Annotated in this window: 53 protein-coding genes, 1 tRNA gene and 3 pseudogenes (1 of these 57 only partly in view); 31 read left to right on the top strand and 26 right to left on the bottom strand. The window is 71.2% G+C overall.

The window, feature by feature from the left end; all coding sequences use genetic code 11:
• The 4 genes from mshC to ACF1B9_RS19420 form a co-directional block, all read right to left on the bottom strand.
• Positions 1–373: the beginning of a cysteine--1-D-myo-inosityl 2-amino-2-deoxy-alpha-D-glucopyranoside ligase gene (mshC, locus tag ACF1B9_RS19435; protein ID WP_391740321.1), read on the bottom strand. The gene continues 857 nt to the left of window position 1, outside the view; 373 of the gene's 1230 nt are visible here — the first part of the coding sequence; its start codon is at positions 371–373; its stop codon lies off the left edge, out of view.
• 155 nt (positions 374–528) lie between these two features.
• On the bottom strand, positions 529–1392 hold the full coding sequence (locus tag ACF1B9_RS19430; protein ID WP_391740322.1) for an SCO1664 family protein: 864 nt from the start codon (positions 1390–1392) through the stop codon (positions 529–531).
• The gene (locus ACF1B9_RS19425) at positions 1356–1946 is read right to left on the bottom strand and encodes a DUF3090 domain-containing protein (RefSeq protein ID WP_072484378.1); all 591 of its coding nucleotides are present in this window, start codon (positions 1944–1946) and stop codon (positions 1356–1358) included. The genes ACF1B9_RS19430 and ACF1B9_RS19425 overlap by 37 nt, the downstream gene beginning before the upstream one ends.
• A 105-nt stretch (positions 1947–2051) precedes the next feature.
• Positions 2052–2774 (bottom strand): histidine phosphatase family protein, encoded by a 723-nt coding sequence (locus tag ACF1B9_RS19420; RefSeq protein WP_391740323.1) that lies wholly within the window; start codon positions 2772–2774, stop codon positions 2052–2054.
• A 59-nt stretch (positions 2775–2833) separates the two neighbouring features.
• Between ACF1B9_RS19420 and corA the strand changes: the two genes are divergently transcribed.
• On the top strand, positions 2834–3829 hold the full coding sequence (corA, locus tag ACF1B9_RS19415; RefSeq protein ID WP_391740324.1) for a magnesium/cobalt transporter CorA: 996 nt from the start codon (positions 2834–2836) through the stop codon (positions 3827–3829).
• Between the two features lie 91 nt (positions 3830–3920).
• Here the strand turns inward: corA and ACF1B9_RS19410 are convergent, their stop codons facing one another.
• Positions 3921–4709 (bottom strand): ferritin-like domain-containing protein, encoded by a 789-nt coding sequence (locus tag ACF1B9_RS19410; protein ID WP_391740325.1) that lies wholly within the window; start codon positions 4707–4709, stop codon positions 3921–3923.
• 260 nt (positions 4710–4969) lie between these two features.
• Positions 4970–6019: an LLM class F420-dependent oxidoreductase gene (locus ACF1B9_RS19405; protein ID WP_391740326.1), complete on the bottom strand. Its 1050-nt coding sequence runs from the start codon at positions 6017–6019 to the stop codon at positions 4970–4972.
• 140 nt (positions 6020–6159) lie between these two features.
• On the opposite strand from ACF1B9_RS19405, the gene ACF1B9_RS19400 reads away from it, so the two are divergent.
• Positions 6160–7143, top strand: coding sequence for an aldo/keto reductase (locus ACF1B9_RS19400; RefSeq protein WP_391740327.1), 984 nt, complete (start codon positions 6160–6162; stop codon positions 7141–7143).
• On the top strand, positions 7140–9464 hold the full coding sequence (locus ACF1B9_RS19395; protein ID WP_391740328.1) for a helix-hairpin-helix domain-containing protein: 2325 nt from the start codon (positions 7140–7142) through the stop codon (positions 9462–9464). Before ACF1B9_RS19400 ends, ACF1B9_RS19395 begins: the two co-directional genes overlap by 4 nt.
• Before the next feature lie 57 nt (positions 9465–9521).
• On the opposite strand, the gene ACF1B9_RS19390 is transcribed toward ACF1B9_RS19395, so the two are convergent.
• Positions 9522–10181, bottom strand: a complete 660-nt coding sequence (locus tag ACF1B9_RS19390; RefSeq protein WP_391740329.1) for a hypothetical protein — start codon at positions 10179–10181, stop codon at positions 9522–9524.
• Between the two features lie 47 nt (positions 10182–10228).
• On the opposite strand from ACF1B9_RS19390, the gene ACF1B9_RS19385 reads away from it, so the two are divergent.
• Positions 10229–10417 carry a DUF5703 family protein gene (locus ACF1B9_RS19385; protein ID WP_030918345.1) on the top strand — a complete coding sequence of 63 codons (189 nt, stop codon included), beginning with the start codon at positions 10229–10231 and terminating at the stop codon, positions 10415–10417.
• A gap of 68 nt (positions 10418–10485) precedes the next feature.
• Here the strand turns inward: ACF1B9_RS19385 and ACF1B9_RS19380 are convergent, their stop codons facing one another.
• The 3 genes from ACF1B9_RS19380 to ACF1B9_RS19370 all read right to left on the bottom strand — a co-directional run bounded on the left by ACF1B9_RS19380 (position 10486) and on the right by ACF1B9_RS19370 (position 13119).
• A complete protein-coding gene (locus ACF1B9_RS19380) occupies positions 10486–11226 on the bottom strand; it encodes a chaplin (protein WP_391740330.1) in 741 nt (246 codons plus the stop codon).
• A gap of 138 nt (positions 11227–11364) precedes the next feature.
• Entirely contained in the window at positions 11365–11598 is a 234-nt protein-coding gene (gene chpH, locus ACF1B9_RS19375; RefSeq protein ID WP_391740331.1) for a chaplin ChpH, read from the bottom strand.
• 195 nt (positions 11599–11793) lie between these two features.
• Positions 11794–13119 (bottom strand): M20/M25/M40 family metallo-hydrolase, encoded by a 1326-nt coding sequence (locus ACF1B9_RS19370; RefSeq protein WP_351084217.1) that lies wholly within the window; start codon positions 13117–13119, stop codon positions 11794–11796.
• 183 nt (positions 13120–13302) lie between these two features.
• Between ACF1B9_RS19370 and ACF1B9_RS19365 the strand changes: the two genes are divergently transcribed.
• From ACF1B9_RS19365 to ACF1B9_RS19345, 5 genes are all read left to right on the top strand, one after another.
• Positions 13303–13387 (top strand) — tRNA-Leu (locus ACF1B9_RS19365).
• 424 nt (positions 13388–13811) lie between these two features.
• Entirely contained in the window at positions 13812–14432 is a 621-nt protein-coding gene (locus ACF1B9_RS19360; protein ID WP_391740332.1) for a hypothetical protein, read from the top strand.
• Entirely contained in the window at positions 14432–14650 is a 219-nt protein-coding gene (locus ACF1B9_RS19355) for a hypothetical protein (RefSeq protein WP_391740333.1), read from the top strand. Before ACF1B9_RS19360 ends, ACF1B9_RS19355 begins: the two co-directional genes overlap by 1 nt.
• 1119 nt (positions 14651–15769) lie before the next feature.
• Positions 15770–15910: a hypothetical protein gene (locus ACF1B9_RS19350; protein ID WP_391740334.1), complete on the top strand. Its 141-nt coding sequence runs from the start codon at positions 15770–15772 to the stop codon at positions 15908–15910.
• A gap of 117 nt (positions 15911–16027) precedes the next feature.
• On the top strand, positions 16028–16963 hold the full coding sequence (locus tag ACF1B9_RS19345; RefSeq protein WP_391740335.1) for a pseudouridine synthase: 936 nt from the start codon (positions 16028–16030) through the stop codon (positions 16961–16963).
• A gap of 10 nt (positions 16964–16973) precedes the next feature.
• On the opposite strand, the gene ACF1B9_RS19340 is transcribed toward ACF1B9_RS19345, so the two are convergent.
• Together ACF1B9_RS19340 and ACF1B9_RS19335 are read right to left on the bottom strand one after the other, a co-directional pair.
• Complete coding sequence (locus tag ACF1B9_RS19340; RefSeq protein ID WP_391740336.1) at positions 16974–17603, bottom strand: MBL fold metallo-hydrolase; 630 nt, start codon at positions 17601–17603, stop codon at positions 16974–16976.
• Positions 17603–18688 carry an S-(hydroxymethyl)mycothiol dehydrogenase gene (locus ACF1B9_RS19335; RefSeq protein WP_391740337.1) on the bottom strand — a complete coding sequence of 362 codons (1086 nt, stop codon included), beginning with the start codon at positions 18686–18688 and terminating at the stop codon, positions 17603–17605. The genes ACF1B9_RS19340 and ACF1B9_RS19335 overlap by 1 nt, the downstream gene beginning before the upstream one ends.
• 248 nt (positions 18689–18936) lie before the next feature.
• Between ACF1B9_RS19335 and phsA the strand changes: the two genes are divergently transcribed.
• Positions 18937–20865: an O-aminophenol oxidase PhsA gene (gene phsA, locus ACF1B9_RS19330; RefSeq protein ID WP_391740338.1), complete on the top strand. Its 1929-nt coding sequence runs from the start codon at positions 18937–18939 to the stop codon at positions 20863–20865.
• Between the two features lie 90 nt (positions 20866–20955).
• Here the strand turns inward: phsA and ACF1B9_RS19325 are convergent, their stop codons facing one another.
• Positions 20956–21657 carry a FadR/GntR family transcriptional regulator gene (locus ACF1B9_RS19325; RefSeq protein WP_114248901.1) on the bottom strand — a complete coding sequence of 234 codons (702 nt, stop codon included), beginning with the start codon at positions 21655–21657 and terminating at the stop codon, positions 20956–20958.
• A 145-nt stretch (positions 21658–21802) separates the two neighbouring features.
• On the opposite strand from ACF1B9_RS19325, the gene ACF1B9_RS19320 reads away from it, so the two are divergent.
• Both ACF1B9_RS19320 and ACF1B9_RS19315 read left to right on the top strand, forming a co-directional pair.
• A complete protein-coding gene (locus ACF1B9_RS19320) occupies positions 21803–22312 on the top strand; it encodes a gluconokinase (protein ID WP_391740339.1) in 510 nt (169 codons plus the stop codon).
• A gap of 11 nt (positions 22313–22323) precedes the next feature.
• Positions 22324–23721, top strand: a complete 1398-nt coding sequence (locus ACF1B9_RS19315) for a GntP family permease (RefSeq protein ID WP_391740340.1) — start codon at positions 22324–22326, stop codon at positions 23719–23721.
• A 15-nt stretch (positions 23722–23736) separates the two neighbouring features.
• On the opposite strand, the pseudogene ACF1B9_RS19310 reads toward ACF1B9_RS19315, so the two are convergent.
• Positions 23737–23865, bottom strand: a pseudogene (locus ACF1B9_RS19310) (formate dehydrogenase); the annotation flags it as partial.
• A gap of 151 nt (positions 23866–24016) precedes the next feature.
• Here ACF1B9_RS19310 and ACF1B9_RS19305 point away from each other — a divergent pair.
• A complete protein-coding gene (locus ACF1B9_RS19305) occupies positions 24017–24466 on the top strand; it encodes an ASCH domain-containing protein (RefSeq protein WP_391740341.1) in 450 nt (149 codons plus the stop codon).
• A gap of 18 nt (positions 24467–24484) precedes the next feature.
• Here ACF1B9_RS19305 and ACF1B9_RS19300 read toward each other — a convergent pair whose 3' ends face one another.
• Positions 24485–25708 carry a carboxylesterase family protein gene (locus tag ACF1B9_RS19300; protein WP_391740342.1) on the bottom strand — a complete coding sequence of 408 codons (1224 nt, stop codon included), beginning with the start codon at positions 25706–25708 and terminating at the stop codon, positions 24485–24487.
• The gene (locus tag ACF1B9_RS19295; protein ID WP_391740447.1) at positions 25705–26982 is read right to left on the bottom strand and encodes an MFS transporter; all 1278 of its coding nucleotides are present in this window, start codon (positions 26980–26982) and stop codon (positions 25705–25707) included. Before ACF1B9_RS19295 ends, ACF1B9_RS19300 begins: the two co-directional genes overlap by 4 nt.
• A 355-nt stretch (positions 26983–27337) precedes the next feature.
• On the opposite strand from ACF1B9_RS19295, the gene ACF1B9_RS19290 reads away from it, so the two are divergent.
• Genes ACF1B9_RS19290 through ACF1B9_RS19255 form a run of 8 tightly spaced genes read left to right on the top strand, consistent with a single transcriptional unit; the run spans position 27338 to position 34353 of the window.
• On the top strand, positions 27338–28813 hold the full coding sequence (locus ACF1B9_RS19290) for a 2-hydroxymuconic semialdehyde dehydrogenase (protein WP_391740343.1): 1476 nt from the start codon (positions 27338–27340) through the stop codon (positions 28811–28813).
• Entirely contained in the window at positions 28810–29625 is an 816-nt protein-coding gene (locus tag ACF1B9_RS19285; protein ID WP_391740344.1) for a 2-keto-4-pentenoate hydratase, read from the top strand. The genes ACF1B9_RS19290 and ACF1B9_RS19285 overlap by 4 nt, the downstream gene beginning before the upstream one ends.
• Positions 29622–30578 carry an acetaldehyde dehydrogenase (acetylating) gene (locus ACF1B9_RS19280; protein WP_391740345.1) on the top strand — a complete coding sequence of 319 codons (957 nt, stop codon included), beginning with the start codon at positions 29622–29624 and terminating at the stop codon, positions 30576–30578. The genes ACF1B9_RS19285 and ACF1B9_RS19280 overlap by 4 nt, the downstream gene beginning before the upstream one ends.
• A complete protein-coding gene (gene dmpG / locus ACF1B9_RS19275) occupies positions 30575–31606 on the top strand; it encodes a 4-hydroxy-2-oxovalerate aldolase (RefSeq protein ID WP_391740346.1) in 1032 nt (343 codons plus the stop codon). Before ACF1B9_RS19280 ends, dmpG begins: the two co-directional genes overlap by 4 nt.
• Positions 31603–32367: a 2-keto-4-pentenoate hydratase gene (locus ACF1B9_RS19270; RefSeq protein WP_391740347.1), complete on the top strand. Its 765-nt coding sequence runs from the start codon at positions 31603–31605 to the stop codon at positions 32365–32367. Before dmpG ends, ACF1B9_RS19270 begins: the two co-directional genes overlap by 4 nt.
• On the top strand, positions 32367–32822 hold the full coding sequence (locus tag ACF1B9_RS19265) for a RidA family protein (protein ID WP_391740348.1): 456 nt from the start codon (positions 32367–32369) through the stop codon (positions 32820–32822). Before ACF1B9_RS19270 ends, ACF1B9_RS19265 begins: the two co-directional genes overlap by 1 nt.
• Positions 32819–33340, top strand: a complete 522-nt coding sequence (locus tag ACF1B9_RS19260; protein ID WP_391740349.1) for a 3-hydroxyanthranilate 3,4-dioxygenase — start codon at positions 32819–32821, stop codon at positions 33338–33340. The genes ACF1B9_RS19265 and ACF1B9_RS19260 overlap by 4 nt, the downstream gene beginning before the upstream one ends.
• A 2-nt stretch (positions 33341–33342) precedes the next feature.
• Positions 33343–34353, top strand: a complete 1011-nt coding sequence (locus ACF1B9_RS19255; protein WP_391740350.1) for an amidohydrolase family protein — start codon at positions 33343–33345, stop codon at positions 34351–34353.
• A 189-nt stretch (positions 34354–34542) separates the two neighbouring features.
• Here the strand turns inward: ACF1B9_RS19255 and ACF1B9_RS19250 are convergent, their stop codons facing one another.
• The 3 genes from ACF1B9_RS19250 to ACF1B9_RS19240 form a co-directional block, all read right to left on the bottom strand.
• Positions 34543–36363 carry an acyl-CoA dehydrogenase gene (locus tag ACF1B9_RS19250; RefSeq protein WP_391740351.1) on the bottom strand — a complete coding sequence of 607 codons (1821 nt, stop codon included), beginning with the start codon at positions 36361–36363 and terminating at the stop codon, positions 34543–34545.
• A 203-nt stretch (positions 36364–36566) separates the two neighbouring features.
• Positions 36567–37517: a LysR substrate-binding domain-containing protein gene (locus tag ACF1B9_RS19245; protein ID WP_391740352.1), complete on the bottom strand. Its 951-nt coding sequence runs from the start codon at positions 37515–37517 to the stop codon at positions 36567–36569.
• Between the two features lie 113 nt (positions 37518–37630).
• Positions 37631–39286, bottom strand: a complete 1656-nt coding sequence (locus ACF1B9_RS19240) for an FAD-binding dehydrogenase (RefSeq protein WP_391740353.1) — start codon at positions 39284–39286, stop codon at positions 37631–37633.
• Between the two features lie 204 nt (positions 39287–39490).
• Between ACF1B9_RS19240 and ACF1B9_RS19235 the strand changes: the two genes are divergently transcribed.
• The 6 genes from ACF1B9_RS19235 to ACF1B9_RS19210 all read left to right on the top strand — a co-directional run bounded on the left by ACF1B9_RS19235 (position 39491) and on the right by ACF1B9_RS19210 (position 43220).
• Positions 39491–40384, top strand: coding sequence for a DMT family transporter (locus ACF1B9_RS19235; protein ID WP_391740354.1), 894 nt, complete (start codon positions 39491–39493; stop codon positions 40382–40384).
• 73 nt (positions 40385–40457) lie between these two features.
• Positions 40458–41087: a TetR/AcrR family transcriptional regulator gene (locus tag ACF1B9_RS19230; protein ID WP_391740355.1), complete on the top strand. Its 630-nt coding sequence runs from the start codon at positions 40458–40460 to the stop codon at positions 41085–41087.
• A 29-nt stretch (positions 41088–41116) separates the two neighbouring features.
• Positions 41117–41890 (top strand): glucose 1-dehydrogenase, encoded by a 774-nt coding sequence (locus tag ACF1B9_RS19225; protein ID WP_391740356.1) that lies wholly within the window; start codon positions 41117–41119, stop codon positions 41888–41890.
• Positions 41891–41938: 48 nt separating this feature from the next.
• On the top strand, positions 41939–42460 hold the full coding sequence (locus tag ACF1B9_RS19220; protein WP_391740448.1) for an NUDIX hydrolase: 522 nt from the start codon (positions 41939–41941) through the stop codon (positions 42458–42460).
• Between the two features lie 56 nt (positions 42461–42516).
• Entirely contained in the window at positions 42517–42912 is a 396-nt protein-coding gene (locus ACF1B9_RS19215; RefSeq protein ID WP_391740357.1) for a YidH family protein, read from the top strand.
• Complete coding sequence (locus ACF1B9_RS19210) at positions 42909–43220, top strand: DUF202 domain-containing protein (protein WP_391740358.1); 312 nt, start codon at positions 42909–42911, stop codon at positions 43218–43220. Before ACF1B9_RS19215 ends, ACF1B9_RS19210 begins: the two co-directional genes overlap by 4 nt.
• A 153-nt stretch (positions 43221–43373) precedes the next feature.
• On the opposite strand, the gene ACF1B9_RS19205 is transcribed toward ACF1B9_RS19210, so the two are convergent.
• Entirely contained in the window at positions 43374–44663 is a 1290-nt protein-coding gene (locus tag ACF1B9_RS19205; RefSeq protein ID WP_391740359.1) for a glucarate dehydratase family protein, read from the bottom strand.
• Between the two features lie 152 nt (positions 44664–44815).
• Between ACF1B9_RS19205 and ACF1B9_RS19200 the strand changes: the two genes are divergently transcribed.
• Both ACF1B9_RS19200 and ACF1B9_RS19195 read left to right on the top strand, forming a co-directional pair.
• Entirely contained in the window at positions 44816–45838 is a 1023-nt protein-coding gene (locus ACF1B9_RS19200; protein ID WP_391740360.1) for a phosphotransferase family protein, read from the top strand.
• 8 nt (positions 45839–45846) lie between these two features.
• Entirely contained in the window at positions 45847–47073 is a 1227-nt protein-coding gene (locus tag ACF1B9_RS19195; RefSeq protein WP_391740361.1) for an acyl-CoA dehydrogenase family protein, read from the top strand.
• Between the two features lie 164 nt (positions 47074–47237).
• On the opposite strand, the gene ACF1B9_RS19190 is transcribed toward ACF1B9_RS19195, so the two are convergent.
• Both ACF1B9_RS19190 and ACF1B9_RS19185 read right to left on the bottom strand, forming a co-directional pair.
• Positions 47238–51857, bottom strand: coding sequence for a HEAT repeat domain-containing protein (locus tag ACF1B9_RS19190; protein WP_391740362.1), 4620 nt, complete (start codon positions 51855–51857; stop codon positions 47238–47240).
• Between the two features lie 57 nt (positions 51858–51914).
• Positions 51915–52079, bottom strand: coding sequence for a hypothetical protein (locus tag ACF1B9_RS19185; protein ID WP_391740363.1), 165 nt, complete (start codon positions 52077–52079; stop codon positions 51915–51917).
• A gap of 74 nt (positions 52080–52153) precedes the next feature.
• On the opposite strand from ACF1B9_RS19185, the gene ACF1B9_RS19180 reads away from it, so the two are divergent.
• Positions 52154–53074 carry a LysR family transcriptional regulator gene (locus ACF1B9_RS19180; RefSeq protein WP_391740364.1) on the top strand — a complete coding sequence of 307 codons (921 nt, stop codon included), beginning with the start codon at positions 52154–52156 and terminating at the stop codon, positions 53072–53074.
• A 14-nt stretch (positions 53075–53088) separates the two neighbouring features.
• Here ACF1B9_RS19180 and ACF1B9_RS19175 read toward each other — a convergent pair whose 3' ends face one another.
• The 3 genes and pseudogenes from ACF1B9_RS19175 to ACF1B9_RS19165 form a co-directional block, all read right to left on the bottom strand.
• Positions 53089–53682 (bottom strand): TetR/AcrR family transcriptional regulator, encoded by a 594-nt coding sequence (locus ACF1B9_RS19175; protein ID WP_351074876.1) that lies wholly within the window; start codon positions 53680–53682, stop codon positions 53089–53091.
• Between the two features lie 94 nt (positions 53683–53776).
• A pseudogene (locus ACF1B9_RS19170) lies at positions 53777–53902 on the bottom strand (hypothetical protein); the annotation flags it as partial.
• Positions 53891–54316: pseudogene (locus ACF1B9_RS19165) on the bottom strand (RNA-guided endonuclease TnpB family protein); the annotation flags it as partial. The pseudogenes ACF1B9_RS19170 and ACF1B9_RS19165, both read right to left, overlap by 12 nt.
• Before the next feature lie 53 nt (positions 54317–54369).
• Here ACF1B9_RS19165 and tnpA point away from each other — a divergent pair.
• Positions 54370–54798: an IS200/IS605 family transposase gene (gene tnpA / locus ACF1B9_RS19160; RefSeq protein ID WP_391740365.1), complete on the top strand. Its 429-nt coding sequence runs from the start codon at positions 54370–54372 to the stop codon at positions 54796–54798.
• A 114-nt stretch (positions 54799–54912) separates the two neighbouring features.
• Here the strand turns inward: tnpA and ACF1B9_RS19155 are convergent, their stop codons facing one another.
• Complete coding sequence (locus ACF1B9_RS19155) at positions 54913–55677, bottom strand: SDR family oxidoreductase (protein WP_391740366.1); 765 nt, start codon at positions 55675–55677, stop codon at positions 54913–54915.
• Between the last annotated feature and the right edge of the window lie 14 nt (positions 55678–55691).

Here is a 55691-nt window from a genome sequence, read left to right as displayed (position 1 = left end):
GCTTCGGCGGGAGCATGCGCAGGGCAGTCATGTCCTCGCGGAACAGGGCCGTCTCGCGCTCCGCGAGCTCGGTCCAGTCCTCACCGTCGCGCACGGCCCGCTCCAGCAGAGGGTCGTCCACGTCCGTCACGTTCTGGACGTAGTGAACCTGCCGCTTGGTGTCGAGCCACACGCGCTGAACGAGGTCGAACGCGTTGTAGGTCGCCGCATGACCCATGTGGGTCGCGTCGTACGGCGTGATGCCGCAGACGTAGATGCGGGCGACGGGACCGGGGTCAAGGGTGATCCGTCCGCCGGTCGCGGTGTCGTGGATCCGAAGGTCGCGGCCCTTGCCAGGCAGGGCGGGGACCTCAGAAGCGGGCCAGGCATGCATGCCACGAGCGTAACCGGATGCACGTTCCGGATACGAACCGGATACCGGAACCTGGCCGAAGAGGCGTGCTTGCGCTTCGTGGCTTCATCTGTTCCGGGTACGGCCGCACCGCCCCGTACCGCCGCCTTGCCCGCCCCCCGACCGGCCCGCTGCCCTCACACCGGCGGCCAGGGGATCGAGGGCCACTCACCGCTCGGCTCCGGATGCCTCCCCGACGCGATCAGCCCCTCCACGCGCCCCCGCAACGCCTCGATCTCGACGGCGGTGATCAGCTCGCCCAGCCGGGTGACCAGCGAGGTCCCCGGCGCCAGCTCCGCGCCCAGCCGCTCCACGACGGCGACGGCCTCGGCCGTCAACGGCTCCCCCGCCCACCCCCACAGCAGCGTGCGCAGCTTGTCGTCGGTGTTGAAGGTCACGCCGTGGTCGATGCCGTAGAGCCGGCCGCCGGGCCCGGGCAGCAGATGGCCGCCCTTGCGGTCACCGTTGTTGATGACGGCGTCGAGGACCGCCAGCCGCCGCAGGCGCGGATCGTCCGCGTGCACCAGCAGGGCCGTCCTCCCCTCCCCGGTCTCGGCGAGGGCGACGGCCTTCCAGCCCTCCCCCGGCTCCTCGTCCTCGACGAGCGCGAGGAGCGGGGGCTCCCCGGCCTCGTCCGGCCCCTCGTCCCGCGGGGCCGCTTCGATCCACAGCTGGCACATCCCCCGGCCGTACGGCCCGTCTCGCAGCACGGTGGGCGGTATGAGCCCCCAGCCGGTCGCCTCGGAGATCTCGTACGCGGCCACCTCGCGCTCGGCGAGCGTGCCGTCCGGGAAGTCCCACAGAGGCTGTTCGCCCGCCACGGGCTTGTAGACGCAGGTCACTTCCTCGCCCTCGTGGGCGACCGTGCAGTAGAGCACCGCGTTGGACGCCCCGCGGACCTGGCCCCGCACGGTGAGCCGCCCCTCGGCGAGCACCGTGAGCACGGTGGCCGGCTCGGTGTCGGTCAGGCTCCGCGACGGTACCCGTTCTGGCGCGGGCATACGTGTCCTTCCGGGTCGAGCGGCAGGCTGCACAGCGGGCACGGCGGACGCCCGGCGTTCACGACGTCCAGGGCGCGCTTGGCGAAGGCACGGGCCTGCGCACCGCTGAGGCGGACCCGGAGCATCGGCGGACCGTTCTCCTCGTCCTGCAACAGCCGCTCCTCGGCCTCCGCGAGATCCTCGTCGGAGTCCACGTCCAGCTCGACCAGCGCCTGCGCCTCGACGATCATGCGCTGTTCCTCGCCGTCCCAGGCGAGCGCCATCGTGCCGACCCGGAACTCCTCCTCGACCGGCACGTCGAGAGGGGCGGTGTCGGTGACGTCCATGGGCGCCACGGCAGGCACCGGAGAGTTTCCGCCGGTCCGCCGCACCACCTCGTCGAGCAGTTCGTCGATGCGCTCGGCGAGCGCGGCGACCTGAGTCTTCTCCAGGGCCACACTGGTGACGCGTCCGCCTGAGGAGGCCTGCAGGAAGAACGTACGACGTCCAGGCAACCCGACCGTACCGGCCACGAAGCGGTCCGGGGGGTCGTAGAGGAACACCTGACGGGACACGTCCTGTCTCCCTTGAAAATTGACGGCAGATGAGGGGCGGCCGGGGTCCGGGGGATTCCCCCGGGGAAGGCGCCTACGGCGCGTCCACCCTACTGCGCGAAGCGATCACGGCGCCCCAGCGCCGCCCCCGACCGCCGCGTCCGCATCGCTCTCCGCCGCCGGACGCCGTCCCGGCTCCGTCCCGGCGCTGCTCTCACGCGGCGCCAGCGGGGCGAGGTCCCCCGTGTCACCGAGCCTCAGCAGGAAGGGCCGCAGCCTGGTGTAGCGGATCGCGGTGACCGAGCAGGGGTCGGCGTGGATCCGCTGGAAGAGGTCGAGATGCATGCCGAGCGCGTCGGCGACGAGGGCCTTGATGATGTCGCCGTGCGAGCACATCACATAGACGGCGTCGTCACCGTACTCGGACTCGATCCGCGCGTTCCAGTCCCGTACGGCGTCCACGGCACGCGCCTGCATGGCGCGCATGGACTCGCCGCCGGGGAACGCCGCGGCCGACGGGTGCTGCTGCACGACGCTCATCAGCGGTTCGTCGGTCAGCTCCGCCAGCTTGCGTCCCGACCACGTGCCGTAGTCGCACTCGCTGATCCGCTCCTCGGTGTGCATCACCAGCTCCGGCCGGGCGTCCAGGAGCGGCCTCAGGGTCTCCCGGCAGCGCTGCAGGGGGCTGCTGACGGCGGCGGCGAGGGGCAGCTCGGCCAGCCGCCCGGGGAGCGCCGCGGCCTGTGCGGCTCCGCGCTCGTCGAGCGCGACACCCGGTGTGCGGCCCGCGAGCACCCCGGCCGTGTTGGCGGTGGAGCGTCCATGACGTACGAGGATCAGGGTGGGCATACGGGCCAGCGTAGGCCGCCGCCGCCGGTGAGGTGCGCCGGGGACCGGAGCAGGGAAGAATGCGCGCCGTGATTGTGGACTGTGCGATCTACCGGGACGGGCGTCGTACCGAAGGCCCCGCCGACCTCTCCGAAGCCCTCGCGCAGGCGCGGGCGAGCGGTGACGCGTTCTTGTGGATCGGCCTGTACGAGCCGACGGAGAAGGAGGTCGAACGCGTCAGCAGCGAGTTCGGGCTCCATCCGCTGGCCGTGGAGGACGCCCTGAGCGCGCACCAGCGGCCCAAGCTGGAGGTGTACGACGACTCGCTCTTCGCGGTCATCAAACCGGTGGTGTACGAGCACCTGAGCGACACGGTCACCGCCGACGAGCTGATGGCCTTCATCGGCGATTCGTTCGTCGTGACGGTCCGCCACGGGGAGGGCGCGCCGCTCGCCGCGGTGCGCCGCCGTCTGGAGTCGGAGCCGGAGGTGCTCAAGCACGGGCCGACCGCGGTGCTGTACGCGATCAGTGACGCCGTCGTCGACCACTACATCGAAGTGGCCGGCGAGCTCCAGGTCGACCTGGAGGAACTGGAGACCGAGGTGTTCGCGCCCACCGCCGCCGTGGACACCAAGAACACCGCGTCCCGCATCTACACGTTCAAGCGGCAGATCATGGAGTTCCGCCGGGCCGCCGGGCCGCTGAGTGCCCCGATGGCCCGTCTGGCGAGCGCCGAGGTGCCGTTCGTCCACGAGCACTCGCAGCCGTTCTTCCGTGACGTGAGCGACCATCTGACGCGCGCCAACGAGTACGTGGAAGGGCTGGACCGGCTGCTCTCGGACATCCTCTCGGCGCACCTGGCCCAAGTGGGCGTGCGGCAGAACGACGACATGCGCAAGATCTCGGCGTGGGCGGCGATGGCCGCCGTACCGACGATGGTGGCGGGCATCTACGGCATGAACTTCGACCACATGCCGGAGCTCCGCTGGGTGTGGGCCTATCCGGCGGTGATCCTGCTGATGGTCGCCGTGGTCTTCGGCCTGTACCGCCAGTTCAAGCGCCGCGGCTGGCTCTGACGGAGGCCGGGCGCGGCACCCCGGCCACGCCCCTGGGGGCGGCCCGGCGGGACACCGTACGACGCGGCTCGGGACGGCCCGGTACGACGGATCAGGCGAACTCGTGGGCCTGTGCCGCGGGACCGCCCAGCGCGTCGCGCCGCTCGGGCGGCTCCAGACTCACCATGCGCCGCCATCCCACGAGCCGTTCGTACGCGTAGACCCCGTGGATCCCGGCGGCCAGCACCGCCGCTCTGGCCCGTGACCAGTGCAGGATGCGGCCCATGTGATCCATCACGGCGAGGCTGACGTCGCGGTACACCCGGATCTCCGCGAGCGCGCACTCGCGGAGGATGCGCTGGATCGTACGACCGTGCCCGAAGCGGGCGAAGCGGAGCAACTCCTCGTGGCAGTACGCCAGGTGGTTGTCCTCGTCGTTCGAGATCATCTTCACCGCCCGGCCGACGTCGGGGTGGTCGGCGAAGTACTTGCGCAACAGCGCCATCTGCTCGGAGGCGCGCTGTTCGGTGACCCGGCTGTGCGCGAGGTAGGTGATGATGTCGCGCTCGGAGAGCGGTTCCCGGCGCCCCAGTTGCTCATGGGCGAGGCCGATGCCGTGCTTCTCCAGCAGCATCGTGTAATCGGTCTCGTGCGGAACCTCGACGGGCCGCAGTCCGCGCTTCCTCAGCAGCGCGTGGAAGATCCGGCCGTGCTTGTCCTCGTCGGCGCCGTGCCGCGCGATCTTGGGTGCCAGGGCCCGCTGGCTCTCGGGCACGAGCTCCGCGATCCGGCCGTTCTCCCAGCCTCCCTGGGACTCCCCGCTGGCCGCGATGGAACAGAACAGCCGGAACGACTCGTCTTCGTCGAGAATCTCCTGGAACAGGTTCCTTGCCGAGAGCATCGCTGCCACCTCCGTACCGGCGTCACACCCATCGCCAGTCAAGTGCGGCGCGCCCACCCAGGCAACAGGAACGCCCCCCGGCTACGCCGGACGGGGCCGCTCCGGCCCGCCGCGTACGACAACGCCCTCGGCCCGCACACCATTCGGCGTAACCCCGGGCGCCCGAACGCGTTGTTCCGCGTAACGGCCGTGGCAGGGAGGCCCCCCGAGCCCCCACCACGGCCGTGGTGCCGTCCGCAGCCCCGGGCCGGGTGTCGGCGCTACGCGAGACCGGAACGTTCCAGCGCGTCCGTACCGGCCCGCAGGGCCGCGATCCGCTCGTCGAGCGTGAAGCCGGCCGGGGCCAGGGTGAGCGTCGTGACACCCGCCGCGGCATACGCCTGCATGCGCTCGGCGATCCGCTCGACCGGACCGAGCAGCGTGGTCTGGTCGATCAGCCGGTGCGGCACGGCGGCGGCGGCACCGTTCTTGTCGCCGGACAGGTACTTGTCCTGGATCTCGGCGGCTTCCTTCTCGTACCCCATGCGCTGCGCGAGCTGGTTGTAGAAGTTCTGCCTGCGGCTGCCCATGCCGCCCACGTACAGCGCGGTGTACGGGCGGAACATGTCCGCGAGACCATTGACGTCGTCACCGACGGCGAGTGGCAGCGTCGGGCAGACGTCGAAGCCCTCCAGGGTCCGGCCGGCCTTCTCCCGGCCCGCCCGCAGGTACTTCACGGCGGTGTCCTCGAGGTGCTCCGCGGAGGGGAAGATCAGCAGCGCGCCGTCGGCGATCTCGCCCGTCTGCTCCAGGTTCTTCGGGCCGATCGCGGCGATGTAGAGCGGGATGTGTTCGCGCTGAGGGTGGACGGTGAGCTTGATGGGCTTGCCCGGACCGTCCGGCAGCGGGAGCGTCCAGTGCTGTCCCTCGTACGACAGCCGCTCGCGGGACATCGCCTTGCGGACGATCTCGACGTACTCCCGGGTGCGGGCCAGCGGCTTGTCGAACTTGACGCCGTACCAGCCCTCGGAGACCTGCGGTCCCGACACGCCGAGGCCGAGCCGGAACCGGCCGCCGGAGAGCGAGTCGAGGGTGGCGGCGGTCATCGCCGTCATGGCGGGCTGACGGGCCGGGATCTGCATGATCGCGGAGCCGACGTCGATGGATTCGGTCTGGGCGGCGACCCAGGAGAGCACGGTCGGCGCGTCGGATCCGTACGCCTCGGCCGCCCAGCAGACGTCGTATCCGAGGCGGTCCGCCTCCTGGGCGACGGCGAGGTTGTCGCCGTCCATCCCCGCGCCCCAGTAACCGAGATTGATGCCGAGCCGCATAACCGCTCCCCTTACTGATCAGTAACGTCCCTGAGCTCCGGACTCTAGCGCGCGGCGACGTGATCCGGCAGGGGCGACTTGGTGCCGAGTTGTCCACAGGCTTCCGCCGAGTGGGGTTCTGGCCAGTAATCTCAGCGCCCATGGAGCAGAGGCATCTCGGCCGCACCGGCCTTCGAGTGTCCCGGATCGGGCTCGGCACCCTCACATGGGGCCGGGACACCGACGAGCACGACGCCGCCGAACAGCTGAAGGCCTTCTGGGAGGCGGGCGGCACACTGGTCGACACGGCCGATGTGTACGGCGGCGGAGAGGCCGAATATCTGCTCGGGCGGCTCACCGAGGGCCTGGTGCCACGGCAGGATCTGGTCATCGCCACGAAAGCGGGCAGCGTGGCCGACCCGTACCGACGGTTCAACGGCTCGCGCGGGCATCTGCTGGCCGCGCTGGACGCCTCCCTGGAACGGCTCGGCACGGATTACGTGGACCTGTGGCAGATCCACGCCTTCGATCCGGTGACCCCGCTGGAGGAGACCCTTCAGGCGGTGGATCTGGCGGTGTCCACCGGACGCGCCCGGTACGCGGGCGTGTCGAACTTCTGCGGCTGGCAGCTCGCCAAGGCGGCGACGTGGCAGCTCGCCTCGCCCGGGGTGCGCACCCGGCTGGCGAGCACACAGATGGAGTACTCGTTGTTGCAGCGGGGCGTGGAACGCGAGGTCCTGCCGGCCGCGCTCGATCTGGGAGTGGGGCTGCTGCCCTCCTCCCCGCTGGGCAGAGGGGTCCTGACCGGCAAGTACCGGACGGGCACTCCGGCGGACTCGCGCGGCGCCTCGGAACTGCTGGCTCCGTTCGTCGAGCCGTATCTCGACGACCCGGCGAGCCGCATCGTGGACGCGGTGGCGACCGCCGCCGACGGTCTGGCCACGACGGCGCTCCAGGTGGCTCTCGCCTGGGTGCGGGACCGGCCCGGAGTGGTGGCCCCGATCGTCGGCGCCCGCAACGCGCAGCAGCTCACGGAGGCATTGTCAGTGGAGGCGCTTAGTCTTCCTGACGAGATCTGCCAGGCGCTCGACGATGTGTCGGCGCCCGTGCACCGCTATCCCGACCAGGACTGGAGCACGCTGTGACTGCGCTTCCCCGGGGGGGAACCCCCGGCTCCCCGGCCGCCGACGACGCCGATGTCGCGGCCCCCTCCGCCGCCGAGCCCGCACCGTCCCCGCAGGACGAGGGTCACCAGGCGGACGAGGGGTCGCCGACGGCCGACGCCGGTGCCGCAGAGGAGACGGACGGCGGCACCGACACGGGCTCCGGGGCGAACGAGGCGGCGGGCGCGGACGCCGAGTCCGACGCGGCGGCCACCGAGACCGACGGCACTTCCGACACCGACCGGACAACCGCGGCCGACGGCGCCGCGGAAGGGGCTGCCGACGCCCCCGCACCGCTCTCCGAGGCCGAGGCCGAGCTGGCCGCCCAGCGGGAGCTCCGGGAGCGGATCGAGAAGCGCAAGGCCGAGAAGGGCGGCCCCATCGCCGCCGGTGCGAAGCTGAGTGGCCAGGCGGCCGATCTGCTCGCGGCCGTGCGTGCCGTGGAGAGCGGCGAGAAGCCCGCTGCCGCGTTCTTCGACTCGCCCGCGCCCACCGCTCCCCGCCGGGCCGCTCCCGCACCCGCGCCGACCCGCCCCCGCACGCCCGAGCGGGCCCCGGCTCGGCAGGGCGCCTCGCCGGAGGCCGTGGCCGCCACAGCCGCCGTGCTGGCCGAGGGCGGGGCTCCCGGAGCGCTGGCGGGCGCGGCGGCCGAGGCGCTCGGTGAGCAGGCGGGCGACGCTCTGCGCGAGGATCCCTGGCAGCTTCTGACCGTGCCGGGGGTCAGGCCCGAGCAGGCCGACGGGTTCGCCCGCGCCCTGCTGGGCTCCGCGTGCGGTCCGGACGACGAGCGGCGGACCGCCGCCCTGGTCGGCTGGCTGCTGGAGCGGGCCGCACTCCAGGGCCACACGGCGCTCGACGCGACGGCGGTTCGTGCCGCCCTCGCCGAGCGCTCGGTGACGGACCCCGAAGCGGCCGTCCGGCACGCGGTCGCCGAGGGCGTCGTCCTGGTGTTCCAGGACGGCGAGGACGGCGAGGACGTCCGGGATTCCGAAGCATCCGCGGACCTCGGCGAGGACGCCGAGGAAGGCGTGCGGGAGCCGGTACAGGTGCTGCTCGGTCTCGATCGGTACGCGCTCGCGGAGGAGAGCCTCGCCGACGGTCTGGCCCGGCTCGTCAACGCCTGCGAGAAGGACGCCGACTGGACACAGGCGGCCTCGGCCGCGGCCTCCCCGTCGGCGGCCGAGCTGATCCGTGCGGTCGCTGCCCACGGTCTGGTGGCACACACCGGCGGCGAGGCCGCCAGGGCCGAGCCCGCCGCGCTGCTCACCGCGGCACGCGGCCTCGGACTGCGCGCCCTGGGCGCCGTGCACAGCGTCGACGGCAGGCACCGGCTGGCCGAGGCCGCCGGCGATCCGTCGGCGGCCGTCACCCTCGCCGGACTGCTCTCCGGCACGGAGGGCCCCGGCCGGGACGAGGAGGGAGCGATCGCCGTCGATCTGCTCGTCGTGCTGGACGCCCCGCAGCTGGACGTCGAGACCGCGGCCATCCTCGTGGAGTCGCTGGCCGACGGCACCCGGCTGGTCCTCAGCGGCGACCCGGGCGTACTGGGCTCGGCCGGTGCGGGACAGGTGTTCGCGGACGTGCTGGCGGCCCGCGCCTGCCCGCAGATCGTGTCCCGTACGCCGGATCCGGGGCCGATCGGCGAACTGGTCTCCGGTATCGGCATCGGTGAGCTGAACCAGGTCGAGGCGCCGGGCAAGGAGGTGGTGATCGTCCCCGTGCGCGACGCGGGCGAGGCGGTGCACCGCACCGTGCAGCTGGTCGCCGACTCGGTGCCGCGCGCCATCGGCGTGCCGTCGGCCGACACTCAGGTGATCACCGTCGGCCACGGCGGCTCGGCGGGCACCCGGGCGTTGAACGCGGCGCTGAAGCAGCGGCTCAACCCCGGTCCGGGGCGGTTCGGCGGCTTCGACCCCGGCGACCGCGTCGTCCACGTCCCGACGCCGGGCAGGACCGTGCCCGGGGTGGTCGTCTCGGCCGACGCCGAGGGCCTGCACCTGGACTGCGCGGGCACGAAGACCGTCGTGCCCCAGGGCCGGGTGGAGGCGTCCGTGCGCCACGGCTGGGCCCTCAGCGCCCACCAGGCGGCCGCGATGCGCTGGCCCGCGGTGGTCGTCGTACTGCCGGGCGACGCCGCGCAGGGTCTCAGCCGTCCCTGGGTGTACACCGCCTTCAGCCGTGCGGAGCGGCATCTGTCCGTCGTGCACGGGGTGGATCAGGCGCTCCAGCGCGCGGTCGCCCGGTCACCGGCCCAGGACCGCACGACGCGACTGCGCACCCTGCTGGAGGCCCCGGCCCGATGACCGGGCCGGGTACGTCCCGCACCGCCGGACGGGCCCCGGGCCCGTCCGGCGAACGGCTCAGGAGCCGTCCACCACCAGGCCCGACGGCTTCTCGTCCGACTCGTCCTCGTCGAAGACGGCGCTGACGTCGAAGCGGCAGACCACCAGCTGGGGATCGGCTTCGTCGAACGGTGCGCCGAGCCACTCCCCCGCCTCGGGAAGCTCCTCCGCGGCCGTGACCCAGAGCGTGGAGTCACCCTCCTCCAGACCGAATTCCGTGTGCCGGGAAGCGATCTCGTCCGGTTCGTACTCACCGAAGAGCACCCCGAGCGCCGCGTGGACGCTGGAGCCGACGACCGCGGCGCTGCCGCGCGCACGGTCGTCCGGATCGAGGTCGACGATCCGCTGGGCCTGCGCGAGCAGTCGCGGCGGCTCCGCCACCGCGTAGTCGCGCCGGATCAGCACGCTGAGCGCGTTCGGCTCCTCGGGGCCGGCGTACGGCGGCAGGGAGTCCTCCGCACCCGGGATCTCGAAGGGAGTGACCTCGTCGTAGCGGTCGTAGAGCAGTTCGTCGTAGAACTCGGCAGCGGCGGCCAGTGCGTTGAACGCCTCATAGACGGCGGGATCGTCGTTCCCGGTCCGGCGTTCGACCGCATCGAGGTGACGGTCGAGCGCGGCTTTGATCGCTTCGGCGGCGGCGCGTACCTCGGCAGCGGTGGGCTGCGCAGCATCAGACATAGTGCAGACGCTATCCGTACACGGGCTCTGCCCGCACAATAGATGCGATGCCGGAATACGAATTTGTCGATGTGTACGTGCCGCGCGGGGTGTCCCGCAAGGAGACGGCACGCCTGCTGACCGACCACGCCGAGTACGGGCACTGGGAGTTGGACCGACTGACGCTGCGCCGTGACGGCAGCCGCAGGGTGCGGCTGCGCCGACGGATCATCCGCCAACTCCGGGCCACCTGGTGAGACGGAAGCGGGCCCCGCAGTCGCGGGACCCGCTCCCTTCGCCTTGCTCGCCTCGCCGGCCCGGTCCGTTACGCGGACATCCGGGCGCGGCGGTAGAGCACCGTGCCCGCGCCTGCCAGCAGCAGGCCCGCGCCGGCCGGAATCAGCAGGTCGAGCCCGCCCGCTCCGGTGTGTGCGAGTTCCGCGACGCTCTGTACCTCGGGCGCGTTCGGCACGGTTCGCGGTCCCGGTGCCGGCGGCTTGTGCTCGGTGACCGGGGTGACCGGAGTGCCGACCGGCGGTGTGACGACATCCGTGTCGTTCTCGCACACGTTGCCGGTGGCGGGGTTGAGCAGCCCGCCGATGGTGACGCTGTTCCCGCAGGCGTTCACGGGGATGTCGATGGGCGCCGCGATGTTGTTGCCCGAGAGCACACCGGGCGAGCCCTGCGCGACCCCCTCGGCCGTCGCCCCGCTCCCGGCGTCGCCCGTGACGGCCCGGTGCTTGCCGGTCCCCGCCCGCTGGGCCTGGGTCCGGTCCGCGGACACCTGGTTGCCCGAGGCGTGCCGGCCGGACGCGGCGCTGTGCGAATTGTTTCCGCAGGCGTTTCCCGCCGCCGGGTTGAGCTGTCCCACGACGCTCACGGAGTTGCCGCAGACATTGACCGGTACGTGGACCGGAATCTGGACCGAATTCCCTGAAATCACCCCCGGGGAATTCGATGCGCCGCCGGACGCTCCCGCGTCGGCGTGCGCGTAGCCGCCGCCCAGCGCGAGCACGCCGCCCGCGGCTGCCACGGTGATCAGGCCTTTACGCGTGACCTGTCGCATAGGTTGTTTCCTGCCTTCTGCCTTCCGGAATACCCCCGGACTTGACCGTGCGGGGGCGGAGTACCCAGCGGCCCCGGAGCGCATGGCGTGCACTTCGGGGCCGACCGGATTCAAACCCTTACGGGTTGACGCACAACATCAGGCGTTCGTGCAGGTGTTGCCGAAGGTGGGGTTCAGCAGCCCGACCACGGAGATCGTGTTGCCACACGCGTTCACCGGCACGTGGACGGGCGCCTGGACGGTGTTGCCCGAGATCACACCGGGGCTGCCGACTGCGGCGCCCTGGGCACCGGAGTCCGCGACGGCCATGCCCGCACCCGCGAGCACCAGACCACCAGTGACAGCCGCAGCAGCGACGACCTTCTTGATCATTATTCCTCCTAGTTGGCAATGCGGTCCCAGCCGCGGACCGCATCACTTGTAACGAGGAAGGGGTAATTGGGCTACGAGCGTATGGTTCCTTTCACTCGTTCCGGTCAAATGCGCACACACAGACGATTGTTGGCGCGAAAAATCGCCGGAGAATCACCGTGGGACCGGCTGGGCGCCGGAGCCGGGCGGCGGGAGTCAGCAGTTGTCGATGAAACGGTCGAGCACCCGCACACCGAACTGCAGACCGTCCACCGGAACACGCTCGTCCACACCGTGGAACATGCCCGCGAAGTCGAGCTCCGGCGGCAGCTTCAGCGGGGCGAATCCGAAGCAGCGGATACCGAGGTCGTCGAAGGACTTGGCGTCGGTGCCACCGGAGAGCATGTAAGGGACCGCACGGGCGATCGGGTCCTCGGCCTTGAGGGCGATCTGCATCGCATCGACGAGCGAGCCGTCGAAACTGGTCTCCAGCGCCTTGTCCCCGTGCACGTCCTCGCGCTTCACCCGCGGGCCGAGGATCCGGTCCAGGTCGGCCAGGAACTCGTCTTCGAATCCGGGCAGGAAACGGCCGTCCACATGGGCGGTGGCCTGTCCGGGGATCACGTTCACCTTGTAGCCGGAGCCGAGCATGGTGGGAGCCGCGGAGTTGCGGAGCGTGGCGCCGATCATCTTGGCGATGCCGCCCAGCTTGGCGAGCGTGGCATCCATGTCCTCCGGGTCGAGCGGGGTGCCGAGCGCATCGGACAGCTCGTCGAGGAAGGACCGTACGGTCTTGGTCACCCGGACCGGCCACTTGTGCCGCCCGAGCCGTCCGACCGCCTCGCAGAGCTCGGTGATCGCGTTGTCGTCATTGGTCATCGAGCCGTGACCGGCGGTGCCGTCCACGGTGAGCCGCATCCAGTGCATGCCCTTCTCGGCCGTCTCGACGAGGTAGAGCCGCAGCTTCTCGTTCACCGTGAAGGAGAAACCGCCGACCTCGCCGATCGCCTCGGTGACACCCTCGAAAAGGCCCGGGTGCTTGTCCACGAGGTACCGCGCGCCGTATGTGCCGCCGGCCTCCTCGTCCGCGAGGAAGGCCAGCACGATGTCGCGCGGAGGCTTGCGCCCGCTGCGCATCCGGTCACGGACGACCGCGAGGGTCATCGCGTCCATGTCCTTCATGTCGACCGCGCCGCGGCCCCACACACAGCCGTCCGCGACCTCGCCGGAGAACGGGTGGTGCGTCCAGTCGTGGGCATTGGCAGGAACCACATCGGTGTGGCCGTGGATCAGCAGGGCGGGCTTGGACGGGTCCTCGCCCTCGATCCGCGCCACGGTGGAGGCCCGGCCCTTGTGGGACTCGAAGATCTGCGGCTCCAGCCCGACCTCGGCGAGCTTCTCCGCGACGTACTCGGCGGCGACCCGCTCCCCCGGTCCCGAGTGGTCCCCGTAGTTACTGGTGTCGATCCGGATCAGCTCACGACAGAGGTCCACGACCTCGTCCTCGCCCGAGACGGTCCGGGCCGCGTTGGTCTCGCTCACACTGGTTCCTTCCACTGTCGCTGAGGTGCTCCCCCTCATCCTCCCGCGCCCGGCCCGCACGCCCAAGGCCCCCCACCCCCCGTCATGCGCCCTTCACGCTCCCCCTGGCGTGATCGAGCACCCCCGAATGTTTGCTATTGTTTTCCACGTCGGAACGGGCCAGGCCCGCAAGACAGACACCTTGTCCGGGTGGCGGAATGGCAGACGCGCTAGCTTGAGGTGCTAGTGCCCTTTATCGGGCGTGGGGGTTCAAGTCCCCCCTCGGACACAGAGCCAAGTGCCGATCAGGAGAGATCCTGATCGGCACTTCTGCGTTGTACCCGTCCGGCTGCTCACGGGCCCGGCCGGGCCATCCTTGTTGAATCGGTTCACCGCACCGGCGTCCCGTGGGCCGGGTCGGATGCCGGGCGGATCGCGCCGAACGGGGAGTGGCGCCCGGCGGCTCTCGCCGGGCGCCGCCCGCGAGGACGCGTCGTTCGCACGGCCCGGTCCCGACGCTTCGGGGGGAGAACAACCGCAATCCGCGCGCGCCGGACGTCGCAACGGGCCGGCGGGGCTCCCGCGTGCACCGTCGGAGCACCGGCTCGACGCGGAGGCCGCGGAATTCTCCTTCGTGGTCACGGTGTTGGGCCGAACCGGGCGGGCGAGGCCCGGATCCGCCCCGGGAAGCCGGACGACGTAGCATCAAGGTTTTGCGCGATCTTCGTACTTCCGTCGCGGTGACCTCCACGGTCCCCGACGACGCCTCGGACGAGCCGCTCAGGTTCAAGGAACAGGTGACGGTCGAATACGGTCCGGTTCCCACCGGGGTCGCGGAGCATCGCGCCTGGACGGCCCGGTACTTCGACGGCTCGGCCTCCCGACTGCCCGACGGGCTCGACGGGTTGGTCGCCGGTGACCGGGCCATGCTGGTGCTGCCCGCCGGATGCGACGTGGACGGCAGGCCGTCCGCGGTGACGATCCACAGCGAGAGCACCGGTGACGGCCATCTGGGAAGAGTGAACATGCCGTTCACGATCGGCAGCCGGTCCGACGTCACCCGGATGCTGCTGGATGCCGCCAACACCGGTATGCGTGAGGCCGGTTGCGCACCGGACAAGCCCCTGAACGCGACATCGCCCATCGTGACGGTCGCCGAGGACGACGAGACCGCCGGGAACCCGCTGTGCCGGATACCCGGGCTGACCCTCGATTTCGGCCAGGGTTCCCGGTACCGGGAACAGGTCGGGGTGGTCGCCGAGCGCCTTCAGAGACCTGTTCGGTGGTGTGGCGCGCTCGGGGGGAGCCGGACGAGCCGGCGGCGCAGTTCGTGATGGCGGGCGAGCCGCGCATGGTCGCGCTGTTCAAGGGGCTTCCCGAAGGAGCCGACAAGGGGCTCGTACGCGCCGAGTGCCACGGGCGGCAGACGGTGTTCTACGGAAACGTCGAGCCGGGGCTGAAGGGTGCGCACGAACACGACCGGCAGGTGTTCACGGACTTCACCGAGTCCGTGAGCAGGCGCATCGGGTGCGAGGCCGGTGAGGTCGCGTGAACGGCGAAGAGACCGCGGAGTGCAGGGCATCGGCAGTGGACGACGAGCAGACCCCGGTTCCTCGGGAAGGGGTACAGCCCTCGGCTCCTCGGGAGGAAGAACGGGAAGAGCAGGGGGAGCAGGCGCAGGAGCCCCGGCCCGGCCCGTCCCCCGAGCCCGCTCCCGGGCGCCCTCCCGTACTGCGCCGCCTGTTCCGCAGCCGCACCGCCCTCGCCGTCACCGCCGCCGGTCTGGTCGGCGCGCTCCTCGGCGCCGCTGCGGTGGCCTGGCGGACGGACACGCTCCCGCTGCTCGGTCCCGCCCCCTGCTGGGACTCGCTCGGCGACACGACGATGTCGGACCTCTTCGGCGACCGCCGGACCGAGGTCGAGGAGGAGTCCCTGAAGGCCAGTCCGCGCGGGCAGGGACCGTCGTTCGGGCAGTGCCGCATCACCAGCTACAAGGACGGCGATCCCCGCCGTCAGGTGACCCTGCGGGTGCACGAGCTGGACGGCCTCCGGGGCACCGACGCGCACGAGTGGCCGCAGGAGTTCCTCGCGGCAGGCATGGTGTCGCTCGGCGACGGGCTGCCCGGGATGACCTCGGCCTCGCGTGCCTGGCTGGCGCTGCCGCAGACCTGCACGGGCCGGCACGGGTTCACCGGTTCCACCGTGGTGGACATCGGCATGGGACTGGCCGGACTGGACGACGGGTCGGAGTACGACCGGAGGGACCGCGCCGCCCTGACCCGCGCGGTGGTGGAGGCGACCAATGGGGTCATCCGCGAATTCGGCTGCTCCGGCACCTACCGGATACCTCGCGCCCTGCCGGCCTGGGTGGACCGGCAGGAAACGGAGACCGATGCCTTCTGCGGCGTCAAGGGCCTCACCGTCCCTGCGGCGTACCGCAAGGCTCTGCGGCAGACTCGCGTCAGCGACGACGGCGGGCCCGCCCGGGTCTGCGAGGCGAGTGGGGGCTACGAACCCCTCGTGCGGATGACCACGGTGACGGACTCGGCGCTGACCGAGATCTTCTCCGGCCAGACGCGCAAGGCCGGTCTGCCGCTCAAGGGCTCCAAGGGGGTTCGGCCGGCTCGACGGATCGCGGGCCGTCTACCGGGCGAGCTGCCAGACCGGGCCCGTGATCTTCATGGTGGAGCAGCTGGGCCGGCCGACGGACAAGGACATCGACCTCGCTCGTCGGCTGCTGCCCGGCTATGTCGCCGCCGAGGCCGAGCGCATCGGGTGCGGCCCGGAGAAGGTGACGTCACCGAGCGTCTGAGTCCGGGGGCAGGGCCCCGGCGGGCGGGTGGAACGGGCGATACTGTGCGCACACCCGGGAGACGACAAGAGGGGCCCACCGCACCATGTTCACCGCCGTACCGGCAGGCGCACGCCGATGAGGGGGCGCGCGAAGCCCCCGTCGGCGCCACTGCCGCAGCGGGACGGGATCGATCCGGTCCGGCTGCGCCTTCCCGAGGATCCGGACGGGCGGTGGGCGACGGTCCGCGATCATCTGCTGGCACGGTTCGCGGGCGCGATCGGGGCGGCGCGGGTGGACGCCATGCTCACCGAGGGCCGGTTCGTCTCCGTGCGCGGGCCGGTGTCCGCCGACGAGCCGTACGCCGCGGGCGGGTACATCTGGTTCCATCGGGACTTCGCGCCGGAGGAGCCGGTGCCGTTCCCGGTCGGTGTGGTCCACCGCGACGCGCATCTCGTCGTCGCCGACAAGCCGCACTTCCTGGCGACGACGCCGCGCGGCCGGCACATCACCGAGACGGCGGTGGCCCGGCTGCGCCGTGAGCTGGACCTGCCGGAGCTGCAGCCCGCACACCGGCTGGACCGGCTGACCGCGGGCCTCGTCCTCTTCGTCGTCCGGCCCGGGGAGCGGGGCGCGTACCAGACGCTGTTCCGGGACCGCCTGGTGCGCAAGGGGTACGAGGCGGTGGCACCGTACGATCCCGGCCTGGAATTCCCGCGGACCGTGCGCAGCCGCATCGTCAAGGAGCGCGGCGTCATCGCCGCCCGCGAGGAGCCGGGCGAGCCGAACAGCGAGAGCCGGATCGAGCTGCTGGAGCACCGGGAGGGGCTGGGCCGCTACCGGCTGCTGCCCGCCACCGGGCGCACCCATCAGCTGCGGGTCCACATGAACAGCCTGGGACTGCCGCTCGTCCACGATCCGGTGTACCCCGTGGTCCGGCCGGAGGGAGCGACCGACGACTGGTCGCGCCCTCTCCAGCTCCTCGCCCGGTTGCTGGAATTCACCGATCCGGTCACGGGCGAGCCGCGCCGCTTCGAGAGCGGGCAGCGGCTCTCCGCGTGGCCGGACCGGTGAGCCGCCGTTCTCAGTGACCGCGGGCGATCCACTCGTCCAGATGCGGGGCCTCCGCGCCGATGGTGGTGGAGTCGCCGTGTCCGGTCCGGGCCGTGGTCTTTGGCGGAAGGCTGAGCAGCCGGTCCCGGATGGAGTCGACGATGGTCGGGAAGTGCGAGAACGACCGCCCGGTGGCGCCCGGCCCGCCCTGGAAGAGCGTGTCGCCGGTGAAGACGGTGGACAGCTCGGGGGCGTACAGACAGACGGCGCCCGGGGCATGACCGGGCGTGTGCAGGACTCGGAGCGTCGTCCCGGCGATCTCCAGCTCCTGCCCGTCGGCCAGTTCGCCGTCCGGGGCGCGGTCCGGGTGGGTCTGCTGCCACAGCGGCAGGTCGTCGGGGTGGAGCAGGATCGGTGCGCCGGTGGCGTCGGCGAGCGCCGGGGCCGCGTCGATGTGGTCGTTGTGCGCGTGCGTGCAGACGATGGCGCGCAGCGTACGGCCGTTCAGCGCGGACTCGATGGCGGCGGCGTCGTGGGCGGCGTCGATGACGATCGCCTCGCTGTCGTCGCCGACGATCCAGACGTTGTTGTCGACGTCCCACTCCCCGCCGTCGAGGGCGAAGGTTCCGGAGGTGACGAGGTGGTCGATGCGGGCGGCCATCAGAGAATCACCACCGAGCGCAGCACGTCACCTTCGTGCATCCGGTCGAAGGCCTGCTCGATGTCGCCGAGTCCGATGGTCTCGGTGACGAACGCACCGAGGTCGATCCGGCCCTGCTGGTGCAGGTCGATGAGCATCGGGAAGTCGCGCGAGGGGAGGCAGTCGCCGTACCAGGAGGACTTGAGCGAGCCGCCGCGGCCGAAGACGTCGATGAGCGGCAGTTCCACCTGCATCTCCGGGGTCGGGACACCGACCAGGACGACGGTGCCGGCGAGGTCGCGGGCGTAGAAGGCCTGCTTGTACGTCTCCGGGCGGCCGACCGCCTCGATGACGACATCCGCGCCGTTGCCGCCGGTCAGGGAGCGGATCGCGTCGACCGGGTCGGTGGAGCGGGAGTTGACGGTGTGCGTGGCGCCCATCGCCTTCGCCGTCTCCAGCTTGCGGTCGTCGATGTCCACGGCGATGATCTTCGCCGCGCCCGCCAGCCGCGCGCCCGCGATCGCCGCGTCACCGACGCCGCCGCAGCCGATCACGGCGACCGAGTCGCCGCGGCCGACCTGCCCGGTGTTGATGGCGGCGCCGATGCCGGCCATCACGCCGCAGCCGAGCAGTCCGGCGACGGCCGGGGAGACCTCCGGGTCGACCTTGGTGCACTGACCGGCGGCGACCAGGGTCTTCTCGGCGAAGGCGCCGATGCCGAGCGCCGGTGACAGTTCCGTGCCGTCGAGCAGGGTCATCTTCTGCTCGGCGTTGTGGGTGTTGAAGCAGTACCAGGGGCGGCCGCGCAGACACGCGCGGCACTGTCCGCACACGGCACGCCAGTTGAGGACGACGAAGTCGCCGGGCTCGACATCCGTGACGCCCTCGCCGACGGACTCCACCACGCCCGAGGCCTCATGGCCGAGCAGGAACGGGAAGTCGTCGTTGATGCCGCCCTGCTTGTAGTGCAGATCGGTGTGGCACACGCCGCACGCCTGGATCTTCACCACGGCCTCGCCGGGGCCCGGGTCCGGGATCACGATCGTCTCCACCCGTACCGGCTCGTTCTTTCCCGGTGCGATGACCCCTTGCACCTGCTGCGCCATACCGTGGTCTCCCTGTTTCCATCATTTCGCGAAGATCGAACACGAACAACCGTACGCCCCGTGAGGGTGTCACGGCGGCGCGCCGCATTGGCGGGAAACGACTGCCGTCCGCCCGTCGGGATGTACCGGTTCCGGTCAGATGATGCCGACTGCTGAACTTCGTCGGCCCCCAGGGGGTCCTTCGATGCAGAGGGACCGCGGAACCGATACCTGCGGGGGCAGGGGTCCGCTGGTCCGACCGCAGAGGAATGACGGATCACGGGGGAAGCACCTTGACCGAGATTGCCGAGATCACGGAGAAGATCAGCGAGCGGGTCGCCGGGCCCGGACCGGCTCCCGGAGCGACCGCGCCCGGCGCGCCCGTCGGCGGACTCGTGCCGTACACCGACGCGTTGCCCGTGCCGCCGGTGCTGCGCCCGGGAAGCGGCGACGTGCTCCGCGAGACCGAGATCGCCCTGTCACCCACCTGGGTGCGGCTGCACGCGCAGCTGCCGCCGACGCTGATGTGGGGGTACAACGGCACGGTGCCGGGGCCGACCATCGAGGTACGGCGCGGGGAGCGGATCAGGATCGCCTGGACCAACCGCATCCCCAGGTGCAGCGAGTACCCGGTCACCGCCGTGGAGGTCGGCCCGGTGAAGCCGGGCGAGCCGCTGCCGCACAACCGGCCCGGTCGCGACGGGGCCGAGCCGAACGCGGATGTGGCCGCGCTGCCCGCCTGGACGGTGACGCATCTGCACGGCGCGCAGACCGGTGGCGGGAACGACGGCTGGGCGGACAACGCCGTCGGCTTCGGCGACGCGCAGCTCTCGGAGTACCCGAACGACCACCAGGCCGCCCAGTGGTGGTACCACGACCACGCCATGAACATCACCCGGTGGAATGTCTACGCGGGGCTCGTCGGTACGTATCTGATCAGGGACGACGAGGAGGACGCGCTCGGTCTGCCGTCCGGAGAGCGGGAGTTGCCGCTGATTCTCGCCGACCGCAACCTGGACACCGACGAGGACGGCCGGCTCAACGGGCGGCTGCTGCACAAGACGACGGTGGTCGTGGAGGCCCACCCGGAGACCGGGAAGCCGGTGTCCATTCCGTTCCTCGGCCCGTACACGACGGTCAACGGCCGCATCTGGCCGCACCTCGACGTGGACGACGGGTGGTACCGCTTCCGGCTCGTCAACGCGTCCAATGCCCGGATCTACGATCTGGTGCTGGTCGACGACGAGAACAATCCGGTCCCGGGCGTGATCCGGCAGATCGGCAGCGACGGCGGGCTGTTGCCGCGCCCGGTGCCGGTCGACTTCGACGAGGGGCTGCCGCAGCTGACGATCGCCCCGGCCGAGCGGATGGATCTGCTGATCGACTTCTCGGCGCTGGCCGGCCGCCGGGTCCGCCTGGTCAACCGGGGCAGGCTCGCGGCGGGGGTGCCGGATCCGGCGGCGAGTGTGCCGTTCCCGCAGGTGATGGAGTTCCGGGTGCGGGAGACGGGGCGGCGGGACGGTTTCGAGCTGCCCGAGGTGCTGTCCGGTTCCTTCCGGCGGTACGAACACGGCCGGGTGGAGCACGGGCACCGGCTCGTCGTGCTCACGGCGCCGGGCACGGTCGGAGGCGGCGGCCACCCGGAGATCTGGGAGATGGCCGAGGTCGAGGAGGGCGCCGATGTGCGGGTGCCCTCGGACGGGGTCATCCAGGTGCGGGGCGAGGACGGCACGGTGCGCACGTACCGCAGGATCGCCCGGACGTTCAACGACGGGCTCGGCTTCACCGTCGGCAAGGGCGCATACGAACAGTGGTCGTTCCTCAACCTGGGCGGCCCGACGCATCCGATGCACATCCATCTGACGGACTTCCAGGTGATGGGCCGGGAGGCCTACACGCTGGACGGCTTCGATCCCGCGGTCGGCGGAACCCGCTCCCCCGTGGCGTTCGACCACGGCACCAAGATCCCGACGCCGCCGAACGAGCAGGGTTGGAAGGACGTCTTCCGGGTGCCCCCGGGGCAGTTGGTGAAGGTGCTCGGCACCTTCGACGGGGCGTACGGGCGGTTCATGTACCACTGCCATCTGCTGGAGCACGAGGACATGGGCATGATGCGGCCGTTCGTGGTGATGCCGCCGGAGGCGATGAAGTTCGACCACGGCGCCGGGCACGGCGGCCACCCGGGGCACGGCGGCTGACCCGCCGCCCCGGCCCCTGCCGACCGCCCCCGCGGGTTCTTCCCGCGGGGGCGGTAATGGGAGGAATCCCTCAGGCTCGCGGTACGGGCCTCAGGGCGCGAGTACGTCCAGCTCGTGCAGGGCGCCCACCGCGATCTCCTTCGTCAGCCGCTCCGCCGCCACCGTGTCGCCCTCGCGCACGGCTTCGGCGAGCCGTACGTGGAGCGTGACCGCGGCCGGGTCCGGGTCCTCGAACATCACCTGGTGGTGGGTTCGTCCCGCCAGGACCTCGGCGACGACATCGCCGAGTCGGGCGAACATCTCGTTGCCGGAGGCGTTGAGCACGATCCGGTGGAACGCGATGTCGTGCTCCAGATAGCCCTCCAGCTGCTGGCCGCGCGAGGTGGCGACCATGCCGAGCGCGCACTCGGTGAGGGCGGCGCACTGCTCCGGGGTCGCGTTGCGGGCGGCGAGCCCGGCCGCGACCGGTTCGATCGCCGAGCGCAGCACGGTCAGGGAGCGCAGCTGGCGCGGCCGGTCGGCGCCGGCCAGCCGCCATCGGATGACCTGCGGATCGTAGACGTTCCACGCCTCGGTCGGACGCACGGTCACGCCGACCCGGCGCCGGGACTCGACCAGGTGCATGGATTCCAGGACGCGGACCACTTCGCGTACGACCGTGCGCGAGACGTCGAAGCGCTGGGCCAGCTCGTCGGTGCGCAGTACCTGCCCCGGCCGGTGCTCCCCCGCGGCGATCTCCAGGCCCAGGGTGTCCAGCACATGTGTATGCAGCCCAGGGCCCTGTGTGGTCATGGCCACCAGCCTACGGGGCCCCCTTGAGGAACAAAAAGTACGACGTTTATGTCACAGCATCTTGAATAAGTCGTACGTATGGGTTTCAGTAGCGCGACGGACCGATGTCGAGGAAGACGTCGAAGAGGACAGCGAGGCACCACCAATGAGCACCCCCCACGTCGTCGTGGTGATGGGCGTCGCAGGGACCGGCAAGACCACGATCGGCCCCCTGCTCGCCGCCGAACTCGGCGTTCCGTACGCCGAGGGCGATGACTTCCATCCCGCGGCGAACATCGCCAAGATGTCGGCCGGCACACCGCTGGACGACTCCGACCGGTGGCCCTGGCTCGATGCGATCGGCCAGTGGGCGCACGGACGGGCGGGGCTCGGCGGAGTGGTGAGCAGTTCGGCGCTCAAGCGCGTCTACCGGGACCGGCTGCGGGCCGAGGCGCCCGGCGCCGTCTTCCTCCACCTGACCGGCGACCGGGCTCTGATCGAGGCGCGCATGGCGGAGCGCAAGGGCCATTTCATGCCCACCGCACTGCTCGACTCGCAGTTCGCCACCCTGCAGCCGCTGCAGGAGGACGAGGCCGGCGTCTCGGTCGATGTGTCCGGCACCCCCGAAGAAATCACCCAGCGAGCCGTCGCCGCGTTGCGCCGGCTCGATAACTAAGGATCACCACCGTGACCAGTCTCAGCGTCGAGATGCTGGCAGCGGACGCCGTCGAACCCATCACTTCGGCAGGCAACGCGCAGTTGGGCATCGCCGTCCTGGCGGGCATCGCCGTCATCGTTCTGCTCATCACCAAGTTCAAGATGCACGCGTTCCTCGCGCTGACCATCGGCTCGCTGGCGCTCGGCTCCTTCGCCGGCGCCGCACCGGCCAAGACGATCGCCAGCTTCACCGCCGGCCTCGGCTCGACCGTCGCGGGTGTCGGTGTCCTCATCGCGCTCGGTGCCATTCTCGGCAAGCTGCTCGCCGACTCCGGCGGCGCGGACCAGATCGTCGACACGATCCTGGCGAAGGCGAGCGGGCGGGCCATGCCGTGGGCGATGGTCCTGATCGCCTCGATCATCGGTCTGCCGCTGTTCTTCGAGGTCGGGATCGTGCTGCTGATCCCGGTGGTGCTGCTCGTCGCCAAGCGCGGCAACTACTCCCTGATGCGGATCGGTATCCCGGCGCTGGCCGGTCTCTCCGTGATGCACGGACTGATTCCCCCGCACCCCGGCCCGCTGGTGGCGATCGACGCCCTCGGTGCCAACCTCGGTGTCACGCTGGCGCTGGGTGTGCTGGTGGCCGTCCCGACCGTGATCATCGCGGGCCCGGTCTTCTCCCGCTACGCCGCCCGCTGGGTGGACATCAAGGCGCCGGAGAAGATGATCCCGCAGCGCCCCTCGGAGGAGCTGGACCGTCGTCCCGGCTTCGGCGCCACCCTGGCGACGATTCTGCTGCCCGTCGTGCTGATGCTGGTCAAGGCCCTGGTCGACATCGTCGTGGACGACCCGGAGAACCACGTCCAGCGGATCACCGATGTGATCGGCTCGCCGCTGATCGCGCTGCTCGCGGCCGTCATAGTCGGCATGTTCACGCTGGGCCGGGCGGCCGGTTTCTCCAAGGGCCGGCTCTCCACCACCGTCGAGAAGTCCCTCGCCCCGATCGCGGGCGTGCTGCTCATCGTGGGTGCGGGCGGCGGTTTCAAGCAGACGCTCATCGACGCCGGTGTGGGCCAGATGATCCTGGACTTCTCCAAGGACTGGTCGATCCCGGCGCTGCTGCTGGGCTGGCTGATCGCCGTCGCGATCCGGCTCGCGACCGGCTCGGCGACGGTGGCGACCATCTCGGCGGCCGGCCTGGTCGCCCCGCTGGCCGCGGACATGTCGACGTCCCACGCCGCCCTGCTGGTCCTCGCCGTCGGCGCGGGCTCACTCTTCTTCAGCCATGTCAATGACGCCGGATTCTGGCTGGTGAAGGAGTACTTCGGAATGAACGTCGGTCAGACGATCAAGACCTGGTCGGTGATGGAGACCATCATCTCCGTGGTCTCGCTGGCCTTCATCCTGCTGCTGTCGCTGGTCCTCTAGCGAGCGGCTGCCCGCACGGTCCTCCCCCCACAGCGCGTGCCGGGACCGTGCCCGATGGCGCTCGACCGACCCGGTACGCGTGCCACGGCGTGCCTCCGGGTCGGCGAGCGCCTTGGCCATGTGCCCGGCCGGCACGGTCCCGATTCTCGAGCGCCGGCTTCCCGTGTTGCGCCGGGGGCCGCGGGCGCCTGCCCGTACCCGATACCAACTCCGCCCGTTCACCACACAGTTGACGACCCCCGATCGGGGGCGCGTCCCGGCGCCGCGCCCGGCCGAACATGTCAGACTTGGTGCCATGTCGAACCGTGAACCCCTCAAGCCCTTTCTGCTCACCTTCCCCGGGCCGTTGCGCGACCGGTTGGTGGCGGCGGTGCTCGCCGGTGAGAAGGTGTCGACGACCGGGTTGCTCGCGGAGTACGAGGCGGAGAAGGAGGAGCTGCCCCCGGTGGGTGAGCGGTCCGCCCTGATCGACTCGGACGGCCGGGAGACCGCGGTACTGGAGGTGACGGAGGTGCGGGTGCTGCGCCTCGGGGACATCGATCTTCAGCATGCGATCGACGAGGGCGAGGGCGACACCTCGGTGGCCGAGTGGCGTGCGGGCCACGAGAAGTTCTGGCACAGCCAGGAGATGCGGGAGGCGCTCGGCGACCCGGAGTTCACGGTCGACGACGACACCATGGTCGTCGCCGAACGGTTCCGGGTCGTCGAACTGCTCGACCCCGTCATGGGTGCGGCGGAACGGTAGGCGGGACCCGTCGGGCCCCTACGGCCGCGGGGCGGGGATCTCGTGGCAGGTCAGGGGTGGGGCAACCGTGCCGGGACGACCGGTGCGGGCGAAGGCGGTCCAGGTGGCGCGCATCGCCCGGCCCAGCTCGTCCACCTCCTCCCAAGTGGTGTCCCCCAGCATCGGGGACTGTCGCCAGGCGGCCCGGGAGCCGAGGAGCAGCGGCAGTTCCACGCAGTGGGTGGCGCCGAACGCGGATCCTGCCGGGCGCCAGTCCAGTCGGTAGGCGTGGACGCGGGCCCCGGCCCGCGCGAGCCGTCGGCCGAACGCGGCGAGCGGTTCGGCGTACATCCGGCGGGTCGGCTCGGCCGGGTCGCCGTTCTTGCTCGCCCCGCCGGGGAAGGCGGACATGTCGTCCGCGTTCCAGCCGTACATGATGTCCATGCCACGCACGTGCGTGTCGAGGCCGGTATGGCCGGTCCCGACGGGTCCGAACGGTGGCTCCAGGGTGGAGCCGGAGCGTTCCCGGTGGGCCAGGGCCGTGTCCCGCTGGGCCGCGAGGAGGGCGGCGGGGTCGGCCGTCCGCGGGTCGGCGCCGGGGGCGTGGACCGCGAGCCGTTCGGTGAAGATCCGGCCGAGGGCGGCGGCGTCGGCCCGGGACCGTGTCGCGATCGCCAGCGGTGCGCTCTGCAGGATCGCGCGGTGGAACAGCCCCTGGGCCTCGGGCAGCGCCATCAGCAGCCGGATGGAGAGCGCCCCGGCGGACTGTCCGAAGACGGTGACGTCGTCGGGGTCGCCTCCGTACCCGGCGATGTGCCTGTTCACCCAGCGGAGCGCTTCGAGCTGGTCGTACAGGCCGAGGTTGCCCTCGGCGAGCCCGTCGAGGCAGAGGTATCCGAGCGCGCCCAGGCGGTAGTTGACGGACACGACGACGACCTCGCCCTCGGTGGCGAGTGGGCCGCCGTCGTACCAGTCCATGAGGCCGGCGCCGCTGCTGAACCCGCCGCCGTGGAACCAGACCATGACCGGCCGCGCCGCGGTGTCGCGGGCGGGTGTGGTGACCGTCAGATTCAGGCAGTCCTCGCCCTGTGGGCGCCGGTCGTGCGGTGGCCCCATGACCGCGTCGAGCCGGGACGGCAGTTGCGGGCAGATCTCACCGCTCGGCGGGCGGGTGTCGTGAGCGCCCACCGGTCGGGGCCGTGCGAAGCGTTCGGCCACGGCGTAGCGGACCGGGCCGGACCGGACCACGGCGGGGCCGGTCACGCGCTGCCCCCGGAGAGCGATTCCACCGGGGCCCGCAGGGGTTCGGGCGCCTCTTCGGGCACCAGACGGAACAGGGCCACGGCGCCGGCCAGGCTGATGGCGCAGATCCCGACGAGGTACCACGTCACCCCGGTCGACGACCCGCCCGAGTTGAACAGCGCCGTGGAGATCATGGGGGCGAGACCGCCGCCGAGGATGGCGCCGCCCTGCAGGATCATCGAGGAGCCCGAGTAGCGGACGTTGACGGGGAAGGTGTCGACGATGATGCTGCCCTGCACACAGTGGGTGACCGGGATGATGAGGCCCATCCCGAGCAGAGCCACCACCGCGAGCACGGAGTTGCCGGTATCGAGGAGCGGGAAGAAGGCGACGCACCAGACGAGGATGGCGGCGGATCCGGCGAGGAACATCGTCCGTCTGCCGTGCCGGTCGGCGAATGCCGTCCACACCGGAATGGTCACGAACCACAGGGCCGCCGCGACGGTGACGCTCAGGATGAGGAACTGCTTGTCGTAGTGGAGGTGCTGGGAGCCGTAGGACAGGGTGAAGACCATGAACACATAGGCGACGGCCGAGTTCGCCACGACGGCGAGCAGGGTCAGCCCGAGCCTGGGGAAGCCGACCTTGAGGGATTCGGCGAGCGGGAAGCCGACGACTTCGCCCTGGGCGCGTGCGCGGGCGAAGGACGGGGATTCGGTCACCCGCAGCCGGATCACCAGGCCCACGGCGACCAGTACGAAGCTGAGCAGGAACGGGATGCGCCAGCCCCACGAGGTGAACGCGTGGTCGCCCAGGACCGAGTTGGTGACCAGGAAGACGACGTTGGCCAGGACCAGTCCGCCCGGTGTGCCCATCTGCGGGAACCCGGCGTACAGGTTCTTCCTGCCCTGTGGTGCGTGTTCCATCGACATCAGGGTCGCTCCGGCTCCCTCGCCGCCGAGTCCGATGCCCTGGACGATACGCAGGGCGACCAGGAGGACCGGGGCCCAGAAGCCGATGGTGTCGTAGCTCGGGATGGCGCCGATGAGCGTGGAACCGATGCCCATCAGGACGAGGGAGACCACCAGCGTCGCCTTGCGGCCGATGCGGTCTCCATAGTGGCCGAAGACCAGACCGCCGAGCGGACGTGCGATGAAACCGACGGCGAAGGTGCTGAAGGCGGCCAGGGTGCCGGCGGCCGGGCTCAGCGAGGGGAAGAACTGCTGGTTGAAGATGAGCGCCGCGGCCGTGCCGTAGAGAAAGAAGTCGTACCACTCCAGCGTGGTGCCCGCCAGCGTGGCGAGGGCGGTTCTGCCGGCAGTGGCTCGGGCGCCGCCCGAGCGTTCTTCGCGAGGTGAAGTGTTCACGGGGTGACCTATCACTTGGATGGCGGGCTGTGGGCGGTTCGCCCCGGACAGCCGCTACGACGGCCGGGCTTCACCCGTCGTTAACCGTGGATCCTGATGCCCTGAGACATGACGCACAAATAACGAATCCGAGACTCGGCATACCCGTTTGGATATAGCGGAACGCCATCGCAAGGTCCGGCCTCCCTGCCACCGCACTGCGAACCAGCTATGCCATTTCCGGTATGGCTACGCGCAGGAATCGCATTTGTCCGGCATGGCTGTGCGCATCAGAGTGGGAGGCATGACGGCAGAGACTGGGCGGTGGATCCGCAACTTCGTGGCCGGGCGGTTCGTGGAGCCCGACGAGAAACGCAGCTTCGACAAGACCGACCCCGCCACCGGCCGGACGTTCGCCCGGGTGCACGAGGCGGACAGGGCGCTGGTGGACCGCGCCGTGGCTTCGGCCCGACGGGCCCTGCACGACGGATGGGCGACGACGCCGGTGCGGGAACGCGCGGCGCTGCTGCGCCGTGCCGCGGACCGGATCGAGGAGCGCTTCGAGGAGTTCGTCGCCGCGGAGGTCGCCGACACCGGCAAGCCGGTGACCCAGGCGCGGGAACTCGACGTCGCGCGTGCCCTGGCGAACTTCCGCACCTTCGCCGACGTGGTGGCCGCCGCCGGGCAGGAGTCCTTCCTCACCGATCTCGCGGGCGGCCGCCAGGCACTCAACTACGCGGTGCGCAAGCCGCTCGGCGTCGTCGCGGTCGTCGTCCCGTGGAATCTGCCCCTCCTGCTGCTGACCTGGAAGGTCGCCCCGGCTCTGGCGTGCGGCAACGCCCTGGTCGTCAAGCCCAGCGAGGAGACCCCCGCCACCGCGACGCTGCTGGCCGAGGTGCTCGCCGAGGTCGGGCTCCCCGCCGGGGTGTACAACGTCGTCCACGGCTTCGGCGACGGCTCCGCCGGCGAGTACGTCACCTCGCACCCGGGGATCGACGGCGTGACCTTCACCGGTTCGTCCGCCACGGGCTCGCACGTCATGAGGACGGTCGCGCCCCGGGTCCGCCCGGTCTCGTTCGAACTCGGCGGGAAGAACGCCGCAGTCGTCTTCGACGATGTCGACCTGGACGAGGCGCTGACCGGGCTGACCAGATCGGTCTTCACCAACACCGGTCAGGTCTGCCTGTGCACCGAGCGGGTCTACGTCCAGCGCTCGGTCTTCGACGACATCGCCGAAGGACTCGCGGAGCGGGCCCGGGGCCTGCGACTGGGCGATCCGGCGGACGAGCGGACCACCACCGGACCGCTGATCTCCCAGACGCACCGGGACAAGGTGCTGGGCTGCTTCGAGCTCGCCGAGCGGGCCGGGGCGAACGTGCTCACCGGCGGCGGCGTACCACAGCTGGGCCCCGGACTCGCGGGCGGTTCCTGGATCGAGCCGACGCTGTGGACGGGGCTGACCAACGCGGACCGGGTGGTGCGCGAGGAGATCTTCGGGCCGGTGGCCGCCCTGATCCCCTTCGACACCGAAGCGGAGGCCGTCGCCCTGGCCAACGACACCGAGTACGGACTCGCGGCCTCGGTGTGGACCAACGATCTGCGCCGCGGTCACCGGGTGGCGCAGGCCATGAACGTCGGAATGGCCTGGGTCAACACCTGGTTCCTGCGCGATCTGCGCTCCCCGTTCGGCGGTTTCGGGCTCTCCGGCATCGGCCGCGAGGGCGGCGCGTCCTCCCTGCACTTCTACACCGAGCCGACGAATGTGTGCGTACAGCTGTGACCGATCACGACGACCCCGACCTGTCCGCACGGATCGACGCGGCCGTGGCGCGCCTGGCGGCCGCGGCAGCCACCGGCACTCCGTGCGCTCCCGTCCGGGAGTTCCTGGGCCGCGACGACATCGATGCCGCCTATGAGGTGCAGCGGCGCCTCGCCTCCGCCAGAAGCGCGGCCGGGGCCCGGGTGGTGGGTGCCAAGATCGGTCTCACCGCCCCTGCCGTGCAGCAGCAGTTCGATGTGTTCCGGCCGGACTTCGGGGTGCTCTTCGACGACATGATGTACGCGCACACCGAACCGCTGTCGCTGAACCGCTTCCTCCAGCCTCGCGCGGAGGGTGAGATCGCCTTCGTGCTCGGCCGGGACATCGACCGGCCCGGCGCGGGCGTCGCCGATGTGCTGCGGGCCACCGACTTCGTGCTGCCCGCCATCGAGATCGTCGACTCCCGGATCACCGGCTGGGACCTGGCCATCACCGACACCGTCGCCGACAACGCCTCCAGCGGCGCGGTCGTGCTGGGCACCACCGCGTACCCGCTGAACGGGCTCGACCTCTCCCGGGTCGGGATGGTGCTCCAGCGGGACGGTGAGCCGGTCTCCTTCGGCGCCGGCCACGCCTGCCTCGGTTCCCCGGTCGTCGCCGTGGCCTGGCTGGCGCGTGAACTGGCCGCGCGGGAGCAGCCGTTGCGAGCCGGGGACGTGGTGATGTCCGGGGCGCTCGGCCCGATGGTGCCGATCAGCGGTCCGGGCCGGTACCGGCTGGCACTGGACGGACTCGGCGAGGTCGAGGCAGTCATCGAGGAGGAGGCCAAGTGAGTTCCACCGCATCCGGCACCGTTCCGGTCGCCGTCATCGGGTCCGGCAACATCGGAACCGACCTCATGATCAAGGTGCTGCGGCTCTCCGAGTCGCTGCGCATGGGTGCGATGGTGGGCATCGACCCCGACTCCGACGGGCTGGCCCGCGCCGCCCGGCTGGGGGTCGCCACCACGCATCGCGGTGTCGACGGGCTCGTGGCGATGCCCGAATTCGCCGACATCAAGGTCATCTTCGACGCGACCTCGGCCAAGGCCCATGTGCGCAACGCGCGGCTCGCCGCGGAGCACGGCAAGCTGATGATCGACCTCACCCCCGCGGCTCTCGGGCCGTTCGTGGTGCCGTCGGTCAATCTGGACGAGCATCTGGACGCGGCAGACCTCAACATGGTGACCTGCGGCGGCCAGGCGACCATTCCGGTCGTGGCCGCCGTCTCCCGGATCGCGCCGGTCGCGTACGGGGAGATCGTCGCCTCCATCGCGTCGAGGTCGGCCGGTCCCGGCACCCGGGCCAACATCGACGAGTTCACGGAGACCACGAGCAGGGCGATCCGGCTCGTCGGCGGCGCCGAGGCCGGCAAGGCCATCATCGTGCTCAACCCCGCGGAGCCCCCGCTCGCCATGCGCGACACGGTCTTCTGCCTCGTCGAGGGCGAACTGTCGGGCGCGGACCGGTACCGGATCGTGGCCTCCGTACAGCGGATGGCACAGTCCGTACGGGAGTACGTGCCCGGCTACCGGCTCAAGCAGGACGTGCAGTTCGACCCGGTCGAGGACACCCTCGTCCCGGCCCTCGGGCGACGGGTCACCGGGGTCAGGGTCTCGGTGTTCCTGGAGGTGCTCGGCGCCGGCCACTACCTGCCCGACTACGCCGGCAATCTCGACATCATGACCTCCGCCGCGGTCCGCACCGCGGAGACGGTCGCCGCACTCCGAGGATGGGTGACCTCATGAAGCTGTACGTCCAGGACGTGACCCTGCGCGACGGCATGCACGCGATGGGGCACATGTACACCGTCGACCAGGTGCGCCGGATCGTCGCCGCGCTCGACCGCTCCGGAGTCGCCGCCATCGAGGTCGCGCACGGCGACGGTCTCGGCGGATCGAGCGCGAACTACGGGTTCGGCGCGCACAGCGACGAGGAGTGGATCGAGGCCGCGGCGGACGTCCTCGAACACGCGAAGCTGACGACCCTGCTGCTGCCGGGCATCGGCACCATCGACCATCTGCGCCGCGCCCACGCGCTCGGGGTGCGCAGCGTACGCGTCGCGACGCACTGCACCGAGGCAGACGTCGGCGCGCAGCACATCTCCTGGGCCCGGGAGAACGGGATGGACGTCTCGGGCTTCTTGATGATGAGTCATCTCAACTCCCCCGAGGGGCTCGCCCGGCAGGCCCGGCTGATGGAGTCGTACGGGGCGCACTGTGTCTATGTCACCGATTCCGGCGGGCGGCTGACGATGCGTGAGGTAGCCGCCCGGGTCGACGCGTACCGCGAGGTGCTGGACGAGTCGACGGAGATCGGCATCCACGCCCACGAGAACCTCTCGCTGTCGGTCGCCAACAGTGTGACCGCCGTGGAGCACGGCGCCCACCGCGTCGATGTGGCGCTGGCGGGGCAGGGCGCGGGGGCGGGCAACTGTCCGGCGGAGCCGTTCGTCGCCGTCGCCGATCTGCTGGGCTGGGAGCACGGCTGCGACCTGTTCGCGCTCCAGGACGCCGCCGACGACATCATCCGCCCGCTGCGCGACCGGCCGGTGCAGGTGGACCGGGAGACCTTGACGCTGGGCTACGCCGGTGTCTACTCCAGCTTCCTGTTGCACGCCGAACGCGCGGCGCGGCGCTACGGGGTCGACACCCGGCAGATCCTGCTGGAGGTCGGCCGGCGCCGGATGGTGGGCGGCCAGGAGGACCTGATCGTGGACATCGCACTGGACCTGGCCGCGCGGCGCGAGGCCCTGGCGGAAGGGAACGGCAAGTGATTTCGGCGGAACTGACCGGCATACTGGCGCAGCGGCTGGACACGGCGCAGACGTCCCGCACGGACACCCCGAGCCTCGCCGACAGCCATGAGTTCGACATCGACGACGCGTACGCCGTCCAGGCGGCGTTGCTGGCGCTGCGGGTGGCGCGCGGCGAGCGGATCGTGGGCGTGAAGCTCGGGTTCACCAGCAAGGCCAAGATGGCGCAGATGGGCGTCAGCGATGTGATCGTGGGCCGGCTCACCGACGCGATGCGGATCGCGGACGGCGACGAGGTCGACCTCACGCGCTTCATCCATCCGAAGGCGGAGCCCGAGGTCGCCTACCGGCTGTGCCGGGACGTGGACCTGGACGACCCCCTGACGGACATCGAGTCCTGTGTGGACGCGGTGGCTCCGGCCATCGAGATCATCGACTCGCGTTACCGGGACTTCCGGTTCACGTACACCGATGTCGTCGCGGACAACACCTCCGCGGCCGGTTACGTGATCGGCCCGTGGCGGCCGGTGGAGAGCGTCGCCAACCGTGCGGTGCGGCTGCGTACCGCGGCGACGGAAGCGGTGGGGTCGACCGCCGCGATCCTCGGTGACCCGGCGCGCGCGCTCCACGCGCTGCTGGACATGTGCCGGCGCCGCCGGATTGCGCTGAAGGCCGGACAGGTGGTGCTGGCCGGGGCGGCCACGGCGGCCGTGCCGCTGGTGGCCGGGGTCACCGAGTGCGAGGTGGCGGGCGTCGGGTCCGTCGCGGTGAAGGGGTTCTGATGGACGGTGCACGGGTGATCGAGGGCAAGGCCACGCCGCGTGGCCGGTTCCCCCATGTGAAGGTCGTCGGTGACCTGGTGTTCGTCTCCGGCACCAGTTCGCGGCGGCCCGACAACACGTTCGTGGGCGTCCGGGCCGATGAGTTCGGCACCACGGAGCTGGACATCAGGGCACAGACCCGGGCGGTGATCGAGAACATCCGGGACATCCTCGCCGAGGTGGGTGCCGAGCTCCGCGACATCGCCCAGGTCACCACCTATCTGGTGGCCATGAACGACTTCGGCGGATACAACGAGGTCTACGGCGAGTTCTTCGACGAGCGGGGGCCGACCCGCACGACCGTCGCGGTGCACCAGTTGCCGCATCCCCATCTGCTGATCGAGATCCAGGCCGTCGCCCATCTGCCGCGGCCCCGTCAGTCCATCGCAGCGCACAGCACGGAGGTGTCCTCATGACCGTCCTTCCCCCGGTCATCGATTTCCAGGGCTGGATCGCCGAGCACGAGCACCTGCTCAAGCCGCCGGTGAACAACCGCACCATGTCCCTGGGACAGGACTTCATCGTCCAGATCGTCGGCGGCCCCAACCAGCGGACCGACTTCCATCTGGACCCGTACGAGGAGTGGTTCTACCAGGTCAAGGGCGATATGCACGTCGACGTCATGACCGAGGACGGGCCGCGGACCGTGCACATCCGGCAGGGCGAGGCCTGGCTGCTGCCCGGCAATGTGCCGCACTCCCCGCAGCGGCCCGACGCCGGTTCGATCGGACTGGTCATCGAGCGCGTCCGGGAGGAGGGCACTCTGGAGAAATTCCAGTGGTACTGCCCCGGGTGCGCCACGAAGATCCATGAGATCGAGCTGCAGGTGCGGGACATCGTCGCGGATCTGCCGCCGGTCTTCGCCGAGTTCTACGGGGACGAGAAGGCGCGCACGTGCCCGAACTGCGGTGCCCTGCATCCCGGGAAGGGCTGAGCGTGGACCGCACGATCGACATCCACACCCACTACGTTCCGCGCGGCTGGCCGGATCTCACTGCCGAGGCGGGTCCCGAGGCGCCCTGGCTGCGGATCGAGTCCGAGTCCGACGCCGTGATCATGATGGGTTCCAAGGAGTTCCGGCGGATCCGGGCCGACGCCTGGGACGCCGAAACCCGGCTGCGGGACATGGACGCGGACGGGGTGCACCGCCAAGTGGTCTCCCCCACCCCGGCGTTCTTCACCTACGGCCGCGACGGGGCGGAGGCGGCGAAGGTCTCGCGGATCTTCAACGACCTCGCGCTGGAGATCGTCGCCCCGGCTCCGGACCGGCTGATCCCGTTCTGCCAGGTGCCGTTGCAGGACCCCGACGCGGCCTGCCGCGAACTGGAACGGAGCATCGCCAACGGGCACCGGGGGGTCGAGATCGGCAACCATGTCGGCGATCTCGACCTGGACAGCGAGGGCGTCGTGACCTTCCTCCAGCACTGTGCCGCGCTCGATGTGCCGGTGTTCGTGCACCCCTGGGACATGGCGAGTTCCCCGCGGCTGGACCGGTGGATGGCGCAATGGCTCACAGCCATGCCCGCCGAGACCCATCTGTCGATCCTCGCCCTGATCCTGGGCGGTGTCTTCGACCGGATCGACGAGCGGCTGAAGATCTGTTTCGCGCACGGCGGCGGGTCCTTCGCCTTCTGGCTCGGCCGGATGGAGAACGCCTGGCACGGCAGGAACGACGTCATCGGCACCTCGGAGCGCCCGCCCTCACACTATCTGGGCCGGTTCTACGTCGACTCGGTCGTCTTCGACGACCGTGCCCTGCGGCTCCTGGTCGACACGGTCGGCGCGGACCGGGTGATGGTGGGCAGCGACTACCCGTATCCGCTGGGCGAACGTCCGGCCGGTGAGGTGGTCCGCACGAGCACCTTCCTCGACGCGCGCAGCCGGGAACTGATCACACACGGCAACGCGGAGCGCTTCCTGGGGCTGACGGGGGCGGACGCGCCCTGATCCGCCGAGTCGGGGACGGGGTTCGGACAGCCGACGAAGCGTACGAGGTCATCGGCCGTGGTCTCGCTCCGGACCGAAGCACCCGCGTCCGCGGCGAGGGACGGGTCGCGCCCACCCCGGGGGTGGGAGCGGCCCGTTCCTCGCCGACAGTGTCGAACCGGCCCTCCGCCGACGGGTCCGCGAACGCTCTCACAGGGGCAGCGGACTGCCTTCGAGGCCTTCAGGACGGTTGATCGGGTGATCGAGGAGAACCTCGTCCACAACGGCGAATCCGTTCGTGAGGGTCACGGCCTGGGGTGCGAGTTCCGCGACGACGCTCTCGGCCGCGTCGGGGAGTTGCCTCACCTGAGCACTGGTCAGGTGTCCCTCCGCGAGCAGGTCTCCACTGTGGGACGCGACGCGACGCAGGGTGAAAAGACGGTGCAGCAAGCGCAGTTGGCGCTCCGCCTCGGGATGATCCGCCTGGGTGGCGGCATCCAGAAGGGCTTGTGCGGCCTGGCGGTGTGCGTAGGCGTCGACCAGTTCCAGAGCCGGTGTGACGGTGGTGTTCCATCGGTTGAGCGGGTCGCCGGCCTTTCCGCTGCGCAGACGGGTACGCGCACGCTGATGCCAGATGCGTTCGATGTCCGCCAAGAGGTCTTGGAGGAAGACCGGATCGTCGAGCTCGCGGTCCTCGGGCGCCGCGTCATGGGAGGCCTTCGGAGTGAAGTGCCCGAGGAGCATCTCGCCGGCCGCCTTGACCCAGATGACGAGGTTGTCGCCCTCCGCCGTGATGGTTCCCTCGTTGGCTGCCAGCTGGCCCGCGATTCCGTTGGCCAGGAAGAGCCCCTGCGCACCGCAGCGTTCGCGGCACTCGGTCATGACGGCGCGGGCCCGCCAGGTGATCCAGCCCTTGGCTATGGCTGCGAACCGCTCACCGTTCTCCCGCTCCGATTCCGTTGCCTGCGCCCACTGCCGTACCGCGGCGCGGTGCAGGAGCGTCGCCGCGTAGGTGGTGGCGATGGCGTCGAGGAGTGGAGTGTGGTGGCTGCGGTGGGCGAACAGCGGAACGCTGCCACGGGCCGACACGCCGGAAGTCTGCCTCGTGTGGGCGTGCCGTACGGCCACGGCGAGCGCGTGGCGCGTGACACCGAGGCTGTAGCCGCTCATACAGAGCTTGCCGGTGGTGACGCGGCCGATGGAGCGCAGGAAGCGCTTGCGGGGGCTGCCGACCGAACTGGTGAAGACGCCTTCCGGTGTGAGAGCTCCGTGGTCGGACTGCAGAAGCGCTTCCTGCGGCAGCCGGACATGGTCGAAGGACGTGACGCAGTGGTCGACGGGGGCGGTGGCCGTCTGCGGCAGCCTGCGTATCTCGACTCCTGGCATCGGGAGCCCGGCATCGTCGCTGAGCGGAGTGAGGAACAGGAAGACGCCCTGGTCCTTCCCGTCCACGATGAGGCGGGCGGCGACGACAGCGGTTTTGGGACCGCCGGTGGGGCTGGTGTTCGGCATGAACTTGCGGGCGGCCGCATGGGGGGTGTTCAGCACGAACTCGCCGGTGGTCCGTTCGTACGTGGCGGTGGTCTCCAGTTGCGCGGCGCTGTTGCCGTGCCCCGCCTCCGTGCACAGAAACGTTCCCGTACGCCGCAGCTCGGCGAACTCCCGCAGATCACGCTCCGGGCCCGCCGGGTGGTCGAGGAGACTGCCGAGGAAGAGGTTGTAGTGGATGCTCGCCACTGTTCCGAGTCCCGCGTCCACCGGGCCGACCCACTCGTGGAGTGCCGCGAGTCGTTCCACGTCGACCACGAAGTCCTCGGGGCTGTCGAGTGCGTCGTTGATCAGGTGTAAACGCTCGTAGGACAGCGCGGCGCGTTCATCGGGCGACAGCCCTTCCCTGAAGCGGAACGGCTCAGTACTGAACAGCTTGCGCCAGGGCTCGTGGAATTGCTCCAGTTGTTCGCCGAAGAGCGCCCGTTTCAGCGCCGCAACGGTTGAAGCTGCCTGGTCAGAGGAGAGCGAGGTCTTGATCACGCTTCGGAACGCTAGCTCATACGTTCGGTCATCACGGCGTGATGATCAACACGATTAAGATCATTCAGATGACGGTATCTGCTCACTTCGAGGTCCCGGTAACCCTGCTCGGGCCGGGGAATGCGTGAGGCCCCGACCCGGCCGATGCCCAGTGAGCCGGGGGCCGCTCCTCGGAGTCGGAACAGCCACCGCAGCCGTCGGCATCAGGCGGAGTCGTCGCCCTCCGCGCCCTGTGGGGCCATGTGGGCGGCGATGCCCTCCAGGCTCCGGATCAGCGCCTGCGCCGACGGGCCCAGCGCGCGGGCGGCCGAGAGGGTCAGCCCGACGCTGTGGCCGATCGGGTCCAGCGGCACCGCAAGCCGGACGATCCGGGTGTCGTCCCGGGTGATCAGGCTGGGCAGCGCCGCGACGACATCGGTCTCCAAAAGGAGTTGACGAACAGTCAGGAACGACGTGGTCTCGACCCGGTTCATCGGCAGCGGCATGCCGTGCCGGGCGAAGAACTCCTCGATCTCCCGCCGCAGCGCGGTCTCCGCGCCCGGCAGGATCCACGGGTAGTGCGCCAGGTCCGAGAGCTCCACCGAGGTCTGCCCGGCGAGCGTGTGCGAGGCCCTGACCACGAGTTCGACCGACTCGTCGTAGAGCTTGCGGCGCACGGTCCGCTCGTCGGAGGGAACGGTGAGCCGGCCGACGATGAAGTCGATGCGGCCGGCCTCCAGCTCCAGGAGCAGCGCTTCCGGCGACGCCTCGCGGACGATCACCGTCAGATAGGGGCGCTCCTTCTTGATCTCGGCGATGGCCCTCGGGAGGAGCACGTTGGACCCGGCCAGATGGGTGCCGACGATGACCGTGCCGCGATCGGCGTCGGCCAGCTCCACCACATGGCGGCCCGCCTGCGCCAGCTGGGCCAGCACGGCTCGCGCGTGCTCCGTGAATGCCTCGCCGAAGACGGTGGCGGTGACGCCACGGGGCCCGCGTTCGTACAGCGGGACGCCGAGGATGTCCTCCAGCTCGTGCAGGCTGCGGGTGGCGGCCGGCTGGGTGACGTGCAGTTCCGCGGCGGCGCCGACGACGCTTCCCTGCCGGGAGAGCGCGTCGACGAGGACCAGGTGGCGGAATTTCAGCCGACCGTCGAGGAGACGCGGTATCTTCACTCCACGACTCTATCCGCGGCGCGCCGGACGGCCCCGGTCCGGTCCGGGCCCGGCGCGGGTCCTGGGCCGCCCGGTCCGGGTCCGGAAGCCGGAGTTCCAAGGATGCGCGTGCCCTACCCCACCGCCTGCGCGGCCGCCCGGCCCGCCGCGCGCCCGGAGAATATGCAGCCACCGAGGAAGGTCCCTTCCAGCGAGCGGTAGCCGTGCATTCCGCCGCCGCCGAATCCGGCCGCCTCCCCCGCCGCGTACACGCCGGACAAGGGTGTGCCGTCCTCGGCGAGCACCCGGGAGGACAGATCCGTCTCCAGCCCGCCGAGCGACTTGCGGGTCAGGATGTTGAGCCGAACGGCGATCAGCGGACCGGCCTCGGGGTCGAGGATGCGGTGCGGCGGCGCCGTACGGATCAGCCTGTCGCCGAGATAGGCGCGGGCCCCGCGGATCGCGGTGATCTGGAGGTCCTTGGTGAAGGGGTTGGCGATCTCGCGGTCGCGCGCGGTGATCTCGCGGCGCAGTCCGGCCTCGTCGATCAGCGGTTCGTCGGTGAGCGCGTTCATCCCGCGGACCAGTGCGCCGAGGTCCTTCTCGACGACGAAGTCCACCCCGTTGTCCATGAACGCCTGCACCGGGGCCGGTACGTCCGCGCGGGCCCGGCCGATCACGTCGCGGACCGACTTCCCGGTCAGGTCGGGATTCTGCTCGGAGCCGGAGAGCGCGAACTCCTTGCCGATGATCTTCCGGTCGAGGACGAACCAGGTGTACTGGTGGCCGGACCTCATGATGTGTTCGAGGGTGCCGAGGGTGTCGAAGCCCGGGAAGAGCGGGACCGGCAGCCGTTTGCCGTGGGCGTCCAGCCAGAGCGAGGACGGCCCCGGCAGGATCCGGATGCCGTGCCTGGCCCAGATCGGGTTCCAGTTCTCGATGCCCTCGGTGTAGTGCCACATCCGGTCGCGGTTGATGTGGTGGGCGCCGGCCTCCTCGGCGATGCCGAGCATGAGTCCGTCGACATGGGCGGGGACGCCGGAGAGCATCTTCGCGGGCGGGGTGCCGAGCCGGCCGGGCCACTGCTTGCGTACGAGGTCGTGGTTGCCGCCGATGCCGCCGGAGGTGACGATCACCGCCTGGGCCCTCAGCTCGAAGGTGCCGGTCGTCACCCGGCTGGACGCGGTGCCCCGGGCGGCCGCGCTCGGCTCCAGGATCTCCCCGGTCACCGTGTCGACGGAGCCCGTGGTGCGTGCGAGCCCGGTGACCCGGTGGCGAAACATCAGCCGGACGAGCCCCTTGGCCACGCCCTCGCGGACCCGTCGCTCGAAGGGGGCGACGACGGCGGGTCCGGTGCCCCAGGTGATGTGGAAGCGGGGCACGGAGTTGCCGTGCCCGTTCGCGTCGTAGCCGCCGCGCTCCGCCCAGCCGACTACGGGGAAGAGCCGCAGCCCCTGGGCGTACAGCCAGGAACGCTTCTCACCGGCGGCGAAGTCGACGTAGGCCTCGGCCCACTTCCGTGGCCAGCGGTCCTCCTCACGGTCGAAGCCCGCCGTGCCGAGCCAGTCCTGGAGGGCCAGCTCATGACTGTCCTTGACGCGCAGCCGGCGCTGCTCGGGCGAGTCGACGAGGAAGAGGCCGCCGAAGGACCAGTGCGCCTGGCCTCCGATCGACTGTTCGGGCTCCTGGTCGAGCAGGATCACCGACCGGCCCGCGTCGACCAGCTCGGCGGTGGCCACCAGCCCCGCGAGCCCTGCCCCGACAACGATCACATCAGCGTCGTACGCCATGGGTTCCATCCTTTTCGGGGCGATCCGGTCACGGCCACAAGGGCGGTCCGGCTCGGGCGCCGGAAGTTACTCGTGCGTCAGATCCTCTGCACCGGCCGCTGCGGCGTCAACCGCCCGGTCGGCGGCACTCCGGCCGCACCCTTGGGGCGCAAGCGCTATCGTCGAAACAAATCACCCGCCTCCGGCCTGACTTGAGGTAGAAGCGTGTCGGTGCTGGTCTTCGTGCTCGCCGTGAGTGCCGCCTGCTGTCTGGGGTTCGGCTTCGTCCTTCAGCAGGCCGCCGCTTCCCACGCGCCGAGGAGCGACTATCTCTCCTTCCGGCTGCTGCTGGACCTGATGCGGGTGCCGAGCTGGCTGGCCGGTATCGGGCTGATGGTCTGCGGCATGGTGCTGGGCGCTCTGGCCCTGGGCAAGGGCGAGCTGTCCATCGTCGAACCACTGCTCGCGACCAATCTGCTCTTCGCGATGGCCCTGTCGCGCCATCGCACCGGGCAGCGGCTCGGTCGACAGGGCTGGGCCGGTCTCTGGATGCTGGCCGGCGGAGTCGCCGCCTTTCTTCTTGGAGGCCAGCCGCGTGGCGGTGAGGCGGTGACCGATCCGCTGCGGCACTGGCTGGTGATCGGCGTGGTCGTGGGCGTGGCATTGCTGCTCACCACCTTCGCCAAGCGCTCGCAGTCCGGGGCCGCCCCGGCGCTGCTCGCGGTGGCGGCCGGGCTGCTGTACGGACTCCAGGACGCGCTCACCCGGCTCACTGGCCAGCGCCTGTCCGAAGGGGGCTGGCCGGAACTGGTGACGTCGTGGCAGCCGTACGGGGTGGTGGTGCTGGGGGTGACGGGGCTGCTGCTGGTGCAGAGCGCGTTCGAGACGGGCCCGCTGCGGGTCTCGTTGCCCCCGTTGACCGCGGCCCAGCCGCTGGCCGGGATCGCCTGCGGGGTCGGCTTCCTCGGCGACCAGTTGCGCACCGACGCCGGCGCGCTGGCCTGGCAGGCCGCCGGCCTCGCGGCGATCGTCGTCGGGATCGTACTGCTGGGACTGCATCCGGCGATGCCGGAGGGGCCCGTCGGCGGACGCCGGGAGAAGAGCCTCCAGCCGAACTGAGCGGCGTCTGTCCGGGTCACAGGGGGGGGTGACCGCCCTGGTTATTAATAATGGCCAGCATTAGAATGGCCCCATGGCGAGAACGTCAGGGACAGAGACCAGGGACAAGCTGATCCGCGCGGCCGAGGAGGTCTTCGCCGCGCAGGGCACGGACGGCGCCCAGCTGCGGGACATCGTCCGGCTCGCGGGGCAGAGCAACCCCTCCGCGGTCCAGTACCACTTCGGCTCCCGGGCCGGGCTGCTCGACGCGGTGATGCAAGGGCGGCAGGACCGTACCGAACGGGTGATCGCACCGCTGCTCGACGAACTGGCCGCGGACTGCGGTGTACGGGACCTGCTCACCGCGCTGGTGACGGCCGAGGCGAGCCTGCTCGCCGACGACCGGGGCCGCCGCTGTCTGCGGATCTCGGCCCAGCTCAGCCACGAGACCGGGCTGCGGACCGGCCGGCTGCACCCCGCCCTGGACGGCACCGCCTACGGGCGGCTCATCGGACGCGTCGGGGACCGCCTCGGCGCTCTGCCCGGACCCGTGCGTCTGGAGCGCCTGGATCTGGCGCTCACCCTGATCGGCGCGGCACTGGCCGACCGCGCCCGCCAGGGCCTGGCCGGCACCCGGTCGCTGACCGGCGAGGAGTTCTTCCTCGCTGATCTCGTCGAGACCACCACCGCGTTTCTGCACGCGCCCGTACCGGGCGACGCGTGAATCACCCGCACCGCACGAAGGACAGTGTCATGACCGACCAGAACAAGCTCGGCGACAAGACCGTCGTCATCACCGGCGGCGCCCGGGGCCTCGGCGCCGAGGCCGCCCGTCTCGCCGTGGCGCGCGGCGCCGATGTCGTGATCACCGATGTGCTCGACCAGGAGGGCGCCGCCACCGCAGCCGCGCTCGGGGCGCGGGCCCGCTTCCTCCACCACGACGTGACCTCCGAGACGGACTGGCAGCGCGTCGCCGAGTTCGCCGTCGCCGAGTTCGGGCGGATCGACGGCCTGGTCAACAACGCCGGCGTATCGACCGGTCAGCCGCTGGAGACCGAGACGGTCGAGCACTTCCGCAAGGTCATCGACATCAACCTGACGGCCGTCTTCATCGGCATGAAGACGGTGATCCCGGTGATGAAGGAGAACGGCGGCGGTTCGATCGTCAACATCTCCTCGGCCGCCGGGCTGATGGGCCTCGCCCTGACCTCCAGCTACGGTGCTTCGAAGTGGGGTGTCCGCGGTCTGTCCAAGGTCGGCGCCGTGGAGCTGGGCACGGCGAAGATACGGGTGAACTCCGTGCACCCGGGCATGGTCTACACGCCGATGACCGCGTCCGTCGGCATTCAGCAGGGCGACGGCAATTACCCGAACACCCCGATGGGCCGCGTCGGTGAGGCCACGGAGATCGCGGAGGCGGTCGCCTTCCTGCTCTCGGACGCCGCCTCGTACATCACCGGTGCCGAACTGGCCGTGGACGGCGGGTGGACCACGGGCCCGACCGTGAAGTACGTCATGGGTCAGTGATCGCCACCGGTGGTCCGATGTTGGATGGGGGGCATGACCCCTTCCGACATGACTCCTTCCGACGAGATCCTGGACATCGTCGACGAGAACGACGTGGTCGTGGGACAGGCCCCGCGTGGCGAGGCAACCGCGCGGGGCCTTCGCCATCGCTGCGTCTTCATCGAGGTCCGTGACCCCGAGGGCCGGCTGTTCGTGCACCGCAGGACCCCCACCAAACTGGTCTTCCCGTCCCACTACGACATGTTCGTCGGCGGGGTGGTCGGGGCGGGCGAGTCGTACGACGAAGCGGCGCTGCGGGAGGCCGAGGAGGAGCTGGGCGTCTTCGGCCTCCCCCGCCCCGAGCCGCTGTTCACGTTCCTCTACGAGAGCGCGGAGCACTCCTGGTGGAGCCACGTCTACCAGGTGCGGTGCGAGCTGCCGGTGAACCCGCAGGCGGAGGAGGTCGCCTGGCACACCTTCCTCACCGACGCGGAGCTCGCGGCACGACTCGGCGACCGGGAGTGGGTGCCGGACGGTCTGGAGGCGTACCACCGGCTGCGCGCCTTCCGGGCGGGCGGAACAGCCTCCTGAGCCCGGCCGCTCGCTGATCCGCTCTCCGTCGTGCGCCGGATCGTTAGGGTTCACGCGTGAACGATTTCGTACAGAGCCTGCGCCTGTGGTTCGCGCCGCAGCGCGTCCGCGAAGAGGGCGACACCCCCGACTACCGGTTCTCGCTCGCCAACGAGCGCACCTTCCTCGCCTGGATCCGTACGGCACTCGCGCTGATCGGCGGTGGTTTCGCGGTCGACCAGTTCCTTCCGGAGCTGGCGTGGGGCATACGGACGGGGCTGGCGCTGGCGCTGCTGGCGGCCGGTGTGCTGTGCGCGCTGCGGGCGGTCAATCACTGGGTGCGGTGCGAGCGGGCGATGCGGCGGGGGGAGGATCTGCCGGTCTCCCGGTTCCCGTCGCTGCTGGGTCTCGCGGTCGCCGTCGTCGCCGTGGCGATGGTGGTGGTGGTCCTCTTCGGCTGGGAGGGCCGGTGACGGACGGCGGGCGTGATCCCGGGCTGCAGCCCGAGCGGACCAGGCTGGCGTGGCGGCGTACGACGCTGTCCTGCACGGTGGTCGCGCTGCTGGCGGTCCGGCAGGCGCTGCGCGGCGGCGCGACACCGGTCGGGATCCTCGCCGTGTCGCTGAGCGCGCTGGCCTGGCTGGGCTTCCTGATCGTGGCTCACCGGCGGGTGCTGGGGATGGCGACCGCACGGCCGCGGCCGCTCCCGGCGCTCGGCGCGCTGACCGCGGCGGCGTGCACGGTCGCGCTCGCGGTGTTCGCCGCGGCCACGCTGTTCTGAGTTCCGGGGTCCGGCACACCGGACCGGACTCCAGGACGGTCGGCCCCACCATGCCTGCTGTTGCTGACCGCCTTCATGCACCGACCGTTCTGGGCGGTGAACGGACGCGGTCCTGTGGTCCCTCAGGCCGTGGGCGCCCCGGGGACCGCTCCGTCACCAGCGCGGGATCGAGGGAGCGCGCCAGCCGGGCTCGGCCTTGCGCATCGCGGCCTCGTCGTCCCGCTCGCGCATCGTTCCGTCGTCGTCGAGCCAGCGCCGGTGCAGCACGGCCAGGCGTTCGCGGTCGAGCTCCACGCCGAGTCCGGGCGCGTCGGAGACGGTGAGCCGGCCGTCGCGGAAGACGTGGCGGGTGGTGATGACGTCCTCCGTCTGCCAGGGGTAGTGGCTGTCGCAGGCGTAGTCGAGATTGGGGACGGTGGCCGCCACATGGGTCATCGCGGCGAGGCTGACGCCGAGGTGGGTGTTGGAGTGCATGGAGAGTCCGACGCCGAAGGTGCGGCAGATCCCGGCCAGTTCGCGGGTGCGGTGCAGCCCGCCCCAGTAGTGGTGGTCGGAGAGGACCACCTGGACGGCGCCGCGGGCGAAGGCCTCCGGGACCTCGGCGAGGGTCGTCACGCACATGTTGGTGGCGAGGGGTACGTCGGTGGCGGCGGCGACCTCGGCCATCAGGTCCGTGCCGCTCGCCGGATCCTCCAGGTATTCGAGTACGTCCTTCAGCTGCTCGGCGACGTACAGCGAGGTGGCGACCGACCAGGCACCGTTGGGGTCGAGGCGCAGCGGCCGGCCGGGGAACTCCTCGGCCAGCGCGCGGATCGCGGCGATCTCCCGGTCGGGTTCGAAGACGCCGCCCTTGAGCTTGAAGGAGGTGAAGCCGTGCTCGCGGGCGAAGCGCCGGGCCTGGGCGACGACTCCGGCCGGGGCGAGGGCGGCGCCCCAGTCGTCCGGTTCGCCGCCCTCGGGGTGAGCGGCCCAGCGGTGGAAGAGGTATGCGCTGTACTCGACGTCGTCGCGGAGCTTGCCGCCGAGCAGGGCGTGCACGGGCAGGCCGAGGGACCTGCCCAGCGCGTCCAGGCAGGCGACCTCGAAGCCCGATACGACGGAGAGCCGGAGCTTGTCGGCGGTCTGGACGCCGCGCAGACCGCTCGCGTCGACACGCTCGTCGGCCGCGCGTGAATCACCGCACACCGCCTCGGCCAGTGCGAACAGGCCGTTCAGATCGCTGACCGGGCGTCCGACGAGAGCCAGGGCGAGCGGCCGGGCGAGTTCGAGGTACTTGCCGTCCCCGTACGTCTCCCCGACACCGGTCACTCCCCCGCGAGTGACGACTTCCACGATCAGCCGCGGGGTGTACGGCTGGTGCACACCCTGGGTGTTGAGCAGGGGCGGGTCGGCTATCAGGATCGGAGTCAGCCGGACGTCTTCGATCAGAAGCTCTGGTTTCATACATGAACCATATTCAGGGATGCGACTTGACACCAGACTCCGGGCCGCGCCGGACCGGAGTCCGCCCATCGGATCCGGACCGTTCGCTGGACGACATACCGACTGGTCGGCATCATGAACACCGACCGTCTTTCACCCCGGAGGTGCGCACGATGAGCCCAGTCCACCCGCCAGGTCTCGACCTCGACCGGCTGCGCGGACATCTCGACCGCGAGCGGCCGGGTCTGGTGCACGGACCGCTCGAAGCCCGGCTCATCGAGGGCGGCCGGTCGAATCTGACGTACGTCGTCACGGACGGTGCCGGCCGCTGGGTCGTCCGCAGGCCCCCGCTGGGTCATGTGCTGGCCACCGCGCACGACATGAAGCGCGAGCACCGGGTCATCAGCGCCCTGCACCCGACGGCCGTTCCGGTGCCCGAACCGGTGCTGCTCTGCGAGGACGACTCGGTGATCGGGTCGCCCTTCTACGTCATGGAGTACGTCGAGGGCACCCCCTATCGCACGACCGAGCAGCTCGCCCCGCTGGGCGCCGAACGCACCCGGGAGGCCGTCCTCGGCCTCGTCGACACCCTGGTCGAACTGCACGCCGTGGAACCCGGGGCCGTCGGCCTCGGCGACTTCGGCCGCCCCGAGGGCTTCCTCGACCGGCAGCTGCGCCGCTGGGGCAAGCAGCTGGACGCCTCCCGCAACCGCGAACTGCCCGGCATCGACGCACTGCACGCCGCGCTCGGTCGCGAGCTGCCCGGCTCCCCCGCACCCACCGTCGTACACGGCGACTACCGCCTGGACAACGTCCTGATCGGCTCCGACGACCGCATCAAAGCCGTCCTCGACTGGGAGATGTCGACGCTCGGCGACCCGCTGACCGACCTCGGCCTGCTGGTGATGTACAGCTCGGACCTCGGCCTGGCGAACTCCCCGGTCTCCACCACCAGCGGAGCGGCCGGCCACCCCACCCCGGCCGAACTGATCGAGCGCTATGCCGCACGCTCCGGCCGCGACACCTCCGCCATCTCCTGGTACACGGCGTTCGCCTGGTTCAAGCTCGCCGTGATCCTGGAGGGCATCCACTACCGCTACACGCTGGGCCAGACCGTCGGCGCCGGCTTCGACCGCATCGGCGATCTCGTCCCCGTCTTCATCGAGCACGGCCTCACCACCCTCCAGGAAGGCTGATCACCCCCATGGACTTCGCATTCGACGCCCGTACCGAGGAGCTGCGCACCAAGCTGCTCACCTTCATGGACGAGCATGCCCACCCGGCCGAGAGGATCGCGGACGAACAGCGCGCACAGCTGGCCTCCCCGTGGGACACCCCGCAGATCGTCGAGGACCTCAAGGCCGAGGCGCGACGGCAGGGGCTGTGGAACCTCTTCCTCCCCGACGCCGAACACGGTGCCGGGCTGACCAATCTCCAGTACGCCCCGCTCGCCGAAATCACCGGCCGTTCCCCGCAGTTGGCGCCGACCGCACTCAACTGCGCGGCCCCGGACACCGGGAACATGGAGGTGCTCTTCCAGTTCGGCACCGAAGAGCAGAAGAAGCAGTGGCTGGAGCCGCTGCTCGCCGGGGAGATCCGCTCGGCGTTCGCGATGACGGAACCGGAAGTGGCCTCGTCGGACGCGACGAACATCGAGACCCGCATCATGCGCGACGGCGACAACTACGTCATCAACGGCCGCAAGTGGTACATCTCCGGGGCGATGAACCCGGACTGCCGGATCTTCATCGTGATGGGCAGGACAGCGACCGCCGATGACCCTGACGGCACCGACGTCCGCCGCCAGCAGTCGATGATCCTGGTCCCACGCGACACCCCCGGCCTCGAAGTGCGGCGCGCCATGCAGGTGTACGGCTACGAGGACCACTACCACGGCGGTCACGCCGAGGTCCTTCTCACGGACGTACGGGTGCCCGCCGCGAACCTGATCGGCGAGGAGGGCGGCGGCTTCGCCATCGCCCAGGCCCGGTTGGGGCCGGGCCGCATCCACCACTGCATGCGGCTGATCGGCATGGCCGAGCGGGCGATCGAGCTGATGTGCAGGCGGGCGGTGTCCCGTACGGCCTTCGGCAAGCCGCTCGCCCAGCAGGGCGTCGTACAGAACTGGATCGCGGACGCGCGGGTCACGGTCGAGCAGCTGCGGCTGCTCGTCCTGAAGACGGCATGGCTGATGGACACGGTGGGCAACCGGGGCGCGCACACGGAGATCCAGTCCATCAAGATCGCCACCCCGCGTGCCGTGGTCGACATCCTCGACCGCGCCGTGCAGCTGCACGGCGCGGGGGGCGTCAGCCAGGACTTCCCGCTGGCCGAACTCTGGGCGGCGGCGCGGACGCTGCGGCTCGCGGACGGACCGGACGAGGTCCACCAGCGGTCGCTGGCACGGCGCGAGATCAAGCGGTACATGTAGGCGGTGGCGCGGCGCGGGGTGTGCGGGGCCCGCCCGGTTGCCGCCGGTCCTCGATCGCCGGACGGGCCCGGCCCTCGGCGCCGGGCTCCTTCGTGACCGATCGTCCTCAATCCCCGCGTGCGCTCCGGTCGTTGCCGGGTCGCCTCGCGTTGCTGCCGGACAGGTCAGGGGTGTTGCCGTACGTACGGGCCCGATCGTCCGATCCGGTCGAGGACATCGGTGTAGAGGGAGCGTCTGTCGGGGCGGGCGTGGGCGGCGGCCCTGCGGAGGGCCGGGATCGCCGCCTCGCCCATCCCGGCCAGCCCCTCGGCCGCCGTCCTGCGCACGACGGGGTGCGGGTGTGCGAGCAGCGCCGTCACGGCGGGGATCGCGGGCTCCCAGCCGGCGTGGCAGAGCGTGCGGATCGCCGTGCGCGTCACGTCCGGACGGGGGTCGTCCAGCAGGAGCATCGTGTGACCCAGGTGGGTCCGCCGGTCCAGCATCGTCCGTGAGGTGCGGTGGGCACGCAGCCGGACCCCGACCCGGGGATGGCTCAGCAACTCCGCGAGCAGATCGCGCAGTCCGGGGTCCTCGTCCGGCGCCGGGCCCGCATGCGCCTCGGCCAGTTCCGTGAGGGCCCGGCCCATCTGTTCCGGAGTACCGGTTCGGGCCAGGTCGAGCAGGTCCCGCCGGGACGGGCGGCGCGGGGCCGCGGCAGGCGCGGCAGGCGCGGCAGGCGCGGCAGCGGCACGATCGCGGAGCGCGGCCGAAGCCGCCTCGTCCCGCGAGACGGCGTCCGGGCCGCGCAGCGGACCGTCGACGAGCAGGAGCCGGTCCGCGAGTTCGTCGCGTCCCTCGGCGCGCAGCCGGCGACAGGTCCGCGTGAGCGCCGGGGTCCGCAGCAGTCCGCGGCCGAGGAGCAGGTCCAGGAAGCCCCAGGCCCCGGCGTCGAGACGGTCGCCGAGTGTCCTGGCGAGCGCGTCGGCGGGGTACGCGCGCAGGGTGTGGCCGATCGCGGGTGCGGCGGTGGGCGGAGCCTGATCCCACCACTCCAGCAGCAGTGGCACGAACGGTTCCAGTGCCCACGGGTCGAGCTTCGAGGCCACGAGAGCCACCCGGTCGCGCAGGATGTCGTCCCCTCGGAGCTCCGCCTCGTCGACGACACCCAGCACGCGGGCGAGGTCGGCGCCGACGGGTATGCCGACGCGCCCCTGGAGGAACGCGTGAAGCACCGGCAGCCGGGCCTCGGTCTCGGGCCACTTCGCCAGTGCCAGCGCGGCGGTCTCCCTGCGTTCCGGGCGGGTCGACTCCAGCATGTCCAGCAGGCGCTCCCGCAACGCGGTCGAGCGGGGCTGGTCGAGATCGTCGACATGCACCTGCCGGGGCGGCGGCGTGGGGGCGCGGGCGGTCTCGACGATGGTCCAGGGCGGTGCGTCGAGGGGCTGGAGCGCCGTCATCCAGTCGAGCAGCGCGGCCCGGACGTCGGGGGCCGCGCCCTGGTGGACCTCGATCAGCGCGTTCAGCCGGTCCCGTGAGCCGACCGTGCCGTCGTCCCGTCGGCGGAACTCCTCCAGTGTGCCGGGATCCCGCACCGTAGCGTCCAGCGCCGCCCGCCATGCCCGCGCCTCGGCCGAGATGCCCGCGGTGGCGGACTCGGGAACCGCGAACGCCTCCCTCAGCACGGCGGCCCCGGCCCGCCGGGGGTCGGCGCCGATCCGGGCCGACGCCAGTGCCTGGTCGAGGTCGGTGCGGACCAGTACCGCGCCGAGGCCGCGCAGCAGCGTCAGCGTGGACCGGCCGGGCGTCGCGGGTGCGGGGCGCAGGGCACGTATCGCGGCGACGACGACCGGCCGACCGGCCGCCGTCAGTTTCGGCGCGACCGCTTCGAGTACCGCGAGCAGGTCGTGCCGGTCCTCGTCCCGGGCGTCCGCGAGCGCGTCGAGCAGGACCCGGGTGGACCGGGCGAACACCGCGAGCTCCCCGGCCGTGCGGGGTGCGGGGCAGACACGCAGCGCGAACCGCACCGTCCTGCCCCGCACGGCGGGCCGGGAACCGGCCAGGCGGAGCCAGTCGGCGAGCATCGGCCGCAGGTCGTTCAGCCGCTCGGGGCACGGCGGCACATCCCGCTCCACGACGCGCAGCGCCACCGAGGGGCTCCAACCGCCGTCCACCAGCGACCTGATGTCACGCTCCGTCGCGGTGTCCGCCACCGGCCGCCGGCCGTCGGGCGATGCGGTGATCCCGTGCCTGGCCAGCGCTGCCGCCAGTTCCCTCACCTCTCCGGAGGCCAGACCCACCCGCCTCTCAGCCACCAGGGAGAGCAGGCCGGCCGCCACCGGTGACGCCTGGTCGTCCAGCGCGAGGACCGACCGGGCCGTGAGCGCGCCGTCGAGCCCTTCCAGCAGCAGTGCGCGGGTACGGTCGTCCCGGCTGTGCTCGGCGGCGGCGAGGAGTGTCGCCGCGTAGGCGTCGCCGAGGACGGCGCGCAGGGCCGCGACGAGTGCTCCACGCAGCCCCGGGTTGTCGTGGTGCCCGAGCCAGAAGAGCAGTTCGGGCAGCGCCGCCGGGGTGCCCGCGCGGACCAGCGCCTCGGCGGCGGTCTTCTTGATGTTCATGTTCGGACGGCCGAGACAGGCGGCGATCGCGGTGGACGCCCAGTGGGCCCGTGCGTGGCCCAGGGCGAGGAGGGCCTGCCGGACGGTCTGGATGTCCTGGGCGGTGGTGAGCGCGATCAGGCCGGCCGACAACGCCTGTGCGTCCTCGCCGTCGGCGTCGCGGGCGAGCAGGGCGATGACGTGCTTGCGCACATGCCGGTCGCGGTGGCGCAGCAGCCGGTGCACCCGGGCGCGGGTGCCCGCCCAGGGGGCCCGCCGCAGCAGTTCGAGCAGGATCGCCTGTTCGCGGTCGGACAGACCGGGCCGGTCCAGCAGATCCAGCACCGTGGTCGCGACGAGTGCGTGACCGGCCTCTCGCGCGTCCGCCGTGTCCAGCAGGCAGACGGGCCGGATCGCGCCCCTCTCGTGGAGCCGGCGGCCGAGGGCGTACACGGCGTCCAGGGCCTCCTGCGGCACCACGGGCTCACCGCCCGGCCGTCCGTGTTCCCGATCCGCCGACGCCGCCAGGTCGGTCACGACGCGCAGCAGCAGATCGGCGACGACGGGCAGGGTGCCGGGGCCGGCGTGGGCCGCCAGCCTGCGGAGCGCCGCCATCGGCTCGTCCGGGTCCGGACGAAGGCTCAGCAGGGCCAGTTCGCGTTCGTCCGGGCCGCCGAGGCCGGCCGCGATGCGCGCCGGCAGGTCGGCGGGATCCAGGCGCAGGAGGAGGTCGCGCCGTTGCTCCGGGTCCCGGGTCAGCTGCCACAGCAGTTCGAGGGCGCGGTGGCGTACGGCGCGCAGATGGGGCGCGATGACGTCCCGGGCCGGGCCCAGGCCCAGTCCTTCTCGCAGGGCCAGTACCGTCCGCTGCCCACCGATGGCCTCCAGGGCCTCCAGTGCCGATGCGGGGGCCGAGGGCAGAACAGCGAGCACGGCCTCCTCGGCGTCCGCGTGGCGCAGCTCACGGATCGCTTCGAGGAACGGACCGGGGACGGCGGTCGAGGAGAGCGCACGGGTGATCGCCTCGCCGATCGGGAGCTCGCACGTGCCCTGCCCGGCCAGGGCCACCAGCAGGGCGAGCCGTCGTGACCGGCCCGGATCGTCGGCGATCGCCTCCGTCAGCAGCCCGTACACCTGCTTCCGGCAGGTGTACAGGATCGTCGCGACCTCGCCGGGCGGAATCGAGTGGTCGGACAGGGCCAGGCCGATGACGGCCGCGACGTCCGGACCGTCCACGAAGTGCCCGCGCCGGTGCAGTCCGCGCAGACAGGCCATCGCCGGTCCGCCGAACAACAGGGGGTCGCCCGCGGCGACGGCCACGAGTCCACCGATGTCGTCGCGGTCCGCCAGATCGCCGAGCAGCTCCATGCCCCGTCGGCGCAGTCGCGGCGGAAGGTCCGGATCGACGACGGCCCGGCGCAGCAGATCCTTGTGGCCGTGGCGAGCGGCGGCCGTGAGGGCCGCATCGGCCACCCCGGGGCTCGTCCGGACCGGACCGGCGGCGAGAAACGCGGTGAGGCGTCCCTGCGGCAACGGCTCCACCGCCGCCCACGGCTCGGCGAGTTCGCCCAGCGCGTCGGCGACGACCTGGTCGCTGTCGGCGCCGAGCAGGCCGATCAGGCCCTCACGGACCAGCGCGGGAGCCAGCAGTCCGGCGTGCAGCCCCTGCCGGGCGAGCCGCAGCGCCTCGGCCTGCAGCACCGGATCGCCGCTGTCCGCCAGTTCGCCCACCAGGCGCGCCGGCCGGTGCGCACCGGTGATGTCCGCCTCCCGCACCGCCTGGTAGAGGAGTTCGCCCGGGGCTTCGTCACGGATCACCGCAGGCTCGACGAGGAGTTCGGCGCGCAGCCACGCGATCCTCACCCGTACCGGTGGCCCGGCCGTGCGCCAGGTCGGGCGGGGCCGGTCCTTCAGCCGCGGGCCGAGCCGCTCGTGGAGCCCTGCCAGGAGGAGATCCGCCTCCGGCGGCCCCATCAGCGACACCGGGAGCAGAGCGGCGAGTTCGGCCGTCTCCCCGTCGTCGGAGAGACCCGCGGCGACGCGCTCGGTGAGCAGGACCGCCCCCAGATGACGCACGCCGGGGTCCTCGTGCCGGATCAGTTGTCCGAGCACCGCCGTCGAGCAGTCGTGCGCGTCCAGGAGCCGGGACAATCGGTCGGCGTCGGCCCTGCGGACGGCGTCGTGGATCTGTTCGTCGGCCGGCGTCTTCACCCTCGGATGCTAACCGGGTCGTTCCCGGCCCCACCAACGGAATTCGCCTCTCCGTCGTCAGTAGCCGCCGAACGGCACGTGATCCGCCAGGGCCAGGTCGCGCGCGAAGGCCCTCACCCGCAACAGGCACCGGGCGGCGAAGCGGACGGCCGGTCCGTGGCGCGGGCCGTAGGCCGCCGCCCAGAGCGCGGGGACGTGCGCGGACCGCTGGATGTGAGTCATACAACCAGCTTCGACCCGTTCCGATGGTCGGTCCAACAGATGGTTCAGCTGGCTGTCATCGATATCGTGGATGGATGGAGATGCGCCAGCTCCGCCACTTCATGGCGGTGGTCACGCACGGCACGTTCACCGCCGCCGCCCGTGCGGAGCTGATCGTCCAGTCCGCGCTGAGCACGTCCGTACGCAACCTGGAACGGGAGCTGGGTGCCGAGTTGTTCGACCGGACCGGCCGGCGGGTGATCCTCACCGAGGCGGGCCGGGCACTGCTGCCGTCGGCCCGCTCGGTGCTCGCCGGGGCCCAGGCCGGGCGGGACGCGGTGGCCGCCGTGTCGGGGCTGGCGACCGGACGCGTGCGTATCGGGACCATCCAGACGCTGACCTGCGTGGACCTGGCGGCCGAGCTGGCCGCGTACCACCGGCTCTGGCCGGGGGTGCAGATCTCGCTGCGCGAGGCGACCACGCCGGAGCTGGTCGCGGGGGTGCGGGCCGGTGAGCTGGACCTCGCCTTTGTCGCGCCGGACGCGGCCGAACTCCCCGATGGCATCGTCGGTTTCGCGACCTGGCACGAGGACCTGGTGCTGATCACCGCGCCGGGTCACCGGCTGGCCGCGGCCGGACGCACCCTGATCAAGGATCTCGCCGACGAGCCGTTCGTGGACTTCCGCGCGGGCACCGGTCTGGAGACCGCGGTGCGGCGGCTGGCCGCACACTGCGGGCTGGAGCGCCGGATCACCTGTGACGTCACCCAGATCCGGCTGCTCGTCGAACTCGTACGGGCCGGGATCGGGGTGGCGATCGTGCCGCGCCGGATCGGTGAGGACGCGGGACTGCCGTGTGTCGGCATCCGCCAGCCGGAACCCGGGCGGACGGTGGTGCTCGCGGGGCGGGCGCCCCGCCCGCCCAATCCCGCGGCGGAGGCGCTCCTCGGCCGGCTGACCACCGGACGGGCCCCGGGCACCGGCGACGCGAGCCCGGCCCGCCCCGGACGGGCGTGACCACAGGACAGCCCTCAGGGGCGCAGGGCACGCAGCAGCAGATCGGCCAGGTGGTCGGCGACCTCCTGCTGGCTGAGCGGGCCGTCGGGGCGGTACCAGGTCGACAGATGGTGGACCGAGCCGAAGTGGTAGTCGACGATCAGGTCCGCCGGGGTGGCCGTGGAGAACACTCCGCTCCGCTGGCCCTCCTCCACCAGGGCCCGGAAGCGCTCGTGGTAGCGGCGCCGCTCGACCCTCACCTGCTTGTTCTTCTCCGGGCTGAGGTGGTGCATGGACCGGAAGAAGATCGAGGCGTCGTCGAGGTTCTCGATGGTCGTGACGACCACGTCCGCGGCGGCGTCCCGCAGCCGCTGTTCGACCGGGGCGTCGGCGTCGGCAAAGGCGTCGAGGCGCTCCTGCTGGAGCCGGAGCACCCGGGCGTAGACCTCCTGGAGCAGGTCCTCCTTGGAACCGAAGTAGTGGTAGAGGGCGCCCTTGGTGACGCCCGCCGCCTCGACGATCTCCTGGACGGAGGTCCGGTCGTAGCCCCGCTCGGCGAAGAGCCGGGTGGCGGCGGCCAGCAGCCGCTGAGGGACGGGGGGCGTCTCCCCGTCCGTCGCCTTGGCCATTGCCGCCACCTTCCTTCCGTACCGTGCGCGAATCCGTGCTGTGCGGGGGGGGCGGACCACCGTGCGTGAAGCGGTCCGTCATGCCCGAGAGGGTCTATCGGGGGGAACGCAGTTCCCGCCTGAGGATCTTCCCACTCGCCGTCTTCGGGAGTTCGGCCAGGATCTCGACCTCGCGCGGATACGTGTACGCGGCGAGCCGTTCCTTGCAGACGCCTTGGAGGCGGACACGGGTGACGGGGTCGTGCGGGGTGGAGTCCCAGCGGCAGCCGTCGCCGTCCTTCGGGAAATCCACGGTGTCGAACCGGTTGCCCGACCGGAAACGCGGATAGCCCGTCTTCTCACCGGCCTTCACCCGGCGGAAGAACGCGGCGAACGCCTTGTCCAGGCGCCGCAAGGTGGCCTGCTGGCTGGAGAACGACCAGCGTCCCTGACGCTCGGGGTCGAAAGCGCGGATGTCCTTGAGTTGAGCGGACTGCTGCCCGTACCGGATCGTTGTCTTCGAGGCATGCCGGTAGGCGTCGCGACGCTCCTGCAACGCTCCGTTGCAGAGCGAGCAGTGATCGCGCAGCATCTCGGCAAGTGCGCCTCGCTGGCCCGCGGTGGGCCGCATGAGGAACTTGTACGCACGGATCATCCGACCCACCCCCCTTTCCCGGTCAGCTCGCAAGAGCATACTACGCTTGGCGTATGTCACCCCGCTGGGAACCAAAACCCGATATTCGCACTGGTCGTCACGTCGTCTACAACCTTCACGCTCACTTGGTGTTCGTCACGAAGTACCGGCGTGGCGTCTTCGATGACGCCATGCTGAAGCGGTGCGAAGAGATCATGCGGGAGGTGTGTGGCAAGTTCGAGGTGGAACTACGGGAGTTCAACGGCGAAGCCGATCACGTACACCTGCTGGTGCACTACCCGCCGAAGATCGCCCTGTCCAAGCTGATCAACAGCCTCAAGGGCGTCAGCTCCCGATACCTGCGGGCCGAGTACACCGGCCGGATCAACCGGATCGGCATGGGGTCCGTCTTCTGGTCCCGCTCCTACTTTGCCGGGTCCTGCGGCGGTGCGCCGCTGACCGTGATCCGGCAGTACATCGAAGGCCAGAAGCGACCTATCTGACCATCACCCCGGAGGCGAAGCGAACTCCGGCGCTGCGCGACTACGGGCCGAGGATGCGTTTCCCTCCCCGGCCGAAGCCGGGGATACCCACGCAAGATCAACGGATGGACTCGGTCATGCGCCGGTGTCCTCCCACTTCCGCTGGAGGTGGTTCATGTTGCCGAGCCAGTGGTCGGTGTCCTTGGTGCGGGCCCGGTAGTACCCGGCGACCTCGGGGTGCGGCAGGACGAGGAAGCGGTCCTCGGCCATGGCGTCGAAGAGCGCGTCGGCGACCGCCTCGGGCTCGATGGCGCCGGGGACGAGGACGAGCTCGCCGGCCGATCCGGCGGCGGTGAGCATGTCCGTGCGCACGCCCTGCGGACAGATCGCGTGGACCTTGACGCCGCGGTGGCGGTAGGTGAGCGAGAGCCATTCGGCGAAGGCGACGGCACCGTGCTTGGTGACGCTGTACGGTGCGGCGCCGATCATCGTCAGCAGTCCGGCGGCCGAGGCGGTCGAGACGAAGCGGCCGCTGCCGCGCTCCAGCCAGTCGGGCAGCAGCGCCCTGGCCGCACGGACGTGGGCCATCACATTGACGTCCCAGGCGGCGGCCCAGACCTCCTCGTCGGCGAAGGCGTCGCCGGGCGAGGCGAGGCCCGCGTTGGCGCAGTAGATGTCGACGGTGCCGTCCAGCGCGTCCCGGGCGGCGTCCACGATCCGTGAGGCGTCACCGCCGACGGCCGTGGCGCCGATCTCCTCGGCCAGCGGACCGATCCCGGCCTCGTCGAGGTCGTTGACCACGACCCGCGCGCCTTCCGCGGCGAACCGGCGGGCCAGGGCGGCCCCGATGCCGCCTCCGGCCCCTGTGACCACTACGCCCGCGCCGTGCACCGTACTCATCGGGTCCCGCCTCT

The sequence above is a fragment of the Streptomyces sp. NPDC014727 genome, assembly GCF_043083485.1.
Classification (GTDB): Bacteria; Actinomycetota; Actinomycetes; order Streptomycetales; family Streptomycetaceae; genus Streptomyces.
Note: the sequence above shows the minus strand (reverse complement) of the source record. Positions and strands in the feature narration are given on the sequence as shown.

Excerpts from the sequence above, each read along its gene's own strand:
- ACF1B9_RS19430 (WP_391740322.1), bottom strand. The coding sequence starts at position 1,392 with ATGCCCGCGCCAGAACGGGTACCGTCGCGGAGCCTGACCGACACCGAG.
- ACF1B9_RS19420 (WP_391740323.1), bottom strand. The coding sequence starts at position 2,774 with ATGCCCACCCTGATCCTCGTACGTCATGGACGCTCCACCGCCAACACG.
- corA (WP_391740324.1), top strand. The coding sequence starts at position 2,834 with ATGCGCGCCGTGATTGTGGACTGTGCGATCTACCGGGACGGGCGTCGT.
- ACF1B9_RS19410 (WP_391740325.1), bottom strand. The coding sequence starts at position 4,709 with ATGCTCTCGGCAAGGAACCTGTTCCAGGAGATTCTCGACGAAGACGAG.
- ACF1B9_RS19405 (WP_391740326.1), bottom strand. The coding sequence starts at position 6,019 with ATGCGGCTCGGCATCAATCTCGGTTACTGGGGCGCGGGGATGGACGGC.
- ACF1B9_RS19400 (WP_391740327.1), top strand. The coding sequence starts at position 6,160 with ATGGAGCAGAGGCATCTCGGCCGCACCGGCCTTCGAGTGTCCCGGATC.
- ACF1B9_RS19390 (WP_391740329.1), bottom strand. The coding sequence starts at position 10,181 with ATGTCTGATGCTGCGCAGCCCACCGCTGCCGAGGTACGCGCCGCCGCC.
- ACF1B9_RS19385 (WP_030918345.1), top strand. The coding sequence starts at position 10,229 with ATGCCGGAATACGAATTTGTCGATGTGTACGTGCCGCGCGGGGTGTCC.
- ACF1B9_RS19380 (WP_391740330.1), bottom strand. The coding sequence starts at position 11,226 with ATGCGACAGGTCACGCGTAAAGGCCTGATCACCGTGGCAGCCGCGGGC.
- chpH (WP_391740331.1), bottom strand. The coding sequence starts at position 11,598 with ATGATCAAGAAGGTCGTCGCTGCTGCGGCTGTCACTGGTGGTCTGGTG.
- ACF1B9_RS19355 (WP_391740333.1), top strand. The coding sequence starts at position 14,432 with ATGGCGGGCGAGCCGCGCATGGTCGCGCTGTTCAAGGGGCTTCCCGAA.
- ACF1B9_RS19345 (WP_391740335.1), top strand. The coding sequence starts at position 16,028 with ATGAGGGGGCGCGCGAAGCCCCCGTCGGCGCCACTGCCGCAGCGGGAC.
- ACF1B9_RS19340 (WP_391740336.1), bottom strand. The coding sequence starts at position 17,603 with ATGGCCGCCCGCATCGACCACCTCGTCACCTCCGGAACCTTCGCCCTC.
- ACF1B9_RS19335 (WP_391740337.1), bottom strand. The coding sequence starts at position 18,688 with ATGGCGCAGCAGGTGCAAGGGGTCATCGCACCGGGAAAGAACGAGCCG.
- phsA (WP_391740338.1), top strand. The coding sequence starts at position 18,937 with ATGACGGATCACGGGGGAAGCACCTTGACCGAGATTGCCGAGATCACG.
- ACF1B9_RS19325 (WP_114248901.1), bottom strand. The coding sequence starts at position 21,657 with ATGACCACACAGGGCCCTGGGCTGCATACACATGTGCTGGACACCCTG.
- ACF1B9_RS19320 (WP_391740339.1), top strand. The coding sequence starts at position 21,803 with ATGAGCACCCCCCACGTCGTCGTGGTGATGGGCGTCGCAGGGACCGGC.
- ACF1B9_RS19305 (WP_391740341.1), top strand. The coding sequence starts at position 24,017 with ATGTCGAACCGTGAACCCCTCAAGCCCTTTCTGCTCACCTTCCCCGGG.
- ACF1B9_RS19290 (WP_391740343.1), top strand. The coding sequence starts at position 27,338 with ATGACGGCAGAGACTGGGCGGTGGATCCGCAACTTCGTGGCCGGGCGG.
- dmpG (WP_391740346.1), top strand. The coding sequence starts at position 30,575 with ATGAAGCTGTACGTCCAGGACGTGACCCTGCGCGACGGCATGCACGCG.
- ACF1B9_RS19265 (WP_391740348.1), top strand. The coding sequence starts at position 32,367 with ATGGACGGTGCACGGGTGATCGAGGGCAAGGCCACGCCGCGTGGCCGG.
- ACF1B9_RS19260 (WP_391740349.1), top strand. The coding sequence starts at position 32,819 with ATGACCGTCCTTCCCCCGGTCATCGATTTCCAGGGCTGGATCGCCGAG.
- ACF1B9_RS19240 (WP_391740353.1), bottom strand. The coding sequence starts at position 39,286 with ATGGCGTACGACGCTGATGTGATCGTTGTCGGGGCAGGGCTCGCGGGG.
- ACF1B9_RS19230 (WP_391740355.1), top strand. The coding sequence starts at position 40,458 with ATGGCGAGAACGTCAGGGACAGAGACCAGGGACAAGCTGATCCGCGCG.
- ACF1B9_RS19225 (WP_391740356.1), top strand. The coding sequence starts at position 41,117 with ATGACCGACCAGAACAAGCTCGGCGACAAGACCGTCGTCATCACCGGC.
- ACF1B9_RS19220 (WP_391740448.1), top strand. The coding sequence starts at position 41,939 with ATGACTCCTTCCGACGAGATCCTGGACATCGTCGACGAGAACGACGTG.
- ACF1B9_RS19205 (WP_391740359.1), bottom strand. The coding sequence starts at position 44,663 with ATGAAACCAGAGCTTCTGATCGAAGACGTCCGGCTGACTCCGATCCTG.
- ACF1B9_RS19200 (WP_391740360.1), top strand. The coding sequence starts at position 44,816 with ATGAGCCCAGTCCACCCGCCAGGTCTCGACCTCGACCGGCTGCGCGGA.
- ACF1B9_RS19195 (WP_391740361.1), top strand. The coding sequence starts at position 45,847 with ATGGACTTCGCATTCGACGCCCGTACCGAGGAGCTGCGCACCAAGCTG.
- ACF1B9_RS19185 (WP_391740363.1), bottom strand. The coding sequence starts at position 52,079 with ATGACTCACATCCAGCGGTCCGCGCACGTCCCCGCGCTCTGGGCGGCG.
- ACF1B9_RS19180 (WP_391740364.1), top strand. The coding sequence starts at position 52,154 with ATGGAGATGCGCCAGCTCCGCCACTTCATGGCGGTGGTCACGCACGGC.
- ACF1B9_RS19175 (WP_351074876.1), bottom strand. The coding sequence starts at position 53,682 with ATGGCCAAGGCGACGGACGGGGAGACGCCCCCCGTCCCTCAGCGGCTG.
- tnpA (WP_391740365.1), top strand. The coding sequence starts at position 54,370 with ATGTCACCCCGCTGGGAACCAAAACCCGATATTCGCACTGGTCGTCAC.
- ACF1B9_RS19155 (WP_391740366.1), bottom strand. The coding sequence starts at position 55,677 with ATGAGTACGGTGCACGGCGCGGGCGTAGTGGTCACAGGGGCCGGAGGC.